At 51.8% G+C, this 57,671-nt stretch carries 54 protein-coding genes, 1 tRNA gene and 2 pseudogenes (1 of these 57 running past the window's edge); 39 read left to right on the top strand and 18 right to left on the bottom strand.

Annotated features, from left to right (window positions below; genetic code table 11):
* The 11 genes and pseudogenes from murD to lpxC all read left to right on the top strand — a co-directional run.
* On the top strand, window positions 1-169 hold the final stretch of the coding sequence (gene murD, locus BOW52_RS02315) for a UDP-N-acetylmuramoyl-L-alanine--D-glutamate ligase (RefSeq protein ID WP_236725612.1). Its footprint begins 1,202 nt before the window's first position; 169 of the gene's 1,371 nt are visible here — the last part of the coding sequence; its start codon lies off the left edge, out of view; the stop codon is at window positions 167-169.
* Window positions 166-1,351, top strand: a pseudogene (gene ftsW, locus BOW52_RS02310) (putative lipid II flippase FtsW); the annotation flags it as partial. The gene murD and the pseudogene ftsW, both read left to right, overlap by 4 nt.
* A 4-nt stretch (window positions 1,352-1,355) precedes the next feature.
* Window positions 1,356-2,453, top strand: a complete 1,098-nt coding sequence (gene murG / locus BOW52_RS02305; RefSeq protein ID WP_078482471.1) for an undecaprenyldiphospho-muramoylpentapeptide beta-N-acetylglucosaminyltransferase — start codon at window positions 1,356-1,358, stop codon at window positions 2,451-2,453.
* Window positions 2,450-3,910, top strand: a complete 1,461-nt coding sequence (gene murC, locus BOW52_RS02300; protein ID WP_172840075.1) for a UDP-N-acetylmuramate--L-alanine ligase — start codon at window positions 2,450-2,452, stop codon at window positions 3,908-3,910. Before murG ends, murC begins: the two co-directional genes overlap by 4 nt.
* The gene (locus BOW52_RS16910; protein WP_172840074.1) at window positions 3,907-4,071 is read left to right on the top strand and encodes a hypothetical protein; all 165 of its coding nucleotides are present in this window, start codon (window positions 3,907-3,909) and stop codon (window positions 4,069-4,071) included. Before murC ends, BOW52_RS16910 begins: the two co-directional genes overlap by 4 nt.
* Window positions 4,071-4,985, top strand: a complete 915-nt coding sequence (gene murB / locus BOW52_RS02295) for a UDP-N-acetylmuramate dehydrogenase (protein ID WP_078482470.1) — start codon at window positions 4,071-4,073, stop codon at window positions 4,983-4,985. The genes BOW52_RS16910 and murB overlap by 1 nt, the downstream gene beginning before the upstream one ends.
* Window positions 4,975-5,919, top strand: coding sequence for a D-alanine--D-alanine ligase (locus tag BOW52_RS02290; RefSeq protein ID WP_078482469.1), 945 nt, complete (start codon window positions 4,975-4,977; stop codon window positions 5,917-5,919). Before murB ends, BOW52_RS02290 begins: the two co-directional genes overlap by 11 nt.
* Window positions 5,916-6,704: a cell division protein FtsQ/DivIB gene (locus tag BOW52_RS02285; RefSeq protein ID WP_078482468.1), complete on the top strand. Its 789-nt coding sequence runs from the start codon at window positions 5,916-5,918 to the stop codon at window positions 6,702-6,704. Before BOW52_RS02290 ends, BOW52_RS02285 begins: the two co-directional genes overlap by 4 nt.
* Before the next feature lie 2 nt (window positions 6,705-6,706).
* Window positions 6,707-7,942: a cell division protein FtsA gene (gene ftsA, locus BOW52_RS02280; RefSeq protein WP_078482467.1), complete on the top strand. Its 1,236-nt coding sequence runs from the start codon at window positions 6,707-6,709 to the stop codon at window positions 7,940-7,942.
* A 60-nt stretch (window positions 7,943-8,002) separates the two neighbouring features.
* Complete coding sequence (gene ftsZ, locus BOW52_RS02275; protein WP_078482466.1) at window positions 8,003-9,160, top strand: cell division protein FtsZ; 1,158 nt, start codon at window positions 8,003-8,005, stop codon at window positions 9,158-9,160.
* A gap of 159 nt (window positions 9,161-9,319) precedes the next feature.
* Window positions 9,320-10,231, top strand: a complete 912-nt coding sequence (lpxC, locus tag BOW52_RS02270) for a UDP-3-O-acyl-N-acetylglucosamine deacetylase (RefSeq protein WP_078482465.1) — start codon at window positions 9,320-9,322, stop codon at window positions 10,229-10,231.
* 1 nt (window position 10,232) lies between these two features.
* On the opposite strand, the gene BOW52_RS02265 is transcribed toward lpxC, so the two are convergent.
* Window positions 10,233-10,673 (bottom strand): DUF721 domain-containing protein, encoded by a 441-nt coding sequence (locus BOW52_RS02265; protein ID WP_078482464.1) that lies wholly within the window; start codon window positions 10,671-10,673, stop codon window positions 10,233-10,235.
* 65 nt (window positions 10,674-10,738) lie between these two features.
* Between BOW52_RS02265 and BOW52_RS02260 the strand changes: the two genes are divergently transcribed.
* The 4 genes from BOW52_RS02260 (at window position 10,739) to BOW52_RS02245 (ending at window position 16,732) form a co-directional block, all read left to right on the top strand.
* The gene (locus BOW52_RS02260; protein ID WP_078482463.1) at window positions 10,739-11,671 is read left to right on the top strand and encodes a M23 family metallopeptidase; all 933 of its coding nucleotides are present in this window, start codon (window positions 10,739-10,741) and stop codon (window positions 11,669-11,671) included.
* 118 nt (window positions 11,672-11,789) lie between these two features.
* Window positions 11,790-14,510, top strand: a complete 2,721-nt coding sequence (gene secA / locus BOW52_RS02255) for a preprotein translocase subunit SecA (RefSeq protein WP_078482462.1) — start codon at window positions 11,790-11,792, stop codon at window positions 14,508-14,510.
* 14 nt (window positions 14,511-14,524) lie between these two features.
* On the top strand, window positions 14,525-15,745 hold the full coding sequence (gene argJ, locus BOW52_RS02250; RefSeq protein WP_078482461.1) for a bifunctional glutamate N-acetyltransferase/amino-acid acetyltransferase ArgJ: 1,221 nt from the start codon (window positions 14,525-14,527) through the stop codon (window positions 15,743-15,745).
* Window positions 15,746-15,769: 24 nt separating this feature from the next.
* Entirely contained in the window at window positions 15,770-16,732 is a 963-nt protein-coding gene (locus BOW52_RS02245; RefSeq protein WP_236725611.1) for a Nudix family hydrolase, read from the top strand.
* On the opposite strand, the gene yacG is transcribed toward BOW52_RS02245, so the two are convergent.
* From yacG to pilB, 6 genes are all read right to left on the bottom strand, one after another.
* Window positions 16,729-16,926: a DNA gyrase inhibitor YacG gene (yacG, locus tag BOW52_RS02240; RefSeq protein ID WP_078482460.1), complete on the bottom strand. Its 198-nt coding sequence runs from the start codon at window positions 16,924-16,926 to the stop codon at window positions 16,729-16,731. The genes BOW52_RS02245 and yacG overlap by 4 nt on opposite strands.
* Before the next feature lie 18 nt (window positions 16,927-16,944).
* Window positions 16,945-17,718, bottom strand: a complete 774-nt coding sequence (gene zapD, locus BOW52_RS02235; protein ID WP_078482459.1) for a cell division protein ZapD — start codon at window positions 17,716-17,718, stop codon at window positions 16,945-16,947.
* A gap of 86 nt (window positions 17,719-17,804) precedes the next feature.
* Window positions 17,805-18,407 (bottom strand): dephospho-CoA kinase, encoded by a 603-nt coding sequence (gene coaE, locus BOW52_RS02230; RefSeq protein WP_078482458.1) that lies wholly within the window; start codon window positions 18,405-18,407, stop codon window positions 17,805-17,807.
* Window positions 18,408-18,420: 13 nt separating this feature from the next.
* Window positions 18,421-19,284 (bottom strand): prepilin peptidase, encoded by an 864-nt coding sequence (locus BOW52_RS02225; RefSeq protein ID WP_078482457.1) that lies wholly within the window; start codon window positions 19,282-19,284, stop codon window positions 18,421-18,423.
* Window positions 19,285-19,351: 67 nt separating this feature from the next.
* Window positions 19,352-20,578, bottom strand: a complete 1,227-nt coding sequence (locus tag BOW52_RS02220; protein WP_078482456.1) for a type II secretion system F family protein — start codon at window positions 20,576-20,578, stop codon at window positions 19,352-19,354.
* A gap of 9 nt (window positions 20,579-20,587) precedes the next feature.
* Complete coding sequence (gene pilB, locus BOW52_RS02215) at window positions 20,588-22,303, bottom strand: type IV-A pilus assembly ATPase PilB (protein ID WP_172840073.1); 1,716 nt, start codon at window positions 22,301-22,303, stop codon at window positions 20,588-20,590.
* A gap of 343 nt (window positions 22,304-22,646) precedes the next feature.
* Between pilB and pseB the strand changes: the two genes are divergently transcribed.
* From pseB to BOW52_RS02140, 15 genes are read left to right on the top strand one after another with little or no spacing between them, the layout of a single operon-like run.
* A complete protein-coding gene (gene pseB, locus BOW52_RS02210; protein WP_078482455.1) occupies window positions 22,647-23,648 on the top strand; it encodes a UDP-N-acetylglucosamine 4,6-dehydratase (inverting) in 1,002 nt (333 codons plus the stop codon).
* Window positions 23,645-24,802, top strand: a complete 1,158-nt coding sequence (gene pseC, locus BOW52_RS02205) for a UDP-4-amino-4,6-dideoxy-N-acetyl-beta-L-altrosamine transaminase (protein ID WP_078482454.1) — start codon at window positions 23,645-23,647, stop codon at window positions 24,800-24,802. The genes pseB and pseC overlap by 4 nt, the downstream gene beginning before the upstream one ends.
* Before the next feature lie 2 nt (window positions 24,803-24,804).
* Window positions 24,805-25,518, top strand: a complete 714-nt coding sequence (locus tag BOW52_RS02200) for an acylneuraminate cytidylyltransferase family protein (RefSeq protein ID WP_172840072.1) — start codon at window positions 24,805-24,807, stop codon at window positions 25,516-25,518.
* Entirely contained in the window at window positions 25,499-26,539 is a 1,041-nt protein-coding gene (gene pseG, locus BOW52_RS02195) for a UDP-2,4-diacetamido-2,4,6-trideoxy-beta-L-altropyranose hydrolase (protein ID WP_172840071.1), read from the top strand. Before BOW52_RS02200 ends, pseG begins: the two co-directional genes overlap by 20 nt.
* A complete protein-coding gene (locus BOW52_RS02190) occupies window positions 26,532-27,590 on the top strand; it encodes an N-acetylneuraminate synthase family protein (protein ID WP_078482451.1) in 1,059 nt (352 codons plus the stop codon). The genes pseG and BOW52_RS02190 overlap by 8 nt, the downstream gene beginning before the upstream one ends.
* Window positions 27,580-28,275: a class I SAM-dependent methyltransferase gene (locus tag BOW52_RS02185; protein WP_172840070.1), complete on the top strand. Its 696-nt coding sequence runs from the start codon at window positions 27,580-27,582 to the stop codon at window positions 28,273-28,275. The genes BOW52_RS02190 and BOW52_RS02185 overlap by 11 nt, the downstream gene beginning before the upstream one ends.
* Complete coding sequence (locus tag BOW52_RS02180) at window positions 28,272-29,174, top strand: methionyl-tRNA formyltransferase (RefSeq protein ID WP_078482449.1); 903 nt, start codon at window positions 28,272-28,274, stop codon at window positions 29,172-29,174. The genes BOW52_RS02185 and BOW52_RS02180 overlap by 4 nt, the downstream gene beginning before the upstream one ends.
* On the top strand, window positions 29,168-29,791 hold the full coding sequence (locus tag BOW52_RS02175) for a class I SAM-dependent methyltransferase (RefSeq protein ID WP_078482448.1): 624 nt from the start codon (window positions 29,168-29,170) through the stop codon (window positions 29,789-29,791). The genes BOW52_RS02180 and BOW52_RS02175 overlap by 7 nt, the downstream gene beginning before the upstream one ends.
* Window positions 29,788-30,483, top strand: coding sequence for a WbqC family protein (locus BOW52_RS02170; RefSeq protein WP_078482496.1), 696 nt, complete (start codon window positions 29,788-29,790; stop codon window positions 30,481-30,483). The genes BOW52_RS02175 and BOW52_RS02170 overlap by 4 nt, the downstream gene beginning before the upstream one ends.
* Window positions 30,484-30,513: 30 nt before the next feature.
* The gene (locus BOW52_RS02165; RefSeq protein WP_135621941.1) at window positions 30,514-31,563 is read left to right on the top strand and encodes an N-acetylneuraminate synthase family protein; all 1,050 of its coding nucleotides are present in this window, start codon (window positions 30,514-30,516) and stop codon (window positions 31,561-31,563) included.
* Complete coding sequence (locus tag BOW52_RS02160; protein WP_078482446.1) at window positions 31,560-32,243, top strand: PIG-L deacetylase family protein; 684 nt, start codon at window positions 31,560-31,562, stop codon at window positions 32,241-32,243. Before BOW52_RS02165 ends, BOW52_RS02160 begins: the two co-directional genes overlap by 4 nt.
* Before the next feature lie 24 nt (window positions 32,244-32,267).
* Window positions 32,268-33,206, top strand: a complete 939-nt coding sequence (locus BOW52_RS02155; protein ID WP_078482445.1) for a UDP-glucuronic acid decarboxylase family protein — start codon at window positions 32,268-32,270, stop codon at window positions 33,204-33,206.
* Between the two features lie 43 nt (window positions 33,207-33,249).
* A complete protein-coding gene (locus tag BOW52_RS02150) occupies window positions 33,250-34,491 on the top strand; it encodes a lipopolysaccharide biosynthesis protein (protein ID WP_078482444.1) in 1,242 nt (413 codons plus the stop codon).
* Between the two features lie 5 nt (window positions 34,492-34,496).
* Window positions 34,497-35,927: a hypothetical protein gene (locus BOW52_RS02145; protein WP_078482443.1), complete on the top strand. Its 1,431-nt coding sequence runs from the start codon at window positions 34,497-34,499 to the stop codon at window positions 35,925-35,927.
* A gap of 29 nt (window positions 35,928-35,956) precedes the next feature.
* Window positions 35,957-37,057 carry a glycosyltransferase family 4 protein gene (locus tag BOW52_RS02140; RefSeq protein ID WP_078482442.1) on the top strand — a complete coding sequence of 367 codons (1,101 nt, stop codon included), beginning with the start codon at window positions 35,957-35,959 and terminating at the stop codon, window positions 37,055-37,057.
* A 31-nt stretch (window positions 37,058-37,088) separates the two neighbouring features.
* Here BOW52_RS02140 and BOW52_RS02135 read toward each other — a convergent pair whose 3' ends face one another.
* The 7 genes from BOW52_RS02135 to BOW52_RS02105 all read right to left on the bottom strand — a co-directional run bounded on the left by BOW52_RS02135 (window position 37,089) and on the right by BOW52_RS02105 (window position 43,432).
* Entirely contained in the window at window positions 37,089-38,126 is a 1,038-nt protein-coding gene (locus BOW52_RS02135; RefSeq protein WP_135621940.1) for a UDP-N-acetylglucosamine 2-epimerase, read from the bottom strand.
* A gap of 38 nt (window positions 38,127-38,164) precedes the next feature.
* On the bottom strand, window positions 38,165-39,037 hold the full coding sequence (locus tag BOW52_RS02130; RefSeq protein ID WP_078482440.1) for a glycosyltransferase family 2 protein: 873 nt from the start codon (window positions 39,035-39,037) through the stop codon (window positions 38,165-38,167).
* Window positions 39,034-40,896, bottom strand: coding sequence for a hypothetical protein (locus BOW52_RS02125; protein ID WP_078482439.1), 1,863 nt, complete (start codon window positions 40,894-40,896; stop codon window positions 39,034-39,036). The genes BOW52_RS02130 and BOW52_RS02125 overlap by 4 nt, the downstream gene beginning before the upstream one ends.
* Window positions 40,897-41,154: 258 nt before the next feature.
* Window positions 41,155-41,565 (bottom strand): pilin, encoded by a 411-nt coding sequence (locus tag BOW52_RS17275; protein WP_078482438.1) that lies wholly within the window; start codon window positions 41,563-41,565, stop codon window positions 41,155-41,157.
* Between the two features lie 125 nt (window positions 41,566-41,690).
* Window positions 41,691-42,116: a pilin gene (locus BOW52_RS02115; protein WP_078482437.1), complete on the bottom strand. Its 426-nt coding sequence runs from the start codon at window positions 42,114-42,116 to the stop codon at window positions 41,691-41,693.
* A 306-nt stretch (window positions 42,117-42,422) separates the two neighbouring features.
* A tRNA-Glu gene (locus tag BOW52_RS02110) sits at window positions 42,423-42,497 on the bottom strand.
* A 545-nt stretch (window positions 42,498-43,042) separates the two neighbouring features.
* The gene (locus tag BOW52_RS02105) at window positions 43,043-43,432 is read right to left on the bottom strand and encodes a pilin (protein WP_236725613.1); all 390 of its coding nucleotides are present in this window, start codon (window positions 43,430-43,432) and stop codon (window positions 43,043-43,045) included.
* 468 nt (window positions 43,433-43,900) lie between these two features.
* Here BOW52_RS02105 and pcnB point away from each other — a divergent pair, with 468 nt between their 5' ends.
* The 6 genes from pcnB to panD are packed head-to-tail and all read left to right on the top strand — an operon-like array spanning window position 43,901 to window position 48,549.
* Window positions 43,901-45,244 carry a polynucleotide adenylyltransferase PcnB gene (gene pcnB, locus BOW52_RS02100; protein WP_078482435.1) on the top strand — a complete coding sequence of 448 codons (1,344 nt, stop codon included), beginning with the start codon at window positions 43,901-43,903 and terminating at the stop codon, window positions 45,242-45,244.
* Window positions 45,241-45,744, top strand: a complete 504-nt coding sequence (gene folK / locus BOW52_RS02095) for a 2-amino-4-hydroxy-6-hydroxymethyldihydropteridine diphosphokinase (RefSeq protein WP_078482434.1) — start codon at window positions 45,241-45,243, stop codon at window positions 45,742-45,744. Before pcnB ends, folK begins: the two co-directional genes overlap by 4 nt.
* 5 nt (window positions 45,745-45,749) lie before the next feature.
* Complete coding sequence (locus BOW52_RS02090) at window positions 45,750-46,394, top strand: deoxynucleoside kinase (RefSeq protein ID WP_078482433.1); 645 nt, start codon at window positions 45,750-45,752, stop codon at window positions 46,392-46,394.
* A gap of 33 nt (window positions 46,395-46,427) precedes the next feature.
* On the top strand, window positions 46,428-47,231 hold the full coding sequence (gene panB / locus BOW52_RS02085) for a 3-methyl-2-oxobutanoate hydroxymethyltransferase (protein WP_078482432.1): 804 nt from the start codon (window positions 46,428-46,430) through the stop codon (window positions 47,229-47,231).
* 27 nt (window positions 47,232-47,258) lie between these two features.
* Window positions 47,259-48,119, top strand: coding sequence for a pantoate--beta-alanine ligase (gene panC, locus BOW52_RS02080; RefSeq protein WP_078482495.1), 861 nt, complete (start codon window positions 47,259-47,261; stop codon window positions 48,117-48,119).
* Window positions 48,120-48,168: 49 nt separating this feature from the next.
* Window positions 48,169-48,549 carry an aspartate 1-decarboxylase gene (panD, locus tag BOW52_RS02075; RefSeq protein ID WP_078482431.1) on the top strand — a complete coding sequence of 127 codons (381 nt, stop codon included), beginning with the start codon at window positions 48,169-48,171 and terminating at the stop codon, window positions 48,547-48,549.
* 111 nt (window positions 48,550-48,660) lie between these two features.
* On the opposite strand, the gene ppc is transcribed toward panD, so the two are convergent.
* Together ppc and glgA are read right to left on the bottom strand one after the other, a co-directional pair.
* Complete coding sequence (ppc, locus tag BOW52_RS02070; protein ID WP_078482430.1) at window positions 48,661-51,501, bottom strand: phosphoenolpyruvate carboxylase; 2,841 nt, start codon at window positions 51,499-51,501, stop codon at window positions 48,661-48,663.
* A 71-nt stretch (window positions 51,502-51,572) separates the two neighbouring features.
* Window positions 51,573-53,021: a glycogen synthase GlgA gene (gene glgA, locus BOW52_RS02065; RefSeq protein WP_078482429.1), complete on the bottom strand. Its 1,449-nt coding sequence runs from the start codon at window positions 53,019-53,021 to the stop codon at window positions 51,573-51,575.
* A gap of 119 nt (window positions 53,022-53,140) precedes the next feature.
* Between glgA and gnd the strand changes: the two genes are divergently transcribed.
* From gnd to pgi, 3 genes are read left to right on the top strand one after another with little or no spacing between them, the layout of a single operon-like run.
* Window positions 53,141-54,079, top strand: coding sequence for a phosphogluconate dehydrogenase (NAD(+)-dependent, decarboxylating) (gene gnd / locus BOW52_RS02060; protein ID WP_269087623.1), 939 nt, complete (start codon window positions 53,141-53,143; stop codon window positions 54,077-54,079).
* A gap of 2 nt (window positions 54,080-54,081) precedes the next feature.
* Window positions 54,082-55,560: a glucose-6-phosphate dehydrogenase gene (gene zwf, locus BOW52_RS02055; RefSeq protein WP_078482427.1), complete on the top strand. Its 1,479-nt coding sequence runs from the start codon at window positions 54,082-54,084 to the stop codon at window positions 55,558-55,560.
* Window positions 55,561-55,606: 46 nt separating this feature from the next.
* The gene (gene pgi, locus BOW52_RS02050) at window positions 55,607-57,256 is read left to right on the top strand and encodes a glucose-6-phosphate isomerase (protein WP_078482426.1); all 1,650 of its coding nucleotides are present in this window, start codon (window positions 55,607-55,609) and stop codon (window positions 57,254-57,256) included.
* Here pgi and BOW52_RS17975 read toward each other — a convergent pair.
* Both BOW52_RS17975 and BOW52_RS17970 read right to left on the bottom strand, forming a co-directional pair.
* Window positions 57,253-57,474, bottom strand: a complete 222-nt coding sequence (locus tag BOW52_RS17975) for a topoisomerase DNA-binding C4 zinc finger domain-containing protein (RefSeq protein ID WP_408021560.1) — start codon at window positions 57,472-57,474, stop codon at window positions 57,253-57,255. The two genes, pgi and BOW52_RS17975, sit on opposite strands and share 4 nt — an antisense overlap.
* Window positions 57,472-57,570, bottom strand: a pseudogene (locus tag BOW52_RS17970) (restriction endonuclease); the annotation flags it as partial. The pseudogene BOW52_RS17970 and the gene BOW52_RS17975, both read right to left, overlap by 3 nt.
* Window positions 57,571-57,671: the final 101 nt, after the last annotated feature.

Genomic DNA, 57,671 nt, shown 5'->3' with positions numbered 1-57,671 from the left:
CGTGGTCCATGCGGCTGATCTTGATGAGGCGGTGGCAAAAGCCGCCGCCCTGGCCAAGTCGGGCGATGCGGTACTCTTCTCGCCCGCCTGCGCCAGCTTCGATATGTTCCGAAATTATGAAGAGCGCGGTGAGCGTTTCGTTGAGGCGGTTGGGAGGTTGCTCGCATGAGTGCGGTTGCAGCTACAGCGGGTCAGGCCTCACGCGCGGCGGTTAAACGCAAGCCGGCCGAGTATGACTTCTGGCTGCTCGGTACCGTCTTCACACTGGCCGCGCTCGGTCTGGTGATGGTCGGTTCTGCCTCAATCGCCTATGCCGACCGATTCTACGATACGCCGTTCCATTTTCTCTTCCGTCAGAGTGTTTACATGATAGTTGCGCTGCTTAGCGGCTACCTGGTGGTGAAGACACCGATGGTGCAGTGGGAACGTGCCAGCATGGCGCTGCTGGTCGGTGCGCTGCTGTTGCTGATGGTGGTATTGATCCCCGGTGTTGGTCGCGAGGTCAATGGTGCGGTGCGTTGGCTACCACTCGGTGTGATCAATATGCAGGTCTCCGAACTGGCGAAGCTGTTTGTGATTATCTATCTGGCCGGTTATCTGGTGCGCCGTGGCCACGATGTACGTAACACCGCCAAGGGCTTCTTTGTGCCGATGGGTGTGTTGAGCTTTACGGCACTGTTGCTGCTGCTGGAGCCCGATTTTGGAACCACGGTGGTGTTGATGGCCGCAGCGCTCGGTATGCTCTTCATCGGTGGGGTACGCCTCTGGCTGTTTGGCATGTGGCTCGGAGTGGTGCTCGCGGCGATGGTCATTCTGGCAGTCTCATCCCCCTACCGTATGCAGCGTATTACCACCTTCCTCAACCCCTGGGCCGATCCCTTCAATAGCGGCTTCCAGCTCACCCAGGCGCTGATGGCGATTGGTCGCGGCGAGTGGTTTGGCGTCGGGCTTGGTGCCAGTGTGCAAAAACTCTCCTACCTGCCTGAGGCACATACCGATTTCCTCTTTGCCGTGATCGGTGAGGAGCTCGGCTTTGTCACCGTGACGCTGGTGGTGGTGCTGTTTGCATTCTTTGTCTGGCGCAGTTTTGCCATTGCAGCACGTGCCGAACAGCGCGGTCACCGCTTTCCCGCCTACCTCTGTTACGGCATTGCGCTGTGGATTGGGGTGCAGGCCTTTATCAACATGGGCGTGAACATGGGGCTGCTGCCGACCAAGGGGCTGACCCTGCCGCTGATGAGTTATGGCGGAAGTAGTCTGATTGTTACCGCACTTGCGATCGGGATGGTGGTACGTACCGATCATGAGCTGCGCACCACGCCCGATGAGGGGCAGATACCGTGGGGGCAGAAGTCATGAGCCGCAGGGGGACGGTACTGGTGATGGCTGGTGGCACTGGTGGACACGTCTTTCCGGCGCTGGCGGTGGCTGAGCGTCTGCGCGACGAGCAGGTTGAGGTGGTCTGGATGGGCACCCCACACGGTCTTGAGTCGCGTGTGGTGCCCGAGGCCGGTTTCCCACTCGAGGCAGTTGAGGTACAGGGGCTGCGTGGTACCGGTATCAGACGTCTTATTGCAGCACCGTTTGTCCTGCTCAAGGCGCTGCTGCGCTCTATCGCGATTCTGCGCAAGGTGCGTCCCGATGCGGTTCTGGGGTTGGGGGGCTTTGTTACCGGCCCCGGCGGTGTGGCGGCAAGGCTGATGGGTAAACCTCTGCTGGTACATGAACAGAACGCTATCGCTGGATTGACCAATCGTCTGCTCTCGCGCATCGCAACCAGATTGATGCAGGCCTTCCCTGGCAGCTTCCCCGTTTCACGCAAACCGATACATACCGGTAATCCGGTGCGTGCCGATATTGCAGCGCTCGAGGCACCAAATGTTCGTATGGCAGAGCATACAGGTCCGGTACGGCTACTGGTGCTGGGTGGCAGTCTCGGTGCACAGGCGCTCAATGAGCAACTGCCCGCCGCACTGGCGTTACTTAACGAATCGGAGCGTCCCGTGGTTCGCCATCAGGCGGGTGGCGGAAAACATGAAGAGGCTAAACAAGCGTACCAATCTGCCGGTGTTGATGCGGAAGTGCTTCCCTTCATCGCTGACATGGCAGGGGCATACGGTTGGGCCGATCTGGTGATCTGCCGCGCCGGTGCGCTGACCGTGGCCGAGCTGGCCGCAGCTGGTGTCGCTAGCATCCTGGTGCCGTTCCCCTATGCCGTTGATGATCACCAGAGCGCCAATGCCCGTTACCTCTCCGATGCAGGTGCCGCACTGCTGCTGCAGCAGCGCGACATCGAACCGGAGATGTTTGCTGAGATGGTGCGCGGACTGATCAGTGATCGTGCTCGTCTGGTGGAGATGGCAAATATGGCGCGTGCCAGGGCGATGCCGGATGCGACATCAGTGGTCGCAACTGAGTGTCTGCAGTTCTGTCGTACAGGAGATGCCGCATGAGTGGTCATATGCAGCAGGGTGAGATGCTCAATCCAATGGGCCGTATGCGTTCGATCCATCTGATTGGCATCGGTGGTGCGGGTATGGGGGGTATCGCCGAGGTGCTGCTCAATCTTGGCTACAAGGTGACCGGTTCCGATCTGCAACAGAATGCGATGACCGAACGACTCAGCTCGCTCGGTGCAGAGATCGTCTTTGGCCATCAGGCGGAGAATGTCGCCGATGCCGATGTGGTGGTGATCTCCAGTGCGGTGACCAGTGATAATCCTGAAGTGGTGGCTGCACAGGAGCGGCGTATCCCGGTGGTACCGCGTGCAGAGATGCTCGCTGAACTGATGCGTTTCCGTTACGGCATCGCCGTGGCCGGTACCCACGGCAAGACGACCACCACCAGCCTGATCGCCTCACTGCTCGGTGAGGGTGGCCTCGATCCGACCTTCGTCATCGGTGGCAAGCTCAACAGTGCTGGGACCAACGCGCGTCTCGGTGCTGGCCGTTACCTGGTGGCCGAAGCGGATGAGAGCGACGCCTCCTTCCTGTTCCTGCAGCCTATGTTGGCAGTGGTGACCAACGTCGATGCCGATCACCTCTCGACCTACGGCGGGGACTTCGATCGCTTGCGTGACAGTTTTATTGAGTTCCTTCATCACCTGCCGTTCTACGGTCTGGCAGTGGTCTGTATAGATGATGATGAGGTGCGCGAACTGCTGCCGCGTATTACCCGTCCACTGCTCACCTACGGTACTGCTGAAGATGCCGATGTGCGGGCGATGAATATCTCGCAGCAGGGGGTTAATACCCACTTTGAGGTGATGTTGCCGGGTCGCGAAGCGCCATTGGCGATCACCCTGAGTCTACCTGGGCGACACAACATGCTTAATGCGCTGGCCGCGATTGCCGTGGCGGTTGAGCTGGGTGTCGACGATGAGTCGATTCAGCAGGGTCTGGCACGCTTTGAGGGTATCGGACGGCGCTTCCAGGTGCGCGGTGAGCTGCCACTTGAGTCGGGCCGAGCGCTGCTGGTTGATGACTACGGCCACCACCCGCGTGAGCTGGCCGCTACGGTGCAGGCGATTCGAGATGGTTGGCCCGAGCGCCGTCTGGTGATGGCCTTCCAGCCGCATCGCTATAGCCGTACCCGCGACCTGCTCGATGATTTTGCCCAGGTGCTCTCCGAGTGTGACGCGGTGATTCTGACCGAGGTCTACTCGGCCGGAGAGACACCAATTGCCGGAGCCGATGGTCGTGCCCTGGCGCGTGCAATCCGTGCCCGCGGCAAGGTCGATCCGGTTTTTGTTGAGCGGCCGAGCGAGATCGCTGAGCTGGTCGCCAGTGTGGCCCGTGGTGGTGACATTCTGCTGGTGCAGGGAGCGGGCAATATCGGTGTGGTTGCGCAGCAGTTGGCAGCCGATGCGGAACCGGCCAGCGATGCGGCGGTACAGGGAGGTGCAGCATGAAGATGCGTTATCAACTCCATCTGGGTTGTGGCGAACCACTGGTCTGCCACCACAGTGCACTACAGCGTCTGCGCAAGGCGCAGCAGTGTGGTTCAGACAAACCACGCATGATGCGGGTTACTACGGTGATGAAGCGTCGCAGTGTCGGAGGCAAGCGATGATGGCGGCGGCACTCGATAATGGGCTGCGCGGCGAGCTGCTGCTCAACGAGTCGATGTCGCGCCACACCTCGTGGCGCGTCGGTGGTCCTGCCGAACGCCTCTATCGTCCTGCGGACATTGAAGATCTGTGTGCTTTCCTGCAGTCACTACCTGCTGGTGAGGCGCTTTACTGGATTGGTCTTGGTAGCAATCTGCTGGTGCGTGATGGTGGTCTCAGAGGCACAGCAATCATGACCAAGGGTGTTATTGATCACGCTGAGCAGTGCACGGCCGAGACCATTCGTGCAGAGGCGGGTATCTCCTGCGCCAAGCTCGCACGCTTCTGTTCTCGTGCGGGGTTGACCGGGGCAGAGTTTCTGGCAGGTATTCCCGGCACCTTCGGTGGTGCTCTGGCGATGAATGCCGGGGCCTTCGGAGGTGAGACATGGTCGCTGCTGATCGAGATCGAGACGGTTGATCGTCACGGAGAGTTGCATCGTCATAGCCCCGAAGAGTTCAAGGTGGCCTATCGCTCCGTTGAGGGGCCTGCCGACGAGTGGTTTGCGGCGGCGACACTGCGGCTTGAGGTGGGCGATGTTGAGGTCAACACGCAGCGTATTCGCGAGCTGCTTGAGCAGCGCAGCGGCGCGCAGCCGATCGGTCTGCCGAGCTGCGGTTCGGTGTTCCGTAATCCCGAGGGTGATCATGCGGCGCGTCTGATCGATAGCGCAGGGTTGAAAGGGTTGAGTATCGGGGCTGCCTCGGTCTCGGAGAAACACGCCAACTTCATTATCAACAATGGCGGTGCCACCGCAGCCGATATTGAGTCACTGATTGAGCTGGTTGCCAGGCGGGTTCACGCAATCCATGGCGTTGAGCTTGAGCAAGAGGTCCACATCATCGGTGAGCCGACAGGAGGGGGCGATGAGCAGTAGCACACAACATACCCCTGCTGACTACGGCAAGGTCGCGGTGCTGATGGGCGGTGACTCGGCTGAGCGCGAGGTGTCGCTGAATAGCGGTGGTGCGGTGTTGGCGGCACTGCAGTCACAGGGTGTCGATGCACAGGGTGTCGATTTTCGTGCCGGAATGTTGGCTGAGCTGGCTGAAGCAGGTTTTGATCGTGTCTTCATCGTGCTGCATGGGCGCATGGGAGAGGACGGTGTAGTGCAGGGAGCGCTGGAGCTGCTGGATCTTCCCTATACCGGTAGCGGTGTACTCGGTTCGGCATTGGGTATGGATAAGCTGCGTTGCAAAAAACTCTGGACAGGCAGTGATCTGCCAACACCAAAATTTTTGCAGCTGCGTAGCGGCTTTGATGCGGCAGCGGTGGTGGCGCAACTCGGTCTGCCGCTGATGGTTAAACCGGGGCGTGAGGGTTCAAGCATCGGTATGAGTCGGGTTGAACGCGTTGAGGATCTTGAGGCAGCGTTTAATGCGGCGGTTGTCTTTGATGAGATGGTTTTTGCTGAGCAATGGATCAGCGGCGGCGAGTATACGGTGGCGCTACTTGGCGGAGAGACGCTGCCGCCGATTCGGCTCGAGACACCGCACGCATTCTACGACTACAAAGCGAAGTATCAGGCCGATGATACGAGCTACCACTGTCCCTGTGGTCTGGATAGTGAGGATGAGCAGCAGCTACGCGCTCTGGCACTTGCGGCGTTCAATGCGGCCGGTGCAGAGGGTTGGGGTCGAGTCGATTTTATGCGTGATGAGCAGGGCGCATTCTGGCTGATTGAGGTCAACACGGTGCCGGGTATGACTGACCACAGTCTGGTACCGATGGCTGCGACCGAAGCGGGTATCAATTTTGAAAAACTGGTACTGCGAATCCTGGATACGAGCTTTGACGGAGTCGTGCAATGAGGGCGCTTCGTAAGAGCAAAAAGAAGAGCAATCGGCGTATTGAGCCAAAACAGAAGCGTCGCTGGATCAATCCGCGTTATCTGGGGCTGGCGGTGAGCGTGGCGATTCTGCTCGGGCCGATGGCCTGGGTCTACACCCTGCTACACGATGCGGAGCGTTTTCCGATTGAGCGGGTGGTGGTTGAGAAGGGGGCTTTTGTCTTTCTCAACCAGCAACAGATTGCGTTGGTGGCGCAGCCCTATGTGGGCGTTGGATTTTTTAATCTCGATGTGAGCGCGATCCAACGCGCGATTGGAGAGCTGGCGTGGGTTGATCGAGTTTCAGTACGCAGGGTCTGGCCCGACAAGCTCTGGGTGCAGGTGAGCGAACAGCAGCCACTTGCGCAGTGGGGTAAGGGTTCTCTGCTTAATCGACGTGGTGAGATCTTTACCCCGTCACGCAGTGAGATGCCGCAGGGGCTGGTACGACTTGAAGGGCCGCGCGGTCTGGAGAAGAAGTTGGCAGAGATGTACGCAGCAGTAGTGCCGCCTCTGACCACAGTGGGGTTGCCACTGAAGAGGCTGGAACTGGATCAGCGCCGTTCATGGCATCTGGAAGTAGAGAATGGAATCGAATTTGAATTGGGTCGTACCGACCCGGAAAGGAGATTGCAGCGCTTTCTCAGTGTCTACCCCAGCCTGATGGCAGGACAGGATGCAGGGGTAAAAAGTGTCGATCTTCGTTATAGCAACGGCTTTGCAGTGAGCTGGAAGTCACCAACCGGCGCACCAAAAAGCGAGGGATAAGAATGTCGAAGAAGAGTGAACAGAACCTGATTGTCGGACTGGATATCGGAACCTCTAAGGTGGTTGCGATCGTCGGTGAGGTTAGCGGAGAAGGGGAGATCGATATTATCGGTATCGGTTCACACCCCTCGCGCGGTCTGAAGAAGGGTGTGGTGATTAACATCGAATCGACGGTGCAGTCGATTCAGCGTGCCGTGGAGGAGGCGGAGCTGATGGCTGGTTGTCAGATTCATTCGGTCTATGCAGGTATCGCCGGTAGCCATGTTCGTAGCCTTAACTCTCACGGCATTGTCGCGATCAAGGATCGTGAGGTGGCCCATAGCGATGTGGATCGAGTGATCGATGCGGCGCGTGCGGTAGCTATCCCTGCCGATCAGAAGATCCTGCATGTACTGCCGCAGGAGTTCATCATCGATAACCAGGAAGGGATTAAAGAGCCGGTCGGCATGTCGGGTGTACGCCTGGAGGCGAAGGTACATCTTGTCACCGGTGCAGTGAGTGCAGCGCAGAACATTATCAAGTGCGTACGTCGCTGCGGCCTTGAGGTTGATGACATTATTCTTGAACAGCTCGCATCGAGTTACTCGGTGCTCAGTGATGATGAAAAAGAGCTGGGTGTCTGTCTGGTCGATATCGGTGGTGGTACCACCGATATCGCCATCTTTACCGAGGGGGCGATTCGCCACACTGCAGTGATTCCGATTGCCGGTGATCAGGTGACCAATGACATCGCAGTGGCGATGCGAACTCCCTATCAGTATGCCGAAGAGATAAAGATCAAATACGCCTGTGCACTGACTCAGCTGGCCAATGCCGATGAGACGATTGAGGTGCCGAGTGTCGGTGACCGTCCACCGCGTCGACTGGCTCGTCAGACTTTGGCCGAGGTGGTTGAGCCGCGTTACGAAGAGCTGCTTTCACTGGTGCATGCCGAGCTGCGACGTAGCGGATTTGAAGATCTGATTGCCGCCGGTGTAGTGCTGACGGGTGGTACTTCGAAGATGGAGGGGGTCGTCGATCTCGCTGAAGAGATTTTCCATATGCCGGTCAGACTCGGTCTGCCACAGCATGTGCGCGGCCTGGTTGATGTGGTGCGCAATCCTATTCATGCAACAGGCGTTGGCCTGCTGTTATTTGGTAAGAAAAATCGTGGATCGAAAGTAGCGGAAACGTCAGGTGGTGCCGGGCTCAAGGGAGTCTGGTCGCGGATGAGATCGTGGTTTCAAGGGAGCCTGTAGGGCTCAAATCGAATTAATGAACAGTGTAAGTAATCAAATTTCTGGAGAGGAGTGGAGCAAATGTTTGAATTAATGGATGCCTATTCGCAAAACGCGGTAATTAAGGTTGTTGGTGTTGGCGGTGGTGGTGGCAACGCGGTACAGCACATGCTTGAGGCTGATATCGAGGGCGTTGATTTCATTTGTGCAAATACCGATTCACAGGCGCTACGTAACGCCTCGGCACGCACGTTGTTGCAGCTGGGTAATGACATCACCAAGGGGCTGGGTGCCGGGGCAAACCCCAATATTGGTCGTCAGGCGGCGATGGATGATCGTGAAAGAATCCAGGAGGTAATTGAAGGTGCGGATATGCTCTTTATTACCGCCGGTATGGGTGGTGGTACCGGAACCGGTGGTGCGCCGGTTGTTGCAGAGATCGCTAAGGAGATGGGAATTCTGACCGTTGCGGTTGTCACCAAGCCGTTCCCGTTCGAGGGTGGTAAGCGCCTACAGATCGCAAATGACGGTATTGAGGAGTTGAGCCAGAATGTCGACTCATTGATTACCATTCCGAATGAGAAACTGTTGCAGGTACTCGGTAAGGGCGCCTCTCTTCTGGATGCATTTAAAGAGGCCAACAACGTGCTGCAGAATGCGGTGCAGGGTATTGCCGAACTGATTACTCGTCCGGGCCTGATCAACGTCGACTTTGCTGACGTTCGTACTGTGATGTCAGAGAAGGGTATGGCGATGATGGGCTCTGGCACCGGTTCTGGTGAGAATCGTGCGCGTGAAGCGGCAGAAGCGGCAATATCCAGTCCGCTGCTTGAGGATGTAAATCTCTCTGGTGCAAACGGAATCCTGGTAAATGTAACGGCGGGTCTCGATCTTTCAATCGGAGAGTTTGAGGATGTGGGTAGCACGATTCGTGAGCTTGCCTCAGACGATGCGACTGTTGTGGTGGGTACCGTAATCGATCCTGAGCTGACCGGTGAGCTGCGCGTCACCGTGGTTGCTACTGGTATCGGTCAGGAGAGGATGAAGGAAGAGGCGCTACCTGAGACTCCTGCTGTCAAGCTTGTTGAGAAACGTGCTGATGGTGAGATCGACTACCGTGAGCTTGAGCGTCCAACGGCGATCCGTCAAAAGGCGGTCGGTGATGGCCTCGAGTCTGCTGCTCTGGACGATCTTGATATCCTCGATATCCCCGCTTTCCTGAGAAAGCAGGCGGACTAATAATGCTGGTTCGCTGAGGTGTGGAAACCTTGGGAGATCAGTGACTTGAGTGTTTTTCTGTAAAGTGTCTGCACTTTGCAGAGGGATTTGCCTGTGTTAGCATGACGGCAAATTTGAGATCGTATGTGCACTCATACTGGATGGGGATGTAGCTCGATAATGATAAAACAACGGACTTTGAAGAACGTTATCCACGCCACAGGTGTGGGTCTTCACACCGGAGAGAAGGTTTATCTGACGCTGCGACCCGCTGCGCCAGATACCGGCATTATCTTCAGACGCGTCGATCTCGACGAGCCGATGGAGATCAAGGCGAGTCCAGAGAATGTTGGCGATACACAACTTTCGACTACCCTGATTAAGGATGGTGCAAGAATCTCAACCATCGAACATCTGCTCTCAGCGATGGCAGGTCTGGGTATCGATAATGCTTATGTCGATCTCAGTGCCCCTGAAGTACCGATTATGGACGGCAGTGCTGGACCATTTGTCTTCCTGATTCAGTCTGCTGGTATTGAAGAGCAGGCAGCCGCGAAACGTTTTATCCGTATCAAAAAACCAATCAAGGTCGAAGATAACGGAAAATGGGCGGCGTTCGAACCATTTGAAGGCTTTAAGGTCTCGTTTAGTATCGATTTTGATCATCCGCTCTTCCACGAAGAGAATCAGCAGGCGCTGATCGATTTCTCTACCACATCATTTGTGAAAGAGGTGAGTCGTGCGCGCACCTTTGGATTTATGCGTGACATCGAGCAGCTGCGTGAGCGCAAGCTGGCGCTCGGTGGTAGTCAGGACAATGCAATAGTCGTCGATGATTTCCGCGTGTTGAATGAAGATGGTCTTCGTTACGAAGATGAGTTCGTAAAACACAAAATTCTTGATGCGATCGGTGATCTCTATCTACTAGGTCGCAGTCTGATTGGTGCCTTCAGTGGACACAAATCGGGACACGAGTTGAATAACACGCTGTTAAAAGCGTTGATGGCAGACGAAAGCGCCTGGGAAGAGGTGACCTTCGAAGATGTCGAGTGCGCACCAATCTCCTTTATTAAGCCGGTTCAAGCGACCTGAGTTAATCCCTCTTAGGATGACGTGAGAGCCGTACGAGTGCGGCTTTTAGTGGTTCGTAGGGTGTTGCAGCGGCAGATTGGCGCAGATGTTCGGCGCTGGCTTGTGAGATTTTTGTCCGACCCTGGTGTGGGGCTTGCGCTTGTCGTGCAGGTTTGACCTCGATCGAAAGGTTCTTGAGCTCGGTTTTAAAGTGCGACTCAAATGCCTGTTTGATTGCTGGAAGCAAATAACGAAGCTTGGTCGACCAGGCGGGTGAATCGGTATAGAGGATCAGATTACCGTTTCGCAGGTTGGCGACACGACAGTGTGCATTGAGCGGTTCAGGAAGTTGCTCGACGATGAACTGCTCAAAATTGGCCAGTAGTGTGCCATGCGCAATGACCCGATCAGGCAGTACGCCTCGGAGTAGATGGTAGAGCGGTTTTGTCGATTTGCCCGGCATGATCTCTGCGAAGGCTCCATTGCGAATTTCAACTCATTGTAATCGATTCAGGTTTTGATGCCGAAATGAACGTTGTCATAAATTCAAACGCTTGTCGCAAGGCCTGCGTCATCACGCTTACCTCACCCTGGGTTCTGCTGGGGCTGTTCTCTCTGTTGCTGTTGTTTAGCTCCTCACTGCTCTACGTAGGCTACTGGGCGGGACAGCCGACGGATAGCAAGGTTGCTGTTTCAACCGTCTCAGAGGAGTGGCGCAGTGATGTGTCACGTCAGCAGCAGGAGCTCGAGGCGCTACGTACCTCCATGTCTGAGCATATGGATGCACTGGCGATCAAGCTCGGTGATGCTCAGGCTCAGGTGATTCGACTCAATGCACTGGGCAAACGTCTGACCAAAATTGCGAATCTCGATGAAGGGGAGTTCGACTTTGAGGCGCCACCTGCATTAGGCGGTCCATTTTCCCCCTCCGCGAAAGGGGAGTCACTCGCCTCTGCTGATTTCATTCAACTGCTGAGCGAACTTGAACAGCAGATCGATGATCGTGAACAGCAGCTCACCGTGATGGAGTCACTGTTGATGAGCCGCTCTCTACAAAAGGAGGTCTTCCCTGCGGGGCGGCCGATCGAGAAGGGTTGGCTCTCATCTCGCTTTGGTAAGCGCACCGACCCCTTCACGGGCAAGCAAGAGCGTCATAAAGGGCTCGATTTTGCGGGTAAGATGGGCTCCAACGTGGTTGCAGTTGCTTCCGGTGTTGTAACCTGGTCGGGCAAGCGGTCGGGTTATGGTCAGATGGTCGAAATTAATCACGGTGGGGGCTACGTGACCCGCTATGGTCACAGCAAGGAGAACCTGGTCGAAGCGGGTGATAGTGTCGATCAGGGTCAGGTCATCGCCTTAATGGGTTCAAGTGGCCGTTCCACCGGACCTCATGTCCATTTTGAAGTGCTGCGCAACGGTCGTGAAGTCGACCCATCTAAATACATCAAGGCTGCCCGTTAGGGCGGCTTCTTCTCATTCATCTCAATTGGATTACCGATGGGCAATCGCCGCTGCGATTTAGCGTCAAGTTACGCTATCATTCCGCTCTTAATAATCGGGTAATCGGGAATTATCTCTAATGGTCAGCAGTCTGTTCAGGAAGATTTTTGGTAGTCGCAATGAGCGCTTGGTTAAGCGCATGCGCAAGAGTGTTGCGCAAATCACGGCACTGGAGGAGGGGCTGCAAGGGCTCTCCGATGAGGAGTTACAGGCCAAGACCACAGATTTTAAGCGTCGCATCGAAGACGGAGAGACGCTGGATAACCTGTTGAATGAGGCCTTTGCGGTCGTTCGTGAGGCGAGTCGTCGTGTGATGGGTATGCGCCACTTCGATGTGCAGCTGATCGGTGGCATGGTGCTACATCAGGGCAAGATCTCTGAGATGCGCACCGGTGAGGGTAAGACCCTGATGGCGACCCTTCCCGCCTACCTCAATGCCCTCTCGGGCAAGGGTGTGCATATCGTCACGGTCAATGACTACTTGGCCAAGCGTGATGCGAACTGGATGCGTCTGCTCTATGAGTTCCTCGGACTGAGTGTTGGAATCGTAGTGCCGGGTCTGGAGCAGACGGAGAAACGCGACGCCTATGCGGCCGATATCAGTTACGGCACCAATAACGAGTTCGGTTTTGACTACCTGCGTGACAACATGGCTTTCAGTCTGGCTGAGAAGGTCCAGCGCGAGGTGAATTTCGCTGTGGTCGATGAAGTCGATTCGATCCTGATTGATGAGGCGCGTACTCCATTGATTATCTCCGGTCCCGCTGAGGATAGCTCTGAGCTCTACAAGCGGATCAACGAGCTGGTGCCAAAACTGGTGAAGCAGGAGGAAGAGGATGGCGAGGGTGACTTCAGCATCGATGAGAAAGGTCGTCAGATCCATCTCACCGAGGATGGTCACCAGCGTGTTGAGGAGCTGCTGAGCGAGTCTGGGCTGCTGGCCGAGGGGCAGAGCCTCTACGATGCCGCTAACCTGACATTGATGCATCATTTCACCGCCGGGCTGCGTGCGCATAATCTCTTCCAGCGTGATGTTGACTACATCGTTCAGGATAATCAGGTGGTGATTGTCGATGAATTTACCGGTCGTACCCTGGCGGGGCGTCGTTGGTCCGATGGTCTGCATCAGGCGGTTGAGGCGAAAGAGGGTGTAGCGATTCAGTACGAGAATCAGACCCTCGCTTCGATCACCTTTCAGAACTACTTCCGTCTCTACAACAAGCTGTCCGGTATGACCGGTACCGCCGATACCGAGGCGTTTGAGTTCCAGCAGATCTACGGCCTTGAGACGGTGGTTATTCCGACCAATCAGGCGATGGTTCGTGACGATATGGGCGACAAGATCTATATGACTGGCGATGAGAAGTATCAAGCCATTCTGGATGATATTCGTGACTGCCAGCAGCGTGGACAACCAGTGCTGGTTGGTACTGCCTCAATCGAGGTCTCGGAGCTGATCGCAAAGCTGCTGAGCGATAACAAGGTCAAACACGAGGTGCTAAACGCCAAGCAGCATGCGCGCGAGGCTGAGATTGTGGCGCAGGCGGGGCGTCCGGGTTCGGTGACTATTGCTACCAACATGGCGGGCCGTGGTACCGATATCGTGCTCGGCGGCAATCTTGATGTAGCCCTGGAGGGCCTCGGTGAAGATGCCTCTGAGAGCGACAGGGAGCAGATGCGCGAGGAGTGGAAGGCGACTCACCAGAAGGTGCTGGAGGCGGGTGGTCTGCATATAGTCGGTACTGAGCGTCATGAGTCACGTCGTATCGATAACCAGCTGCGTGGTCGTGCTGGTCGTCAGGGTGATCCGGGCTCGAGTCGTTTCTACCTCTCTCTCGAAGATAGCCTGCTGCGTATCTTTGCCTCTGGCAAGGTCGGCTCACTGATGGGCAAGCTCGGCATGGAGGATGGTGAGGCGATCGAACATCCGTGGGTAACCAAGGCAATCGAGAATGCACAGCGTAAAGTAGAGGCGCACAACTTCGATATTCGTAAGCAGCTGCTTGAGTATGATGATGTGGCCAACGATCAGCGCAAGGTGATCTATGAGCAGCGCAATGAGCTACTCGCCGATGAGGATATCAAGGAGACGATCACCGATATTCTGGATGATGTGACCGAGACGACGATTGATACCTACATTCCACCTCAGAGCCTCGAGGAGCAGTGGGATGTGTCGGGACTGGAAGAGGGACTCGATACGCAGTTCGGTCTCAAGCTCGAGGTTTCGAGTTGGCTTGAAGAGGATGAGACGCTTCACGCAGAGACACTGCGCAAGCGTATCCATGCGGAGATGGAGCGAATCTATGCCGAGAAGGAGGTCCTGGCGACCCCCAGTGTGATGCGAAATTTTGAGCGTGAGGTGATGCTTAAGGTGCTCGATTCGCACTGGAAGGAGCACCTCGCTGCGATGGACTACCTGCGTCAGGGCATTCACCTGCGTGGCTATGCGCAGAAGAATCCCAAGCAGGAGTACAAGCGCGAAGCATTCGAGATGTTTAGCGAGATGCTCGACCGCATCAAGATTGAGGTCGCGAGTGTTCTGGCGCGCGTTGTGGTTCGCACCGAGGAGGATGTCGAGGCGGTTGAGGAGCAGCGTCGTAGTACTGTGCCAATGACCTATCAGCACGCCGACGCTTCTGCGTTGGGTGGTGAGGAAGCGCCTGCAGAGCCTGAGGCAGAGCGCGATGGTTCTCCTGCGGCTCCCTTTACCCGTGAGGGGCGAAAGGTCGGACGTAATGAGCCGTGTCCCTGCGGTTCAGGCAAGAAGTATAAGCAGTGCCACGGTCAGCTTAGTTAAGTGGATCGTTGAGTATGGCAGTCGGTCTGAAACCTATCGCAGAGATGCACCCTGTTGCTGGGTTTAGGCTCGGTACCACCTCGGCCGGCATCAAGACGCCTGGGCGTCGAGACGTGGTGCTGATGGAGCTCCCAGAGAGTGCCAGTTGTGCTGCCGTTTTCACTCGTAACGCTTTCTGTGCAGCCCCCGTTACCATCGCCAAACAACATCTGGCCCACGTTACTCCACGTTACCTATTGATCAATACCGGCAATGCCAATGCGGGCACCGGCGCACAGGGAATTGCAGATGCGCAACGTTGCTGTAGGGCCGTTGCTGAGCAGATGGGGGTGGCTGCGGAGACAGTGCTCCCTTTTTCAACCGGCGTAATTGGCGAGCCACTCCCAGCTGAAAAGATCATTGCAGCAATTCCAGTCGCCGCCGCTGCACTTGAGCTTACCGCCTGGGGTGACGCTGCGCACGGGATCTTGACCACCGATACCATGGCCAAGGGGAGTAGTCGCCGTGTATCAATTGATGGTGGTGAGATTACCGTAACCGGTATCTCTAAGGGATCCGGCATGATTCGACCCGATATGGCCACCATGCTCGCCTACGTGGCGACCGATGCAGCCGTTGAAAGTGAGTTGCTACAACAGTTGCTCGAAGAGGCCGTTGCAAACTCATTTAACGCAATCACGGTCGATGGTGATACTTCGACCAATGATGCCTGCGTACTGGTTGCGACGGCTGCCAGCCGTATTGCCAAGATTGAGAGTGAGATGAGTGTTGGCTACGCTGAATTGCGAGAGGCGCTGATAGAGGTCTGTCAGGAGCTGGCCCAGGCGATTATTCGTGATGGTGAGGGCGCAACAAAATTTATTACCGTTGAGGTGACGGCTGGGGAGAGCGTAGAAGAGTGTCGTCAGGTTGCCTATACGATCGCCCACTCACCACTGGTTAAAACAGCCTTTTTTGCTTCCGATCCAAACTGGGGGCGTATTCTGGCCGCCGTTGGTCGTGCCGGCGTCGATTCTCTGGATCTTGAGGCGGTAACGATCCATCTTGATGAGGTCTGCATCGTGCGGGCTGGATGTCGTGTCGAAGAGTATCAGGAGTCAGCCGGTCAGGTTGTAATGGATCGTGAAGAGATCACCATTAACGTTGCACTTGCGCGTGGCCATGCAGCAGCGACTGTCTGGACCAGCGATCTCTCGCACGAGTATGTCAAAATCAACGCCGAGTACCGGACCTGAGGCGATACTCCTCTGGCGTCACGGGTGACTGTCATCTCCTCCACTGCCCCAATTAATATTGTTGTCGCTGCGATTATCGATCGTGAAGAGCGGGTGTTGCTTGCGTTGCGTCACAAACACCTGCACCAAGGTGGGCTGTGGGAGTTTCCTGGTGGAAAGATCGAGGCGGGAGAGAGTGAGCAGGCCGCGCTGGTTCGCGAACTTGATGAAGAGCTCGGTATCATCCCATGCCGCTACAGACGGCTGATTTCGGTTCCTTTCGATTATGCCGATCGCACAGTTGTGCTGCATGTCTGGCGGGTGGATGAGTATCAGGGCGAGGCTTCTGGTCGTGAAGAACAGCCCATCGAATGGCAACCGATTGCAAAGCTCCGTGAAATCGAGTTTCCTGCGGCTAATCGCCCGATAGTGAGTGCGCTTGAGCTGCCTCCACACTATCTGATTACCGGTGAGCCTGCAGACAACTCAGAGCGATTTCTCCTCTACCTTCAGGGGGCACTCGATCAAGGTATCCGTTTGGTGCAGCTGCGTGCTAAACGGCTTGACCAGAAGGCCTATCTGGAGCTGGCTAACGCCGCCTTAGAGAAAACACGCTCGATTGGTGCGAAGTTGTTACTGAATGCGACGCCGGAGATGGTTGAGGCGGTGGGTGCCGATGGGGTTCACCTCGATAGCCAACGCCTGCTGTCGCTGCAGAGTCGGCCACTCGATAACGATTATTACGTCGCTGCATCGTGTCACTCGGCCGAGCAGCTTGCGCACGCGGCAGCAATCGATGTTGATTTTGCCGTGCTCTCTCCGGTCCAAAAGACGGTTTCACACCCGGACGTAAAGCCAATTGGTTGGCAGCGTTTTGCGGCAATGGTCAACGATCAGCCTATGCCAGTTTACGCACTGGGTGGAATGAGTGGTGAGATGGTATCAGAGGCGTATCGGTGCGGTGCGCAGGGTGTAGCGGCCATCAGCGCCTTCTGGGCTGCTAATTAGTACCCAGATGGCTCGTCGTCATCAGGGTGTCGAGGAGGCAGTTCATCGCCGGGTATGTTGTGCTCCTCAGCGAACCACTCACCCAGATCTATAAGTCGACAGCGCTCACTACAGAAGGGGCGCCAGGTGGATTTTGGTGTGAAGTCGACGGCCTTTCCGCAAGTTGGGCAGGAGACGGTCAAGGGTTTACTCATTTTGCGAGACTCCAGCGGTTAAATCGCACAGCATGTCAGCTCAAAGGCGACGCTCTGTTTGCTCTGTACCGGACGCCCTTCCATCTCGGGCTGTTCCATAAAGCGGATGGTGATGCGATGCTTGCCGCCACTGATCTCTGGGAAGAGGGTCGAGCTACGTGGCAGGGCGACGCGGACCAACTGGCAAGGATTGTTTGAGTCGAGTGTTGCCTGAAAAAAGCCGCTCTCCGCCTCAAGTTTCTTGGGCAGTGTGCTATGACGGATGAGATGCATAATCAGGTCGAGTGACTGCTCCACGATAACCAGCTCGTCGAGCCATGATTTCAGGTCGCTCATGCGACGCTTGGCGGGCTGTTCCAGCCAGTAGTGGTAAGCGGGAATGTCAAAATCGCAGCTGCCGCCAGGTATCGTACTGCGTTGACGAATGTTACTCAGGAACTCATGACCCTTTAGTGACTGGCCAATCTGGCCGCTTACATCGTGGAGTTTGTCGATCAGATTGTCGAGATCATCAAGAATATCCTCAAGTCGCTCGCGATCTACATCTGGATTCTCTTCGAGATCGGCAAGGTAGCTGGTATGACGCTCCAGCTCCTTAAGGATCTCGGTTTTAAGGTCGGTTTTTCCGCTGATGATGTTGAGGATGTCGAGCAGGGTAGTTAGTGCGGCACGACTGTTCCAAACCGAGTCACCACGCAGGTAGTGGCGGCACTGCCTGAAGAGAAACTCCAGCCGCATAAAGGTGCGCACTCTTTCATTGAGTGGCTGCTCGTAGATTACCCTGTCTTGCATGCGCTTAATCTAGGTAGATTTCCAGATTCTGTTTGGAGCTATATTCTCCTCCAGTGTCGCGAGTGTGGCAAATTGAATCTGTGAATCTATGTGGTGTCTGCTGCGGTTTCGAGTAGTTGTTGGTGGAGCGTGTCCACCTGCTCCCACAGTGAATTTATGTCGTCGTTATTGTGGATGATGTGGTCAGCCGCTTCTAGACGATCTTGGCGCGACCACTGACTCGCCATGATTTTTCGAGCATCGGACTCTGAGACCTTATCGCGTTCTGTGGTGCGTTGTAGCTGTAACTGTTCGGGACAGTCAACGACAATGGTGGCATCTACGAAGGTGTAACCACCCGATTCGAACAGCAGTGGGATAACCAGCAGGGTGTAAGGTGACTGGCTGGCTGCGATCGAAGTCATGATCTCACCACGGATGAGTGGGTGGAGAATGGCCTCCAGACGCAGTCGTTGTTTGTCGTTGGAAAAAGCTGTTTGTCGCAGTGCGGCTCGATCAAGTGAGCCATCGGCTTGCAGTAGATCGTGACCGAATGTATGTGTGATTTGCTCCAGAGCTGGCATGCCTGGTTCAACCACATGGCGTGCAATTACATCGGCATCAATGACTGTGATGCCATGGGCTGCAATCAGCTCCGCTACAGTAGATTTGCCGCTGCCAATGCCTCCTGTTAACGCAACTACATACATCGGGTATTGATGGCTAGGTGGCCCATGCCAGGTAGGCCTGCGTTAGATCTTGACCCCAGAGCATGGCAATCCAGCCAGCAGCGGCTAGATAGGGGCCAAAAGGTATCGGGATATTTCGGTCGTGGCCTCGCAGCACGATGAGTGAAATACCAACCACAGCGCCTACCAGAGATGAGAGCAGGATGACGACTGGCAGCAGTTGCCAACCTAACCAGGCTCCAAAGAGAGCGAGTAGTTTGAAATCGCCGTAGCCCATACCCTCCTTGCCGGTAAGTAGTCTGAACAGGTGAAAAATAGCCCAGAGTGATAGGTATCCAGCAAGCGCGCCAATGATGCTGGTGTGACTATCTACGAATACACCGAAAAGACTTAGGATCAGGCCCAACCAGAGAAAGGGGAGGGTGATGGAGTCGGGAAGAAGCTGCTGGTCGAAATCGATCATTGAAAGGGTGATCAATGCCCAGGTAAGTGCGAGTGCAGCGGCTGCCTGGATGGTGAATCCAAAATGCCAGACAACCGTGACTGATAGTATGGCGGTGACAAGTTCGATAATCGGATAACGGGGAGAGATAGGGGTGCCACATTCTGAGCATCTTCCCTTCAACCAGAGGTAACTGGCGAGCGGGATGTTCTCAAGTGCAGTGATTGAGTGCTCGCATTTTGGACAACGAGAGCCGGGTGCTAAAAGGTTGAAGGCTGTGTTCTCAGTCGTCTCATTGTCGTTTAGAAATTCTTCACACTGAGCACGCCAATCGCGTTCCATCATAATTGGTAGTCGATGGATTACCACATTGAGGAAGCTGCCGATGATTAGACCAAAGAGTGCAGTGCAGGAGAGAAGTAACGCTAGGTTGGTTTGTAGTAGATCAACAATCATGTGGGCTAAAAATTAGCCAGCCTCAGAGGGCTGGCTAATGGTTCTCCTTCGGTCTAAGGACGAGTTCTTATACGACAGAACCCAGCTTGAAGATGGGGAGGTACATGGCGATAATCAAACCACCGATCAGGACACCCAGTACAGCCATAATTAACGGCTCCATGAGGCTGCTCATGGCGTCGACAGCATTGTCGACCTCCTCTTCATAGAAGTCGGCAACCTTGCTGAGCATGCTATCGAGTGAACCAGACTCCTCACCAATGGCGACCATCTGAATGACCATGCTGGGGAAGATATTGGTCTGCTTCATAGCAAGTTGAAGCTGCTGACCAGTTGCGACATTTTCACGCATCTGCATAACAGCTTCTGAATAGACGATGTTGCCGGTAGCGCCTGCCACTGACTCAAGGGCCTCAACTAGTGGAACACCGGCGGCGAACATTGTAGATAGAGTTCGTGCGTAGCGAGCTACAGCTGATTTATGCAGAATCACGCCGAAAATTGGCATCTTTAGCGCCATTCTGTCGAGTGCATGTGCAAATTTTCTAGATTTCTTCTTGGCATCCATAAATGCCGTCACAGCAAGTCCGATCACGCCGAAAATAGCCCACCACCACTCCTGGAAGAAGATTGATAAACCGATGACCCAAAGGGTGAAGGCAGGAAGTTCAGCACCAAAATTGGCGAATAGGTCCTGAAATTGCGGAATAACAAAGATCATGAGAATGGTCGTAACGATGAAGGCAACAACAATTACCGCGACAGGATAGAAGAGAGCTTTTTTGATCTTTTTCTTGATCGCCTCAGTCTTCTCAAGGTAGGTAGCGATCTTGTGCAGGAGTTCTTCAAGAACACCGGCCTGCTCACCTGCTTTGACGAGGTTACAAAAGAGATCGTCAAAATATATGCGATGTTTTCCTAAAGCCTCGGCAAGCGTTGTTCCGCCCTCAATATCAGCCTTAATACCTAGCAGTAGGTTAGCCATACTGGGATTGTCATGCCCTCTGCCTACAATCTCAAAAGACTGTACCAGTGGTACACCCGCAGACATCATGGTTGCCAGCTGACGTGCAAAAACAGCGATGTCACCTGTCGTGATTTTCTGTTTTCGTTGGCCGCCAAAGAGGGGCGAGGCTTTTTTGTTGACCTTGATAGGGGCGATGCCCTGGCGCCGCAGATCAGCCTTAACTGCCACAGCATTCGTGGCATTGGTTTCACCTTTGACCTTTCTGCCCTTTTTATCAGTCCCGATCCATGCAAAGGTCAGCTGTTTCTGCGATGCTTGTTCCGCCATGGGCATTCCTTATTCCTTTGTTACGCGGTTGACTTCTTCTAAACTGGTTACGCCCTGCCTGACCTTCTCCAAGCCGGACTCTCTCAGGTCAGGGATGTCCTCTTTTCGGGCTTGATCAGCGATCTGAAGAGCATTCCCACCTTCCATGATGATTCTTTCTATAGCTTCAGAGATCGGCATTACCTGATAGATGCCGACGCGTCCTTTGTAACCGTCAGTACACTGGTCGCATCCGTTCGCGCCATAGATAGTGAGCTTTGGAAGCTCCTCTTCAGTAAAACCTTCCTGAATAAGGGTGTCATGAGGTATTTCTTCTACTGTCTTACATTTTTCACACAATCTACGCCCAAGACGCTGGGCGATGATAAGGTTAACAGCAGATGCAATATTGAACGGTGCAACACCCATGTTTAGAAGTCGACTTAAAGTCTGTGGGGCATCATTGGTGTGTAGCGTCGATAGAACCATGTGACCTGTTTGTGCAGCTTTTATGGCAATCTCTGCAGTCTCGAGATCTCGGACCTCACCCACCATGATCACATCGGGGTCTTGACGAAGGAATGATCGTAACGCAGAGGCGAAGTCGAGTCCCGCTTTAGGGTTCACGTTCACCTGATTTACGCCCGGGAGATTGATTTCAGCGGGATCCTCAGCGGTTGATATATTACGGTCTGGTGTATTGAGTATGTTGAGGCCGGTATACAGAGATACAGTCTTACCACTACCAGTTGGTCCTGTTACAAGGATCATTCCGTGTGGTTTGGAAAGTGCGTCAAGATAGAGCTGTTTCTGTTCAGCTTCATAACCAAGAGCATCAATGCCTAGCTTTGCGCTACTTGGGTCAAGAATACGCATTACGATCTTTTCACCAAATAGAGTTGGGCAGCTGCTGACACGGAAATCGATAGCTCTGTTCTTCGAGAGCTTCATCTTCATTCGACCATCTTGCGGTACACGGCGCTCAGCGATGTCTAGTTGCGACATTACCTTGATTCGAGCGGCAATTCTTGTTGATAGATTAACTGGAGGAGTAGCAACCTCATGAAGAATGCCATCTTGGCGATAACGAACACGGTAGAATTTTTCAAAGGGTTCGCAATGGATGTCTGATGCCCCCCTGTTGATTGCGTCAACAAGGATCTTGTTAACGAAACGGACAACTGGCGCATCATCTACGTCCAGATCACCGGCATCACCTTGATCTTCTTCGCCCGAAGTGATATCGAGATTTTCAAGGTCGGCATCAAGAAGAAGATCGGACATGCTACTGCTGTCTTGTTCTTCAAGAACCTTCTCGATCATCTTGTTGAGCGACTCTTCCTCGACGAGAATGGCATCAGTATTGACGCCAGTGTGAAATTTAATCTCATCTAGCGCCTGAAGATTGGTAGGATCGGAGAGGGCGACGTAGAGTCTGTTGCCCCGCTTGAACAGCGGGAGTGCTCTGTGCTGTTGAATCAGCTTTTCACTGACCAGGGTTGCTGGTATCGATTCGCGGTCAATAACCTCGATATCAAAGACAGGTACACCAAACTCTTGGGCGGCAGCCCACGCTATCTCCTTTCCAATAACAATATTGTTTTCAACGAGATAGCTTACAAAAGGGGTTTTCTTCTTGCTTGCCTGCTCTGTTGCAGCATTTGCGTCTTGTTCTGACAGGAGCCCATCATTGACAAGGCGTCTTGCGAGTCCGCTGATGTGTGTACTTGTGTTCGACGTTGCCATATTCCATCACGTTATTATGTTAGCAGCATGACGCTGATAGGCTGATGTTAGTGGAAGTTCAAGTATTATCCAAGTGAATGTGCGAAGCTGCTTGTATTATTGGGTGAGCTTGGCCGGCTGTTCTCCTATCTGTATGATTGTAAATAAGAATCCTCGATTGTGTTCGTGCGTGCCAGATTGAGTGGAAGTTGTGCTTGAGATCACAGTTTTTAAGGTCTTGGGGTGTGACTGAAGTGGCTAACGAGATATTCTCTCAGTTGCTGGTGTATCAAGGTCGAGGCACCGACTCTCGTGCGGTAATGCTCCGAGCACATTGAATTCTAACTCTACTGTGGATAACTAAATGTTCGATGGAAAATCAATCCTGATTACTGGGGGAACTGGCTCGTTTGGCAAGAAATATACTGAGACCATACTTTCGAATTACCGCCCCAAAAGATTGGTGATATTTTCGCGTGATGAGCTAAAGCAGTTTGAGATGCAGCAGACTTATGACGATTCTTGCATGCGTTATTTTATCGGTGATGTGCGTGATGGTGAGAGACTTAAGCAGGCAATGCGCGGTATCGACTACGTGATTCATGCGGCAGCGTTGAAGCAGGTGCCCGCTGCGGAATATAACCCCTTCGAGTGCATAAAGACGAACATTATAGGCGCTGAAAATGTGATAAGCGCAGCGATAGCCACTGGTGTTTCAAAGGTTATCGCGTTATCTACGGATAAGGCTGCAAATCCGATTAACCTCTATGGTGCGACTAAGCTGGCATCAGACAAGCTATTTGTGGCTGCGAATAACATTGCCGGTGAGGAGGGCCCTGAGTTTAGCGTCGTAAGATATGGCAATGTGGTGGGATCACGTGGATCGGTCGTTCCCTTTTTTAGCAAGCTCATTTCTGAGGGTGTCACCGAGCTTCCAGTCACCGATTCTGAAATGACCCGATTCTGGATCACCCTTCAGCAAGGCGTGGATTTTGTTGTTAATAATTTTGATCGCATGTTTGGGGGTGAAATCTTTGTGCCTAAGATACCCTCTGTTCGGATTGTCGATCTGGCCACGGCGATGGCCCCCAGTCTGGAGCAGTGTGTAATTGGTATAAGACCTGGTGAAAAGCTCCATGAAATTATGTGTCCAGCGGATGATTCGCACTTAACGCTAGAATTCGACGATCATTTTGTGTTGCGTCCTGCGATCAAGTTCCACCAGTTGGAAATTGATTATAAGACCAATGCCATGGGCGAGCAGGGTAAGGCGGTGCAACGTGGGTTTGAATATAGTTCAGGATCAAATCCACGTTTTCTCAACGTGGATGAGATTAAACAGTTCAACACCATGGCTGAAGAATGATCCCCTATGCACGACAGGAGATAGGTCAGGATGATATTGATGCGGTCGATCGTGTGTTGCGCTCGGATTGGATTACACAAGGTCCGCTGATCCCTAAGTTTGAAAAGGCCGTAGCAGCGCGCTGTGGTGCAGAGCATGGTGTGGCTGTGAGCAGCGCCACGGCAGCACTCCACCTTGTGTTTAGCGCGCTCAACTTGGGTAAGGGAGACCGGCTCTGGACGTCGCCGAATACGTTTGTTGCGACTGCCAATAGTGCGCTCTACTGCGGTGCAGAGGTCGATTTTGTTGATATCGACCCAGCTACATTAAATATGAGTGTCGAAGCGCTTGCGTTCAAGCTGATTCGAGCTGAGCGCGAAGGGAGGCTACCGAAGGTTGTTGTACCGGTACATTTTGGTGGTTGCTCATGCGATATGAAGGCTATTCATAGTCTGTCGAAACAGTATGATTTTCGTGTGGTTGAAGACGCAGCGCATGCAATTGGTGGGCGCTATTGCGGTGGTGAAATAGGTAGCTGTAGTTACTCCGATGCAACGGTTTTTAGCTTTCATCCTGTCAAGATGATTACGACAGGTGAGGGCGGTATGGTAGTGACCAACAATAGTGACTTAGCTGAGCGCATTAATTTGCATCGTTCGCACGGTATTACGCGGGATGAATCCAAGATGCATGGAGATTCTGATGGCGCATGGTACTACGAACAACTTGAGCTTGGTTTCAATTATCGTCTTACCGATTTTCAAGCTGCTCTGGGTCTGTCTCAACTCAGTCGGCTTGATCAGTTTCTGGCGAAGCGTCTTGCACTAGCGAATCGATATCAATCGCTACTGAAAGATTTGCCATTAACGTCTCAGAGTATCCCGTCGTGCAACAGTTCGGCGTGGCATCTCTTTGTCATTAAACTTAGCAATACAGCAAGTCGCAGAGAGGTGTTCGATCGGCTCAGGGATGCAGGGATCGGTGTGAATGTTCACTATATTCCGGTGCATCTGCAGCCATTTTATCGTGCGCAGGGATTTAAACCCGGCGACTATCCCGAAGCTGAGCGCTATTACAGCGCAGCTATAACCTTGCCACTCTATCCGGCGTTGAAAGAGAGTGAGCAAGATTATGTGGTTAGGCAGCTGGTGTCGATTTTGGGGGAGGAGAAATGAGAGTGTTAGCTCTTATTCCTGCCAAGGCAGGATCGACCCGATTACCTAGGAAAAACATCATGCCGCTGCTGGGCCGATCACTGCTGGAGTGGACCGTAATCGCTGCGCGAGATTCGGGGATTTGTGATCGCTTAATTGTTAGTACTGAAGACGAGGCGGTTGTTGCAGAGGCGAAGCGGCTACATGTTGACGTTCCCTTTATGCGGCCAGCAGAACTTGCCCGTGATCCTGCCGGTGTCGTTGAGGTTGCGTTACATGCACTCGAGGAGCTCGAGCTTCAAGGCGAACAATTCGACACGCTGGTTATTCTATTACCTACCTCACCCTTTCGCACTGGCGAAGATATCAGGGCGGCGATGGCGATGTTCAGCGAGAAAGGTACCGCTTCATTGATGAGTGTGACAAAGCCCTCTGAGTCACCATTAACAGCGCAAATCATGGAGGATGGATTGCTTACGCCTCTTCTACCTGAGTGGTTGTTCCGTAGCGGGGCTAAGAGTGGTGCTGAACCGCCTAACGTTGTTAATGCGAATGGTGCTGTGACCATATTGGATGTAGAGCAATTCAAGACGGCCAAAGAGTACTATATCTACCCCCTGGCAGCGTATGAAATGCCATGGGACCGTGGTGTTGATATTGACACTGAATCCGATTTTCATTATGCAGAGTTCCTGGCTCGCACCCGGTTTGGCTTGGATGAGAAGGCTGATAGTTAGAACGGATGCCACCGATGCGGTTGGCCTGGGACACCTAACCCGAAGCTTGGCACTTGCAGGTGAGGCGCGTTCCATAGGGTGCGAGGTGCTGGGCGTTGGTTGTCTCGAGTCGGATGCCTCTCGACGTGCGGTTGACAATGTCGTAGATGAATGGATTGATCTTCCGGATCGGGAAGCGAGCCATGACAGTCTTACCATGCTTAAGCTGCTAATTGCAGAACGTAATCCCTCCTGGGTGGTGGTTGATGGATATGATTTTGGTTACGACTACCTCTGTTCCGTGCAGAGTGAGAGCAAACTGCTTGTGATTGATGATGGTGCACGTTTAGAGAATTACTGTGCTGATCTGCTCCTTGATCAAAACGTCGGTGCAGAACGACGTAACTATCGATTACAGGGTGGTGGTCGTGTATTACTAGGGGCAAAGTATGCTCTGCTGAGAGCCCAGTTCAAGGGTGGTGCAAAAGTTCGAACTGCTTCCCTGAAGGCACGTTCCCAACGCGTGCTCGTCTCTCTTGGTGGGCTCTCAGAAACGGGTGAGTTGTTGTTGGTGCTTCAGGGGCTAGCACAGATGAGCACTCCACTCGATATTACCTGTCTGACTGGGGCAAGCAGTGAAACGCAAGCCACTATTGAGAAGGGCGTTGTATCCATTTTCTCCGGCCGACCACATAATCTTAAGCTCGTACCTTATCGTGACGAAATGGCATCACTAATGGTTTGGGCAGATGTGGCAGTGTCGGCAGCCGGCAGTATCTGCCTGGAGATGGCTTGCAAGGGACTTCCAATGTTGTTGATGGTGTTGGCAGATAATCAGGCACCCATCGCGGCCGAATTTGATCGACTCGGGGCAGGTATTAGCTTGGGCTGGTTAGATAACGATACGCCCGACAGAGTTACACGAGTATTGACTGAGTTATTGATGGATCAACAGCGATTGTCATTAATGGGGGGGGGCGGCTTGAATTATGTCGATGGGGCGGGAGCGTCGCGAGTGGTCAAGGAGATGATGGGTGAGTAGCTATGTCCAGATGGGGGGGCGCCGTCTAGGTGACGACACTCCCTGTTTTATTGCCGCTGAGATTGGGATCAATCACAACGGTGATATGAAAATTGCGCATCAGGCTATCGACGCAGCGGTGGATGCTGGTGCTGATGGGGTAAAATTTCAGAACTATGTTACTGAGGATTTTCTCTCTGATAAAAGTCTTACATATCGTTATATATCTCAAGGGCGGGAGATTGTTGAGTCGCAATATGAGATGTTTAAACGTTGTGAGTTGAGTTCGATGCAATTGGCTGAACTCAAGGCGCACTGTGACGAGCGGGGTGTGACTTTCTTTAGTACGCCAACGGGTATTAGCAGTCTGAGGGATTTGTTGGAGCTCGGCGTCTCATTGATTAAAAATGGCTCAGATTTTTTGACCCACCTCGATCTAATTCGAGAGATGGCTAGATCAGAAGTGCCAACAGTGCTTTCGACAGGCATGGCAACCGTGGCTGAAATAGATGATGCGGTTGGTGCATACCGATCTGCAGGTGGAGATGCGCTGCTACTGCTTCACTGTACATCCAGTTACCCGACACCACCTGAGGATATAAATTTACGTCGAGTGCCTACGCTCTCGCAGCTGTTTGGGTTACCCGTTGGCTTTAGTGATCACACCGAGGGAACGGTTGCTGCAGCTGGAGCAGTTGCGTTGGGAGCGTGCTTTGTGGAGAAACACTTCACGCTTAACAAACACATGCCGGGGCCTGATCATCGTTTCTCTACAGATCCTGAGGAGTTTGGATTTTTGGTGCGGGATATCAGGAATATTGAATCGGCGCTTGGTAGTTCAATTGTTGCACCCACAAAGGCTGAGATGATGAGTCGGCACGATTTCAGGCTCTCGTGTACGGCTAGTCGAGCGATGCGATTAGGTGAAATTGTCGAGCGCAACTCCATGGTTTTTCACCGCCCAGGCTCGGGTATTCCACCCAAACTGAGTGAGGCGTTGGTGGGATTAACTGTAAAACGTGATGTTCCAGCAGGGCATCGATTTAGCTGGGAGGACTTTCATGAGCGTTGAAACAGTACCAACCTTTGATCAGGTCTGGGAGGAGAAATACAGTGATGGTCATCAGCAGCGCTACCCGTGGGATGTGATTGTCTCTTTTGTCCTGAGAAATGCACCCAAGGGTGTTGAGCGTTCTCAGATCAGAATATTGGAAGTTGGATGTGGTACGGCTAGTAATCTGTGGTTCGCCTCACGTGAAGGTTTTACAGTTGCAGGGGTTGATGCCTCTGAGAGTGCGATTGCAACCGCTAGAAAACGGTTTGCCGAAGATGGGCTGAGAGGCGATCTAAGAGTGGCAGACTTCACGGACCTGCCTTTTGAAGAGTCGAGTTTCGATATGGTGATAGACCGTGGAGCGCTGACATGTGCACCGTTTAGCGGCATTCAGCTAGCGCTAGAAGAGGTGCGCCGGGTATTGAAGGTTGGTGGACTTTTCTTTTTCAACCCCTATAGCGACCTACACAGCAGCCGAGCTGCTGGTAGTAGTGATGCTGATGGCCTAACGAGGGAGATTGATGGTGGAACTTTGGTCGGTGTTGGTCAAATCAGCTTTTTAGGTCGCAATCAGGTGGAACATGCGCTGTCGAAAGGTTGGAGTGTTAGGTCACTTCAGCACATGGAGTATAGAGAGATGTTGAGTCCAGACTATCTCGTACATGCTGAGTGGAGAGTGGTTGCTGAAAAGTTTGCAAAATGAGGATTCTTTTTCTGGGTAATCACACGGTTGGTACGACCGTTCTAAGAGAGTTGTGTGGTATTGCCGGTGTTGTCGTTGTGGGTGTGGTTGCACACCCTGATGACCCAGAGGATGGAGTGCGCTATGAGTCAGTCAATAGTTTGGCGCACGAGTTAGGATTGCCTGTCATCAGATCAAGCGGGCGCACAACAGCGCTGGTAGATTTTACCGAATTAACGAACCCCGATCTTATCTGGATTACAGATTATCGTTATCTTCTCCCACTTGAATTGCTGCAGAGAGCAAGGATAGGGGCGGTTAATTTGCACCCGAGCCTATTGCCCAGATATCGCGGGAGGGCGCCGATCAATTGGGCCATAATCCACGGAGAGTCACAATTAGGTCTAACGGCACATTTTGTTGATGAGGGTGTCGATTGTGGCGATGTCATTGTTCAACGAGAGTACAGTCTTTCTCAGGACGAGGATGTCGGTGACGCACTCAACAGGCTCTACCCACTCTATGCTGAAATTACAAGAGAAGTGGTAGGTCAAATGCTAACAGGGCGGGTGCATGCAGATCCTCAAGATGAACGGCTGGCAACAACGTTCCCTGCGCGTCGACCTGAGGATGGTGTGATTGAATGGCAGCAGTCGGTAGAAACAGTAATGAACCTGATTCGGGCAGTGGCCAAACCATATCCGGGAGCATTTACTATGCGAGATGGAGAGAGAATAACTGTGTGGAGAGCTGAGGTATACAGGGGGGCTGGTAAGTTGGCGTGTAGTGCGGGTGAGGTGGTGGAGATCCTGGAATCTGGTCCGGTAGTCTGTTGTGGTAAAGGTGCCCTGATTCTGACGGATATTGAGTACCTGTCTGATAATGGTTTGCTCGCTAAAGGGGATGTGTTGGGATGGTGATTAGCAATGATGAGCGACATACAGCGTCTCTCTATAGCGAACTTTTAAAGGCTCATGGTAGTTCATTTAGATCACTTAACTGGGGTAGTGAGGAGGGACAGCGACTTCGCTTCGAGGTGCTTTCCGGTGTTGGAAAGTTGCAAGGTGCGCGGGTGTTGGATGTTGGGTGCGGTCTCGGACATTTTGCATGTTGGATGGAAGCGTGTGGCATTGAAGTTGAATACACCGGTGTCGATCTGAGTGCTAAGCTGCTTGAGCAGGCAGCAAGAGATAACCCCGGTCTTCGCTTTATTGAAGGGAGCATTCTCGACAGTCAGACAGTGCTGGATGAAGAATTCGATTACGTATTTGCTAGCGGTCTATTTTATAGCTATCGAGAAAGTGGTGAAGAAGCTATTAAAAGAACCGTGACCCGGATGTGGGAATTGGCTAGGGTTGGTGTGGCATTTAATACATTAAGTGGCTGGACAGAAGATAAGAGCGAAAATGAGTTTTATGCAGATCCACTCAAGACAGTGGCTTTCTGTCAATCGCTAAGCCCATGGCTTGTGTTTCGGCACGACTACCATCCAAGAGATTTTACGGTCTACCTTACTCGAGAGGCGAGATGTGCATGATTGTTTCTATTATGCAACCGGCCTACCTTCCATGGCTGGGATATTTCGACAGGATTGCTCAAAGTGATGTACATATTGTGTTGGATGATGTCGCGCTAGAAAGAAGTTCCAAAACAAGGTTTACAAACCGAAACAAGGTTCGCACAAAAGAAGGCATTAAATGGCTGACGGTGCCGGTTAAGACAGCTGGCCTAGGACAACCGCTAATCAGTCAAATTGAGATTGATAATGGCCAGCCGTGGAGGAAAAAACATTGGCAGACACTGCTACATAGCTACTCCCAAGCGCCATGTTTTCATGAACATAAAACATTCTTTGAGAATTATTATGCCAGGGAGTGGCCTAAGCTTGGTGAGTGCCTAAAAGAGAGTACTCAATACCTTCTTGATGTTCTCGGAATCAATGTGAACCTACTCTACAGTTCTGAAATGATAGTTGAGGGCGTAAAGAGTGAGTTGATTCTGAATCTCTGTCAGTCTGTTGGTGCAACAAAATATATATCAGGGCCTTTTGGGCGTGATTATCTGAATGGTAATGCATTTGAGAGCGCAGGCATTGAGTTAAGTTTTCATGACTATCATCATCCTGTCTATAAGCAATACCATGGTGGATTTGAACCCTATGTCAGTATTGTTGATTTGCTCTTTAATCATGGTTCAAAGAGTCTTGAAATACTGACGTCATATGAGTGATGAAGAAGTTGGTGGGTATGGGGAGTGGAAGTGAATAGTGAAAATTTATTCGAGATCAATGGTCGAGCTATAGCAAGTGGACAGCCTTGTTATTTGGTGGCCGAGGTTGGAACGACATGTTTAGGTGAGCTAAGCAAAGCACTTGATTTGATTGCTGCAGCTGCCGATGCAGGAATGGATGCAGTGAAATTTCAAATGATCGATCCAGACCAGTTATCTGATGATGAGGTTGAGTATCGATTCTCTGCAGGTGGTGTTGAGCATGTTTTGAACATGAAAGAGATGTTTGAGCGACTAAGCTTTTCTGATGATGAGTGGTCAGAGGTTCAGAAGGCATGTTTGGCCCATGGTGTCGATTTCTTTGCTACCGTTGACTATGTCGGCGGCGTCGATAGGCTGGAGAAACTGAATGTTGCTGTGCATAAAATTGGTGCTTGGGATATTACCTATAGGCAGCTGGTCGAAAAGATAGCAGCCACGGGTAAATCATTGATTGTGGATCTTGGGCCGGCTGCAGAGAAGAATTTGGATGATCTTGTAGAGTGGACTCGGACGTGTGGTGGCGGAAACCTGTTGCTGCTCCACGATTTTCATACAAGTATTCCAGAGCAGATGAATATGCAGGCTATCTCATACTTGAATCATAGCTATAAAATTCCATGCGGGTTCTCTTCGCCCGCAAGGGATGATGACCTGGATGTGCTTGCGATAGGGTTAGGGGCGGTAATGCTTGAGAAGCGTTTGATTATGTCGCGCGAGGAGATTGCTTTTCATGCAGATGAGTCACTTGAACCTGATGAGTTGAAAGTGTGGGTGTCGAGAATCCGGCATGTTGAGAGTGCGCTGGGCAAGCAACAGGTTATTCCATCCGATGCGGATATTGAACTCTCTAAGGAGTATTTTCGGAGTGTCTGTACGCTTGCTCCAATCGCGAAAGGTGAGCAACTAAGCGAGGATAATGTCGGGGCTAAGCGTCCAGGGATAGGGATCCCAACCACTAGAATGAGGGAGTTTATAGGAAAAGAGTGTGCCTCTTCGTTAGAGGAAAATCACCTCATAAGAGAGGAGGATGTGCTTTGACGGTATTGGTTGTAGCTGCGCACCCAGATGATGAGGTGCTAGGGTGTGGAGGCACAATTGCTCGTCATACAGCAAATGGCGAACATGTGGTGCTTCTGCTTCTCGGTAATGGTCTGGCTTCGAGAGATGATGGCAACAATAAGATAAATGAATGCGAGTTGTCAGCTCTTCGTAGTGCGACTGATGCTGCGGCGGATGTTCTTGGCATATCAAAGATCTTTCGAATTCCGTTCCCCGATAATCGAATGGATGAGATTGCTCGTCTAGACGTTGTTAAAGCTGTTGAGTCAATCGTACAAACAGTCCTTCCATCGACGGTTTATACCCACTTTGAACATGATGTGAATGTTGATCATAGCGTCACATACAATGCAGTACTAACGGCATGCAGGCCTCAGCCAGAACATTCGGTTGATTTGCTGCTTAGTTTCGAAGTGCCCTCGTCAACTGAATGGCGTTTCGGTTTGCCTTCGGAAAAGTTTTCCCCAAATTGGTTTGTTGATATCAGCGATACAATAGATGCGAAGATGCGGGCCTTGCATTGCTATAAAGAAGAGATGCGCGCCTATCCTCACCCGAGGTCAGTAAAAGCTGTTGAGAGTTTGGCTTCTTGGAGAGGTGCTACAGTTGGAGTTAATGCTGCCGAAGCGTTTCAGCTGAGGCGAATGATCATTAAGTAATTTAAAATATAAAAGTGAATATATATGATTAGAACATTGGTGACAGGTGGCGTAGGGTTTCTAGGATCACACCTATGTGAGCGTTTGATTGATGAAGGTCATGATGTGCTGTGCGTAGATAATTATTTTACGGGTAGCAAAAAAAATGTTACTCATCTTATGAGGCATCCACATTTTGAACTGATGCGTCATGACGTTACATTCCCCCTCTACGTAGAAGTTGATGAGATATATAATCTAGCTTGTCCAGCATCACCTGTTCACTACCAGCATGATCCTGTGCAGACGACAAAAACCAGTGTGCACGGTGCAATCAATATGTTGGGTTTGGCAAAGCGCGTGAAGGCACGTGTCTTTCAGGCGTCTACTTCAGAAGTTTATGGTGACCCCGAGGTTCATCCGCAACCTGAGTCCTACTGGGGAAGAGTTAATCCAATCGGTCCGCGTGCCTGTTACGACGAAGGGAAGCGGTGTGCGGAAACGTTGTTTTTTGATTACTTTCACCAACATGAGCTTGAGATAAAGGTCGCGCGTATATTCAATACATACGGCCCGAGAATGCATCCCAACGATGGGCGAGTGGTTAGTAACTTTATTGTTCAGGCGCTACGAGGTGATGACCTAACTATCTATGGTGATGGACAACAGACTCGAAGTTTCTGTTATGTCGATGACATGGTCGAGGGGTTTGTCAGACTCATGTCGACAGCTAAGGACATTACTGGCCCTGTGAATCTAGGTAATCCTGGTGAATACAGTATGCTGGAATTGGCCGAGCAGGTTATTGGGCTGGTTAAGGGGCCGTCAAAAATAATTCATAAGCCATTGCCAGTAGATGATCCTCGTCAAAGAAAACCCGATATTTCTCTTGCTAAGGATGCGATAGGCTGGGAGCCTTCGGTTTCACTCGAAGACGGGTTGAAGGAGACGGTTGCTTATTTCGAGAAGTTGTTCGCAGAGTAATATTTGTTGGTGTGGTGGATAATATCCCGTTTCTAAAATTGTAATGACCGGATATTCGGCAAGAGCAGTCAACCTGTCGCTTAGAGTTTTTGCCATGGGTAGTCGCTTTGTCCTGGTGTTTGCTCTGGCGCGTTTTTTGACGCCAGGCGATGTAGGGCAGTACGGGCTATTTATGGCGTCGCTCTCTTTTGTGGTCTTGATCGTTGGTGCTGATTTCTATAGCTATAGCAATCGAGAGATATTGGCGCGCCCTCGAAAGGAGTGGTCGTTTGTTATCCAGCACTTTTTCCTGGCTATTCTTGCGGTCTATATTGTTACGTTTCCAGTGATAGCGCTGTTCGTTTCGCTCAGTGATGACGTTCTGAATAATGTGGCATGGTTCTTTGCTCTTCTTGTGGTCGAACATCTCGCGCAGGAAGTTAACCGACTATTGAATACCATTGGAAGGCCGTTGGCAGCAGGGACTGTGTTAATGGTTCGGATGGGGTTGTGGGTGTGGTTTGTATTGCCTCTTTTGTGGATGGAGCCAGGTTTTCGTGGGCTCGATTTAATATTTTTGGCCTGGTTTCTTGGTGCCGCAACCGCGCTGTTGATCGGCGTGATTATTATTGGTTATGAGGTAAAACTCTGGAAGTTGTGGCCGTTAGATATCCAATGGATGAAGAAGGGTTTTTTTATTGGAGGCTTATTTCTTCTTTCTTCTCTATCTATGAGGGGATTGTTCACCATGGATAGATACATTGTTGATTTCATTCTCGACTCAGAGATGTTAGGTATCTATGTGCTGTATATCTCCCTGTCCATGTCAATTATTTCAATCGTTAAACCTGCAATCGTGGATTTTTTGAATCCACGATTGGTAAAGGCACACTTTTCCAGTTCAGAAGATGAATATAAACGCATCCTGGCAGAGTATCGTTGGTCGACATTGCTGTTATCAACAAGCTTGGCAATAATTATTGCATTATCTGCTCCCTATATATTTGAATGGACAGGAAAGGAGATTTATGGAAGAAATCTTGATGTTCTGTGGCTGCTATTGGCTGTAGCGGTTCTCTACGCTGTTAATCTTCCAATGAATGGAGCTCTCTATGCAAGAGGGCGAAATAGGCACATTCTAATATCAAATGTAATGATGCCAGTGGTATTCATAGTGTCACTCTATCTGATGAGCAGTACGCCGTCTCTAGGTATGGTGGCTACATCATTGTTGTGCGCGATGGTCTGGGATATTTTGTACAAGCACGTGTCTTATTATCTTACTGAAAGAGATGTGAGGGGTTAGGCTAAATGATGTTGATAATAGAAACCATCACATGGAAGCCTCATATAGAAACTGCTATAGAGATTGCTTTTGATCGAGTAGAGAGTGGCGAGGATGTTTTTTATGTGAATCTCAGAGAAGGTCTGCCGGTTTGTGAGGACAGATCATTTATGCATTTTTTAGTTGATCTTCCTCGCATACGTATGAAGAGTGCGAGTCGACTATTGTCTAATACAAATATTGAGGTTGTGGATTCAGAGTATGGTGATGATGTGATTATCAAAGCCGAGGCAGCGGCAAAAAAGATAATGGGAGATTGTCACTCGATAGATGATGTCAAGAAAATTAAGTACGAGGAATTCGATGATATTGGCTGGGGCGTATTGAGTTCACTAATTTCGATTACGCGAAATTCGCGAATTGATTTTAATAAAAATAAGAGAGCTATATTTAACTACTTCAAATCATCGCTGATGGTCTATCTTCAGGTGCAGAAATTGATTGAGCAATACGACCCTGATGAGGTTCTACTGTTTAATGGGCGTTTTGCCACGACCAGAGCTGTATTGCGTGCAGCAGATAGTATGGGGAGAAGGTCTTGGATGATCCATGAGCGTGGGTGTGATAAGGATCATTACTGGATTGGTGATGTCATGCCTCACGACAATGTTGCATTACAGAAAAGAATTAATGATGCTTGGCGTCCTGAATTGATTGAGGATGGCAGACGATTCTTTCAGGCAAGAAGAGATAGAGTTGAAAGGCACTGGCATGTGCATACACTGAAACAGGAGAAGGGTAAGCTTCCACGAGAATTTAATAAAAAATCAAAATGGGTTATCTTTTTTACGTCCTCAGAAGATGAAATGGTCGCGATTGGTGATAAATATATAAATCACCATTTTCCAGATCAAATTCTGGCAATTCAGTGGTTGAGCTCAATAGTTCAAGGAATAGATGGATTAAAGATGTGTGTTCGTGTTCATCCAAATATTGCTTCTAAGGGGGCGTCTGATAGAAGTCGATGGGACGAGATGGAAGTCCCTGACTCTGTTTTGATTCGCTCGGATGATGATATTGATACCTATGCGTTAATTGATAATTCTCATGTTGTTTGTACTTATGGATCAACTGTCGGAGTTGAAGCGACATATTGGGGTAAGCCTTCGCTATTATTAGCAAACGCAGCATATGATTGCTTGGATGTGGCCATGATGGCAGAGAGTGAATCTCAAGTAGAGGCGTACCTAAGGGCCCCATTCAATTACCCTCAGAAAAACGCAATTAAATATGGTGCCTATTATGAAGCGTTTGGTACTAAATACCGCTTCTACAAGGCGGATACATTACATCGAGGTTCTCTTAAGGGTGTGTATCTAGACGATAATATTGCTATAAAATCGTATCGGTTTATGCTCAACATTTTGAATAAATGTGCTTCTATATTCCGCGCTTAGTTTAGGCTGTATATATCTGGAAAAATACAATGCGGATTTTAGTGTTATCTAAACGACAGTATTTGGGTAAAGATCTATTAGACGATCAATTCTTCAGAAATTATGAAGTACCTGAGGAGTTAAACAAACTTGATCATCAGGTTAGAGGTGTTACGCTGAGTTACCGAAGAATGACTGAAGGTCTCTTTAAACCCGGTACAGTTTCGTGGAGCTCATTCAATGTCTACCCGTGGCCGCATCGCTATTTCGTAGGTATCAAAACTATAATTGAGGAATTCAATCCAGATATTATATGGGCGAGTTCTGATGTGTATCATTCGATCTTTGGTTACTATCTTGCTTCTAAATACCGTATACCGATAGTTATTGATCTTTATGATAATTATGAGAGTTTTGGGCTGAGCAAAATACCAGGTGTTCGTACGCTATTTCGCTATGTATGTCGTAGAGCGAATGGTTTAACGGTTGTCAGTCGAATGCTCCGTGATTACATTTTGAGTGAATCTACTATAGAAGATTCACATGTTCGAGTGATGGGTAATGCTGTAAGAAAGGATCTGTTCAAACAAATGCCAAAAGCTGATGCTCGCCACTACTTGGGCTTGCCTTCGAATGTGCGATTGATTGGAACCGCTGGTGCCCTCTCGGCAGGGCGGGGTATTGAGGTGCTATTTAAGGCCTTTATGCTTCTTGTTGAACAGTTCCCAGAGCTCCATCTTGTAGTCGCTGGGCCAAGAGATAAGACGTTGCAGCAGTACTCTCATCCTCAAATCATTGACTTGGGAGTGCTCGATTTCGAAAAAGTCCCATATGTTTTTAATTCGCTTGATGTTGCTGTGATCTGCAACGTTGATAGTCTGTTTGGTCGATACTGCTTTCCACAAAAATATTACGAGATTGCTGCTTGTGAAACAAATGTAGTGGCATCGGATGTCGGTGAAATGCGTTATTTGCTTCGTCACAACAGGGATGCGTTATTTGTGCATGACTCTGCTAAATCATTGTCATCTGCGATCAAAAAACAACTATTTGGTGAGACAAATAATACCGATATTGATATCCCTTCCTGGTCTGATAGGGCGGAGGAGTTGTCTGGTTTTCTTGAATCAGTGAAAAGAGGTTGTTTGTAAGGGAAGCATTCGATGGGTGCTGAAAAATTGGCTATACAAACTCTTTGCATGCCTCTGCAATTATCGATGATGGAGATTTTGGTGGGATGTCAGCTTTTATCCTGTAACTCTCGTAGTTCTTAGTAAATGACTGAATAGCATTATCATCAAATTTGCTTAAGAGACAGTTCTTACCTAAGCCCTCCTGCCGCTCAGTGGCCATTCTTAATAGAAGTACTGGGATGCCAAGATATGAACACTCTTCCTGGTTGCTTCCTCCATCACTAATGACAAAATCGGCTGACGATATAAGTTTTATAAAGCGGAAGTAGTCGTATCTGCCTCTGAATTCAATGTTTGGATTCTTATTCAAGGAGTTATATAGCCCGAATCTTTTAAGTTTATTCTCAGTGGTTTTGTGGAGTATGAAGATTATATGGATGTGTTGTGCGATTGTTTCTATTGTTGAAACGATCCGTGTGATAGCGCTGAGGCTATATATATTCTCAACACGGTGAATTGTTGCGACTGCATATTGGCTGTTGGGAACTTTTATATCGATGTTCTTATCAAAACCGTGAGAATAAGAAAGACTGTCAGACAGCGTATTGTAAAATGTGTTGATCTTCTCGGCTTTATACTGAGACACGTTGTTAACAGCCCACTCGCCAGGGCAGAAAAGGTGCGTGGATAGTCTAAACGTTATGAGGCGAGTGATCTCTTCTGGAAATGGATGAAGTAGGTGATAAGAGCGAAGTCCAGATTCAATGTGACCTACCTTGAGCCCTGCAACTCGCCCCATCAAGGCGCCCAGCAGTGTAGAGAAAGTGTCGCCATGGACTAAAACAATCCCCGATTTGTCACCTCCAAATATTTCCCTCCTGTTGAAGATGGTTTTTATAATGATCTTGACTATCCAAAGCAGCATAGAGGGTATTGATGTGATGTCTTTACCGTCATGGAGCGAGTAGTCGGGGCCCCTCAGTTCAAAATTACTAAGGATGTCGGTCATCGTCTCCTGGTGTTGGCCAGTTGTAATGAAGCGATACTTGAGATTGTTGTCTATGAGTGCCCTCATTACCGGTGCCATTTTTATTAATTGCGCCTTCGTGCCAAGAACAATGTGGATCACTTGTTTGAGTCTCGAAATAACAGTCCGGTGATCTGTTCTGATACTAGACCGATAAGGAAGATAATAATTGATGTGGAGAACAGGAGGGCGCTCATGTTGGTAAAACGGCCTGCAGTTATAAATGTATACAGGTAGTAGCCTGTGCCTAAAAAGAAATGAAATAGGCTAATGGGTAGGAAAAGCTTGAGGGGAGAGTATAGAGTTCCGATTCTGAATATTATTAACAAAAATCTGACGCCGTCTCTAAACGGTTTGATATGACTTTTCCCTGTTCGCTGAGCGGCATGAATTGGTACATATGCAACGGCATAGCCTGCTCGGAAAAAAGCCATCGTGCTCGTTGTTGGATATGAAAAACCGTTTGGCAGTAGGTGTAAAAACTCTCTGAATTTCTTTGCACGTACAATCCGAAACCCTGATGTCAAATCATCGATCTTGTGGTTTGTCATCCAGCTTGATAGATGGTTATAGAGCCAGTTGGCAAACCCCCTGCCACGGCTTGCCTGCGAGCCTTTCTGTCTCGCACCGACAGTCATGTCGTAGCCTTCGTCGAGCTTTCTTATTAGTCTGGGTATGTCATCTGGATTGTGCTGACCATCAGCATCCATAAAAAGAAGTAGCTCTCCCTGTGCAGACCTGGTGCCGGTCTTGATAGCTGCTCCATTGCCCATACTGTATGGATGGGATATGACGTTTGCGCCAGCTGCTAAACCTATTTCTCGGGTGTCGTCGGATGAACCATCATCGACAACTATTATTTCAGTAATCTCGTCGAGCTGCTTTATTCTGGGTAGCAGCTTCTTGAGTGGGATTCCTTCATTTTTAGCAGGAATGATGACACTGATAGTTTTTTTGTTGGTAGTGTTCATTGTAGGATTTTGTTGTGTTTTTGTTGTGCTTTGATGATTAATTGCTCGAGATTGTCGATGTCTCTGCGCTTTGAGTGTTTCAATAGGGGATTCTTTGCCCTGTTATCCATTTTGCGTGCCACGCTTATATATTGTAGTGAATCATCATATAGACCTGCAGAAGAAAGCCAGATTGCTTGCAGTAGCGGTATGTCTATCACAGGTTGGAAGGCGTGTGCCTTGTCAAGCGCTTCCATTGCCGATGATAGATTTCTCTGGTCTGCAAATGTCTGTCCCAGCCAATAGTAGAGCATATGTTGTGTCTTGTGTGATTGAAATCCTGGATTTTCAATGGCTCGTAGGTAGATCATAACCATGTCATTAGTGTTTAGCGGTTTGCAGCGGCCTTTTGATACCAGTTGAGAGAGTTGTATAAGGCTGGATGTGGATGCATGGCTATATTTCGCGAACTTGATCGTATTCTTAAATGATTCGATCTCATCTGATGTTAGGGTTTTTGTAGCGCACTGTACGAGGAGCATCTGTAGCTTAAGAGAGACATCATCAGGATTGTATGAGATTCCAAGTCTTAGCTGTCTTTCTGCCTCTGCATAGTCATTGTTGAGTACTGCGAATGATGCAGCTGCCTGTCTTGAGCGTATTGAGCTAGGGTGTTCGCTTGCCCAAATCTGAGAGGCTAAAAGAGGATCCCCCCATATTTTGCTATTTTGATATGTAGAAAATATGGAAGTCAGTAATAATCCAACTATCAGAATTGAGGTCGTGTATTTGTGACTTTTAGAGAAGTTTGTTGCGTAGTATGAGATTGCGATTAAGGGGCCTACCATTGGCAAATAGTTTCGGTGTTCGAAATATAGCTCTAGTGGTATAACGGTTGATTCGATCAAATGGCCACTGAAAAACCAGGCTACTGCAAAACTATATAGTGGTGCTTTTCTCCTAAAAACGAAAATTGAGAAGAGAAGGCACACTATTGCCAGCAGAGAAAAGAGCGTTGATAGCGGATTTGTCAGGCTGGTTGAAATTGTATAGTCATCATGGAATAAGCCACCATCTCCCAGTCGTGGAACAATGATTCTGCCTAGGTAATCAAACATTATTCTCGATTCGGTCAAGAGGCGCTGCTGAAAGCTAAAGTCCCTATTGAAGGAGGTTGCTGGTGTTTTGATTCCGTAGTAGATGAGATAAGCGATGATCAACAATGCGGGAATGACTATGAATGCTAATTTCCAGGTTTTGAATTTAATCAGCGAATTATATTTATGCTGTGATAAGACCGCTTGTTCTGTTGCTAATAGATAGAAGAAGATGAGGGCGCCATTTTCCTTGCTAAATATTGATAGGGGCACGAGGAGCATCATCGAAACTGTGAGTAGTATTAAGCCCCTGTTTTCGCTTCTGGCTAGATACTCCCTAGCGTATAGGTAGCTTATCAGTAGGATGAGGTTAAATAACGCGCTTAGCTCGGTCATTCTTTGAATGACATAGAGTACAGTTGAAATGTTTAACGGTTGAAGCAACCAAAATGCTGTGGCGATCATCGCGACTAATTCAGCTCTAACGATGTTTTGATTCAGTGTGATGAGTAGCTTGCGTACAAAGGTAAATATCAACACACCATTGAGTAAGTGAATCATGAGGTTGGTGTATTTAAACGCCCAAGGGTCTGAGGGCCAGGCGTTATCGTTGAGCATGAAACTAAAAAGACTGATTGGTCTACCAGTGGGGCCCGATGAGCCGCTGAGAGTGAACTGCACTACCCTGTTGTATGTGTCGTGCTGATCGAGATGCGAGAGTATGCTGAGGTTGGGGAAGTCATCAAAAAGAAATGTACCACTGAGTCCAGGCCAGTAGATCAACAACGTTACTGTGAGAACGGCTATAAATAATAGCGCTAGTAGGCTAGATGATGTGGTTATCTGTAGATGGTTGTCGGGTTTGTTATGGTTAGAATCACTCACAATTATCAGTGTCCATCTAGGCTCAGGTACGTTTGATCTGTGATGATACCACCATGGTGCCGGAGATAGGCTTGCTTAAATCGCTGGTGTGAGAACTTGTAGGTGATACTGATACTTAATCGTGGGAGGGACTAGCTAACGAATGGGCTAGTAAAATTATTTACAGCTAGTCGGCCTGAATTTATTTGGCATTGTACCCAGATCACAGGTCCATTGTATTACGCTGCCACCATCAACGGCTTTTAGAACAATGGTTTCCCCGCTAACCGCCTGGGTGTTATAGGTGATGGTAATTAGGCTGCCACCGATCGATATTGAGTTCACAGATGTTCCCGTAATGCTGCTAGCTAATGGAAGTCCTGCGCTACGGTTATTGGATGGCCAGGTGTTGCTGCTTAGATAAAATTCCCCAAGACCAATCTTTGCTGAGCCTGCAAGTGCCAGCCCTTCAGCAACATGTGCACGCTTTGTATAGACTTCATATGCAGGAACTGCGATAGCTGCAAGAATGCCAATGATTGCAACTACAATCATTAACTCAATTAGTGTAAAGCCAGTTTTTTTCATGTCGTTTCTTACTTTATTTAAATCATCACTAGCTGAGAATACAGCTGCTTGATTGTGTAATGATTAGCTGTGAGAAGCGTTCAAGCACTGGGCAACCGAGATAGTTGCCCAGTGTTGAATTACGCTTAGCGGCAGTTAGCTGGTAGCCACTTGCTCTTCATGGTTGTGTTACCTGCTGCACAGGTCCACACAATTGAGCCGCCTGAATCGGCTGATGCGCTCAGTGTAACTGTGGCGCCAGACTCAACTTCGGTCTTGTAGGTGATGGTAATAACGCTGGTATCTACGCTTACGCTGCTTACGGCGTTACCAGTAATGCTTGTTGATCCAGGTAAGCCAACTGATTCGTTGCCCGTACCCCAGGCACCCTTGCTTGAGTAGTACTCAGCAACGCCAGCCTTGGCGCCAGCAGCGAGGTTCAGACCCTCAGTAACGTGAGAGCGTTTGGTGTAGTCCTGATAAGCAGGCAGTGCGATGGCAGCCAGAATACCGATGATCGCGACAACGATCATAAGTTCGATCAGTGTAAAACCCTGTTGCGTTTTCTTCATAGTCATTCTCCTAAAGCGTGAAATCTATATTGTGTACTTGATTGGGTAATAAATGAGCTCATTTGTCTGAACTTGACTCTGGCTCAAGTTAACCAAAAGCAAGATACAGGCGTATCAGTAGAAGCAAAGAGGATGCCAGTCCGGGTTTTCTTTATGGTATAGCCTAAAAATAGCCAATAAAACAACAGGCTAGCGATAATCTTATTGTGTAACATGGTGCTGGAATGGTGCTAACCGAGTTCTTTAAAATGGTCTGAATGTAATAATGTGACAAAATTGTCACATATGGGCGTTGGGAGGGGAATGTGGTACTCCGTAGGGGAATCGAACCCCTGTTACCGGCGTGAGAGGCCAGTGTCCTTACCGCTAGACGAACGGAGCATCTATTTAGTCTGACCAGGCTGGTCCTACCGAACAGGCGTGTCATTATACCTGCGCTTGCCATTTCTACAACAAAAATAATTACCTATAACTAACAGTGGGTTATGGGTATTAGTGTCGTTCAAAATCCTCGTTCCGATCATTGGCTCTCTTGCATATTATTGACTAGGTGTGGCCTGAAGGTCCTCTGTCGCTTCAAGGATTCCGGCTACCGAATCTACTTGTGATAGTTGGAGAGTAATTGGCTGCTCGGTCTGTGGCTGAAGAATTGCGATGAGGATACGGGCGTACCTTTTTAGGAAATGCGGCGTGCGTTCCGCATGTGTTGGCTCGTCGGTCAGGTCTTTCTGGCATGCCAGTGTCGACTGTGGGGGGCAGTGCTCTGCAAGGCAGGGTCTTCGGTACATATTATCAGGTGATGTGGCCCCGACTAAATGGTCAATGCACTCTGCTGCAATTTCGACTACTAAACTGACCACCAATCAGGCGCAACGTTATGTAGCGCCTGATTGGTGGTGCTAAGAGCTGCTACGATGATGATCCGATTAACGGCAGTTGGCCGGCAACCACTTGCTCTTCATTTTTCCAAGGGGGTTATAACCACAGCCCCATGTAATTGAGCCACCTTCTTCAGCGCTAGCGCGCAGCACGAGTTGTGCTCCCGACTCTACTTCGGTCTTGTAGGTAATAGTAATGAGGCTTCCGCTTACTGATACGCTGCTGACAGCGTTACCACTGATGCTGGCTGCGCCAGGGAGACCAACAGACTCATTGCCAGTGCCCCATGAACCCTTACTTGAGAAGTACTCAGCAACACCAGCCTTGGCACCGGCAGCGAGGTTCAGGCCCTCGGTGACGTGTGAGCGTTTGGTGTAGTCCTGGTAAGCGGGTAGTGCGATGGCTGCCAGAATACCGATGATCGCGACTACGATCATAAGTTCGATCAGTGTGAAACCCTGTTGCGTGTTTTTCAAGGTAGTTCTCCTAACTTTATTTGTAATTTATATGTCTGCATCCCACGGCCTATTATTAGTCTTAGAATCAATCAATGCGGGCCGCGGGATTCTGGCATGAATTATGCCTGGTGACAATGTTACGCTGTCGCGTCAGAACTAATAAAAACAGGGTGATCGTGCTTCTTTTTGTCTTAGGGACTGCCCGACTGTAGCGGGTCTCTTAATATAAACTGCGACACAATTATCACTTTTTATCCGGGCGAAATAGATTTGGTTCTCTGCGGGAGGGGTGAAACAATCTTTCGACATATTGGCCGGTATCCTTACCGCTAGACGAACGGAGCACCTATTTATATAGAGCCAGAGTGGTCCTGCTGAGCAGGCGTGCTAATATACCTGCATTCTCTATTTCTAAAATAAAAAAACAACCTTAATTAACAGTTAGTTATGAGCATAATCATCGGTATTGTTAACGTAATTCCTCGTTCTGAGCATAATCTCTCCCGGCGCGACATCAGTGATAACGCCCTGAAGGTGCTCTACCGCCTCAAAGATGCTGGCTATCACGCCTGTCTGGTGGGTGGTGGTGTGCGTGATCTGCTGCTCGGTCTTGAGCCAAAAGATTTCGATGTGGCTACTGATGCAACTCCGGAGGAGGTGCGTCGCGTATTCCGCAACTGCCGTCTCATTGGCCGACGTTTTCGTCTCGCACACGTTCACTTTGGGCACGATATCATCGAGGTGGCGACCTTCCGTGGCTCGCATCAAGGCACTGAGGGCGATGACAAGGTTGCCAGTGTTGACGATGAGAATGGCAGAATCCTGCGTGATAACGTTTTCGGTACCATTGAAGAGGATGCGATACGCCGCGACTTCACTGTCAACGCGCTCTACTACGATATTGATGATTATGCGTTGCTCGACTACGCAACGGGGCTTGATGATCTGCGCAATGGTGTTCTACGTCTGATTGGTGATGCAGAGACGCGATATCGTGAAGATCCTGTGCGGATGCTGCGTGCAGCTCGTTTCGCGGTCAAACTTGGCTTCACTATTCACGACGATTGTGCTGAGCCGATTCATCGCCTTGCCAATCTGCTTGAAGACATCTCTCCAGCACGCCTGTTCGAAGAGGTGTTGAAGCTGTTTCAGGGCGGCAAAGCCCTACAGAGCTTCGAAATGCTGCGCCACTATGGCCTGTTCAACTATCTCTTCCCGCTGACTGAGGCCGTTCTGGCCCACGAAGAGGAGCACTTTCCGATCACGCTGGTTGCGAGTGCGCTAGAAAATACCGACAAACGTATCAGTATCGGTAAGCCCGTTAGCCCTGCCTTTCTGTTTGCAGCGCTCCTTTGGGAGTCGGTTCGTCACCGAGCCGATGCACTACTCAAGTCAGAAGAGGCGACGAGTGAGATTCAGGCGATGCAGCGTGCCGGTGGTGAGGTGGCGAGCCTGCAGGCGCAACACACATCGATTCCAAAACGCTACAGTATGCCGATGCGCGAGATATGGAGTCTGCAACCACGCTTCTCCCAGCGCAGCGGACGACGCGCTGCGCGTCTGCATGAGCATCCACGCTTCCGAGCAGCTTACGATCTGCTACTGCTACGCGCCAAAAGCGGTGAGGTAGAGGCGTCGCTCGCTGACTGGTGGACTCGCTATCAGGAGGTGGGTGAGAAGGAGCGCCAGGAGATGGTTCAGAAGGTCGGTGGCGAAGGCGGCAAGAAAAAACGTCGCCGTCGTCGTAAGCGCCCTGCAGCCAAAAAAAGCAATACCGAGGTGGATGGTTGAGCGCATCGGTTCGCGCCTATATCGGTCTGGGCAGTAATCTTGAAAATCCGATTCAGCAGGTAAAAACGGCGTTAACAAACCTTGAGAATTTAGCTGAGACTCAGCTGATCGCACAATCTCGCCTCTACGCTAGTCCACCGATGGGGCCGCCAGATCAACCCGACTACATCAATGCAGTGGCCGCAATTGATACCTCACTCTCCCCAGAACTATTGCTCGATGAGCTACAGCGTATTGAGCGGCGTCAGGGTAGGGTGCGCAAGGGTGAGCGCTGGGGGCCGAGAACGGTCGATCTCGATCTGCTGCTCTATGGTTGTGAGCTGATTGAGAGCAAACGTCTCACTGTCCCTCACGCAGGTATCCACGAACGTGCCTTTGTTCTGTATCCTTTGCGTGAAATTGCAGCAGATGATCTTGTTATCCCAGGGCGGGGTAGCTTGGGCGAGTTAATATCAGCCTGCCCGCGCGATGGTCTGCAACGCCTGGATGAGGTGCTTTAAATAGCATGGAAAACCCAAGATTTATCGTTGTTGAAGGGCCGATCGGAGTAGGCAAAAGTACGCTTGCCAGACGGTTGGCTGAGACCTTTGACTCTGAGCTACTGCTAGAGGGTGCGGATGAGAATCCCTTCCTCGAGCGTTTCTATCAGAACCCAAAGCAGGCGGCGCTGCCCACCCAGCTATTCTTTCTAATGCAGCGCGTGCGCCAGATGAATGAGCTGCGTCAGGGTGACATGTTTAGCCCGGTACGGGTCTCAGATTTTTTGATGGATAAGGATCGCCTCTTTGCACAGCTAACTCTCGATGATGATGAGTTGCAGCTCTACGATCAGGTCTATCAAAGTACAACGGTCGACACGCTAGTCCCCGATCTGGTGATCTATCTTCAGGCACCTATCGATGTATTGCTGACGAGGATCGCCAAGCGCGGAATTGGTTACGAGCGTCAGATCGATTCGAGTTATCTGCAAAGATTATCTGACGCCTATACTGGCTTCTTCTACCATTACAGTGATGCGCCGCTACTGATTGTGAACGCTTCGGAGATCGATTTGGTCAACAACCAGAGTGACTACCAGATGTTGCTCGAGCACATCGCCTTGGTTCGCAGTGGACGACACTATCTCAATCCGATGCCCGTCGCGCTTTAATCGGAGAAGTTGAAATGTATTGGAGAAGGTTGCATGAGTGATTTGAAGCAGGTGACAACAACTACCCTTGCCGAGATGAAGCGGGCAGGGGAGAAGATCGTCTCGCTGACCGCCTATGATGCCTCTTTCGCTTCTCTGATAGATGCGGCAGGTGTTGAGGTGATCCTGGTCGGGGATTCACTCGGCATGGTGGTGCAGGGGCGGGAGACCACCATCCCGGTTACCCTTGATGAGATGATCTACCATAGCCGCTGTGCCGCGCGTGGCGTACAGCGTGGGCTGTTAATGGTTGATCTCCCCTTCATGAGTTATGCCACCCTTGAGCAGGCACTTGAGAGTGCGGCTCGTCTGATGAAAGAGGGCGGTGCGCAGATGGTCAAGCTCGAAGGAGGGCGTGATCAGGTTGAGGTTGTTCGTCGCCTGAGTGGTTGTGGTATTCCGGTCTGTGGGCATATTGGTCTGCAGCCCCAATCGGTGCATAAGCTAGGTGGGTATCGCGTTCAGGGTCGAGAGAGTGAGCGTGCCGAGGAGATGAAACGCGATGCGCTGGCGCTCCAGGAAGCGGGGGCCGATGCCCTGGTGATGGAGTGTGTGCCAGCCTCATTGGCGGCAGCGATCAGCAAAGAGTTGGAGATACCTGTGATCGGTATAGGGGCTGGCGTCGATTGCGATGGTCAGGTGCTGGTGCTGCACGATCTGCTTGGTATCACTCCGGGTCGTATTCCAAAATTTGCCCACAACTTCATGGCGGATGCTGATGATATCCAGGATGCCGTTGCTGCCTATGTTGCAGCCGTTAAGGTGGGTGAGTTTCCGGCGGAAGGGCACAGTTTTTAGGGCGTTAGAGATAGTTGGTTTGTAATGGTGCAGATAGTCGATAGTGTTAGTGCCCTCAGAGAACAGGTGTCTGAGTGGCGACGCGCCGGTGAGCGCATCGCATTTGTGCCCACCATGGGTAATCTCCACCGTGGACATCTTCAGCTAGCCGAACGAGCGGCCGAGCATGCCGAACGGGTGGTGGTCAGCATCTATGTCAATCCGATCCAGTTCAACGATACAGGTGATTTCAGTCGCTATCCGCGTACCCTGCAGCAAGATAGCGAAAAATTGGCAGAAACGCCGACGGCACTGATCTTTGCCCCGACCGATAACGAAATGTATCCCCACGGTCGAGAGAACCTCTCCCTGGTTGAGGTGCCTCACTTCTCAGATATCCTTTGTGGAGCCTCGCGTGCTGGACACTTTGTTGGTGTCGCCACCGTAGTCAGCAAGCTATTTAACATGGTGCAGCCCGATGTGGCGCTGTTTGGTGAGAAGGATTTTCAGCAGCTCTTGGTAATTCGTCGCATGGTGCGTGATCTCGACTTCCGGGTCGAGATTGTTGGTGAGCCGACGGTGCGTGAGCCGGATGGATTGGCGATGAGTTCACGCAATGGCTACCTTACTGAAGAGGAACGAAAAGCCGCGCCAGGACTCTATAAAGTACTCAATATTGCCGCTGATAGACTTCAACGCGGTGAGCGTGAGTTTGTGGCGATTGAACGCGAATGTGCAGATAAACTGGATGCAATGGGTTTTAAGTCGGACTATTTCGCCATACGCGATGCCGATGAGCTGGCTCCTCCTAAACCTGATGCCCAGCGACTGGTGATTCTAGCTGCTGCCTACCTCGGAAAGGCACGTTTGATCGATAATCTGCCGGTAACGTTGATGGATGGGTCGTGATCAGGGATAATCGCCGGCCCTGTTGTGTTTTTTCGGAGAGATCTCCTCCATGCAGTTAACCATGCTCAAATCGAAGTTACACCAAGCCCGCGTTACCCACGCCGAGCTTGAGTATGAGGGTTCCTGTGCCATCGATGGCGCCCTGCTCGAGGCCGCTGAGATCCATGAGTACGAGCAGATCGAGATCTACAACATCACCAACGGCGAGCGTTTTACTACCTATGCTATTCGTGCCGAGGCGGGGTCTGGCGTAATCTCTGTCAACGGTGCCGCCGCGCACAAGGCGCAGCCAGGTGATCGAGTGATTATCTGCACCTATGCTAGATTGGCGCAGCACGAAGTGGCCAACTTCAAACCGACTCTGATCTATCTCAATGAGAGCAACGATATCAAGGGTCGTAGCAACAGCGTTCCTGTCCAGGTCGCCTAGGTGATAGTCAACTAGCCTCTTCGGCTACTCCCCAGTTTCTGAGCGTTACAAACAACAAAGCCGCCCCATATGGGCGGCTTTGTTGTTTCTGCAGGCTGCAGATTAGAGCGATTAACCCGTATTGCGCATACCACCCGAAATTGCATTGATGCTGCGCAGTAGCGGATCGAGCCAGCGGTTACGCTCATCCTCGCTCAGGCTCTCATCACGGTAGCGCTTCAGTAGCGTAATCTGGATGTGATTGAGCGGGTCGAGATAGGGATTACGGCGCGCCAATGAGAGGGCCAGTGGCATATTCTCTTCATAGAGACCCTGTTTCTCCGAGATCTCCAATACTTCGCTCAAGGTCCGTTTGTGCTCATCACTGATGCGCTGGTAGATCTGCTGGGCAACCTCCTGGTCGGTACTCAGGCTGGCGTACTCGGCGGCCAGTTCGGTATCGGCCTTGGAGAGGGCCATCTTGGTGTTGCTCAGCAAGGCGCGGAAGAAGGGGCACTCCTGATACATCGTCTTGAGAGTAGCAAGACGTTCAGGGTTGTCACCGCGCCAGGTGGAGATCGCCTCGCCGATGCCGTACCAGGCGGGCAGGGTGTGGCGTGACTGAGCCCAGCCGAAGACCCACGGAATGGCTCGGATCGATCCCTTGGAGCGGTCGCCCTTGGCGCGATGGCTGGGGCGTGAGCCGATGTTGAGCAGACCGATCTCACTCACCGGTGTCGATTCGTAGAAATAGTCGAGTGCACCGGGGGTCTCATCGATCAGGCCGCGATAGGACTTCTCGCCCAGGCCCGCCAGTTTCTCCATGATCTCGAGATAGTGGCTCATGTCGGGTTGTTCGATCGGTTTGACCGTGGCGCGGCTCGCCTTGAGCAGGCCGGTGATGCCCATCGCCAGCTCATAGGTGGCGGTCTCGGTGTTGCTGTACTTGGTCGAGAGCACCTCACCCTGTTCGGTGAATTTGATCTGACCGTGTACGGTGCCCGGAGGCTGCGAGAGGATTGCGTGGTGGGTTGGGCCACCGCCTCGACCGATGGTGCCACCACGACCGTGGAACAGGCGACACTCGATCTTATGGCTATCGCTGATGTCGATGATCTTCTTCTGCGCCTGGTAGAGGTTCCAGTTGGAGGCGAGAATACCGCCATCCTTACAGGAGTCGGAGTAGCCGAGCATTACCTCCTGCAGATTTCCCGACGCCTTAAGAAGGGCGGCGTATGTGGGATTGTCGAGCAGTTTCAACATCACAGTATCGATATGGGCGAGGTCGTCGATGGTCTCAAACAGTGGCGAGATGCGAATTTCACTGTGCCACTCGCCATCACGTTTGCCAGCAAGACCGGCCAGATGGGCAAGGAACATGACCTCCATCACGTGGCTGGCGGCGTGAGTCATCGAGATAACGTAGGTACCGAAGGCGTCGGGGCTGATCTCCTCACGCATCTTCACCATTACCTCGAAGACTTCGAGGGTTTGACGGGTGTCGTCACTCAGGGCGCTACGATCGAACGCCTTCTCAGCTGGGTCATCAAGCAGCGCGCTGAGTCTCTGTAGGCGCTCGCTCTCATCCATGCTGGCATAGTCGCTGCCCATGTTATTGAGGATGTCGGTAACCGCATCGCTGTGGCGGGTCGACTCCTGGCGCAAATCTAGATGAACCAGATAGAAGCCGAAACTCTCTACCAGGCGGATCAGATCCTTTAGCTTGCCGTCGGCAATTGCACCATCGCCATGTGAGCAGAGTGAGTCGCGAATCAGGTAGAGATCCTGCAGGAACTCATGTTCATCGTTATAAGCGAAGCAGGGCCCTTCAACGATACTGTCGCTATCAAGCTCGTTGTCGTCGATCTTCTGTCGCACACCATTTAGACCACACTCAATGCGGTGGCGCATGAAGTAGAGCTTGCGACGGTAGGGCTCATGGCTGAACTGGTTGGGAGAGTCGGCAAAGACGTGCGGCAGCTGCTCTTCGTCGCTCGCCAGGCTATTGCTAAAGGCGCTGGTCGGCTTGCAGAGTGAGCTCGACTGAGTCAAAAGACGGCTGATGTTATTGATCTGGCGTAGGTACTCGCGCAGCACCTCGCGCGCCTGGAGTCGTAGTGCTGTCTTGGTTACCTCGGGGGTAACGTTGGGATTGCCATCACGGTCACCACCAATCCATGAACCGAACTGGATCATGGAGGGGACCTTGATGGCGGAATCATCGCCGTAGACCTTGGTGACCGCCTTCTCCAGATAACGATAGGTCTGCGGTACAGCTTTAAATAGCGACTCACGGAAGTAGAAGAGGCCGTTACGCACCTCGTCGGTCACCTGTGGACGGTGTACGCGCACTTCATCGGTCTTCCACAGGGTCTGGATCTCGTTCTGCACCGCCTGGGTGATCTCAGCGCGCTCCTCCTTGCCGATGCGAGTGTCGTTGAGCTGCTCGGCGGTGACGAATATGCGACGTAGTGCCTCAAGCACAGTACGACGTTTCGACTGGGTGGGATGGGCGGTGAAAACCGGGATGTAGGCGGTACGGTTGAACAGCGCCTGCAGCTCCTCGGCGCTGTAGTCGAGCTCTGTGAACTCTTCGAGGGTGCGCTTGAATGAGCCGGTCCAGAGCGTTCCGCCACTGCGGACCTGCTGGCGGCGACGCTTGTGCTGGTAAGCCTCCTCAGCAATGTTGACCAGGCTGAAGTAGGTGTTGAAGGCGCGTACCACGTGGGTCAGGGTCTCCGGATCGAGGTCCTTGATCAGGTGGTTGAGGCGTGAGCGGAGCTGAGGATTCTCCTCTTTGTGCAGCTTCAGGTAGCCCTTGCGCAGTGTCTCAACAGCGGCGAGTACGTTGCCCCCGGTCTGGCTGCTAAGCACGTTACCGAGCAGGTTACCAAAGAGTTTAACCCGACTACGCAGTGGTTTGTCATAGTAGGTTTTGGCGGCTTGTTGTAGCCCCGTGTCTGCTTTACTCAAACCGGAAAATCCTCGTTACTAAAATTGGCAGCGGGCGATTATACCCTACGATCTGTTACAGATGCCCACTCTCAGGAGAGGGCTTTGTGATAGAGCTCTATGTAGTGGTGGGCACTCGACTTCCAGCTGAAATCCTGGCGCATGCCATTACGAACCAGCTGTTGCCACCCCTTGGGGTCACTATTGAAGAGATTCAGTGCCTCACCTAACGCCCATCGCAGGCCGCCGATGTCGGCGTGCTCAAAGCGGAAACCGGTTGCACTGCCGTCAGCCATGCTCTCGGCATCGGCGTGTATCACGCTATCGGCCAGTCCACCGGTGCTACGCACTACCGGTACGGTGCCGTAGCGCAGGCTATAGAGCTGATTGAGACCGCAGGGTTCAAAACGGGAGGGCATCAGGAAGAGGTCAGCGCTCGCCTCAATACGGTGCGCCAGCTGTTCGTTGTAGCCGATCTCGAGTCCGATCTGGTCGGGGTAGTCCTTGGCGAAATCGAGTAGTACCGACTCAAAGCGCGACTCGCCACTGCCGAGCAGTGCTAGCTGCGCCCCTCGGGCGAGTAGCCAGGGGAGGTTTTCGATCACTAAGTCGATCCCCTTCTGCTCCACCAGACGCCCGACCAGCCCAAAAAGTGGGCGATCAGCATCGACTGTCAGTCCGAACTGCTGCTGCAGCGCCGCCTTGTTGGCCGCCTTGCCCTTTAGCTTGTGGGCGTTGAAGGGGTGCTCGATCAGCGCATCGCGGTTGGGATTCCAGATCTCATCATCAATCCCGTTGAGGATGCCGATGAGTCGATCAGCGCGATGACTCAGCAGCCCCTCCAGCCCATAGCCATATTCGCCGGTCTGGATCTCGCGTGCGTAGGTGGGGCTGACGGTAGTGAGCCAGTCGGCGTAGATCAGCCCCCCCTTGATCATCGAGAGCATGCCGTGGAACTCAAGTCCATGCATGTGCCAGAGCGAATCGGCGAGGCCAAGGCGGGCAAAGGTGAGGTGGTCGAAGAGGCCCTGATAGGAGAGGTTGTGGATGGTGAAAAGGGTTTTGGGGCGATTCTCTTCGAGGCTGAGCAGCGCCGGTACCAGACCACTTTGCCAGTCGTGGCAGTGGACCAGCTCCGGCTGCCAGTTGAGTCCGGCACGGTCCATCGCGATCTCGACTGCCACCTGAGAGAAGTGTGCGAAGCGTTCGGCGTTATCGTGCCAATCCTCACCGTGCTGGTCACCGTAAGGGCCGCCGTCACGATCGAACAGCTCGGGTGTGTCGACCAGATAGAGCGGTACCTTGCTCTCGGGTAGCTGTCCCGCAAGGATGCGCACCGGTTGACTGCTATCGGGTAGCGTAACTTCGGCGAGCAGTTTCAATGCACCGGCCTTTGCCACCACCTGTGGATAGGCAGGCAGTACCACACGTACATCCTGGCGCTGGCGCTTGAGGGCAATCGGCAGGCTGCCACAGACATCGGCGAGACCGCCGGTCTTGATCAGTGGGTGTGCCTCGCTGGTGACGAAGAGTACTTTCATGATGCGTCTATTTCAGTTTCAACTTCATTACGGAACGATCAGGTGTTATATCGCCCCACCTTGTGCTAGAGATAAGCATCAGACGGGACGCCAAGTGCGGTAGTTTACCCGATAGTGCCATTTCAGCGTCAGGGGAGATAAAAAGAATGAAGATCGGATTGGTTGGGCTCGGCAAGATGGGCGGTAACATGGCACGGCGTCTGCGTCGTGGTGGCATTGAGGTGGTGGGTTACAACCGCAGTTCGGCAATCGTTGAACAGCTGGCCGATGAGGAGGGGATGATCGGCGCCGATTCGCTTGCTGACGTGGTTGCAAAACTCGATGCACCACGTGCCGTCTGGTTGATGCTCCCCTGTGGCGAGCCGACCGAGCAGGCGATCGAGGCACTGATCCCACTGCTTGACGAGGGCGATACCATCATCGATGGTGGCAACGCTAACTACCAGGACAGCCAGCTGCGCGGCGTGATGCTGGCCGACCATAAGATCAACTTCATCGACAGCGGCACCTCGGGCGGCATCTGGGGACTGGCCAATGGCTACTGTCTGATGGTCGGCGGTGAGGAGGAGGCGGTTGCCGCTATCGAGCCGGTACTAAAGGTATTGGCGCCTGCCGATGATCGTGGTTGGGCCCATGTCGGTCCGATCGGATCCGGCCACTTTACCAAGATGATCCACAACGGCATTGAGTACGGCATGATGCAGGCCTTCGCTGAGGGGCTCGATCTGCTGCATGGCAAGGAGGAGTTTAATCTCGATCTGGCGCAGATCACTGAACTGTGGCGACATAGTTCAGTGGTGCGTAGCTGGCTGCTCGATCTCACTGCCGAGGCACTCTCATCCGATACCAAGCTAGAACAGATCGCACCTTACGTGGCCGACTCCGGCGAAGGACGCTGGACCGCAATCGAGGCGATAGAGCAGGGTGTGCCGGCACCGGTGATGACCCTGGCGCTACAGATGCGCTTCGCCAGTCAGGATGAGACCGGCTACGGCAATCGCCTGCTCTCGGTGATGCGCAACGCCTTCGGCGGTCACAATATCAAGGATGCGAATTAGCGATGCTCGATCCCTGCACATTTGTCATTTTCGGTGCCACCGGCAATCTGGCGCAGATCAAATTACTGCCCGCGCTCTACCATCTCGAGGAGGCGGGACGACTTCCCGAGGGTCTCTCAATCGTTGGTTTTGGTCGACGTGAGTGGAGCTCCGAACAGTGGCAGGCAGAAGTGGAGAAGATCCTCGAGCCGAAACTGCGCCAGGGGCCCAATCCTGAGCTTATGGCGCGCTTTCTCAAGCGGCTGCACTTCTTCCAGGGCGACATGTCCGACATCCACGCCTATGAGCGACTCAAGCAGTTGTTGGCGGAAAATCCAGCGCTGCCACCCAATCTGGTCTTCTACATGGCGATCCGTCCAGCCGAGTTTGGGGTGGTCAGTGAACTGCTCGCTGAGGTGGGGCTTAACCAGGAGGTGGGTGGCTGGCGTCGATTGGTGATCGAGAAGCCGTTTGGTTACGACCTGGAGAGTGCGCAGATGCTGGATCGGCGTCTGCAGCGCCACTACTCCGAAAAGCAGCTCTACCGTATCGATCACTATCTCGGTAAGGGAACGGTGCAGAACGTACTGGTATTCCGCTTTGCCAACCTGATGCTCGAGCCGCTCTGGAATCGTAACTACATCGATCATGTGCAGATCACCCACTCCGAGGATCTCGGTATCGGCAGTCGCGGCTCCTACTACGATGGTGCCGGCGCGCTGCGCGATATGATCCAGAGTCACCTGCTGCAGTTGCTCACGCTGGTGGCGATGGAACCCCCCGCCTGTATGGATGCCGAGGCGCTACGCGATGAGAAGGTGAAGGTGCTGCGCTCGATTCGTGCCATTCCCAAGAATGCTGTGCACGCACACGCCTACCGCGCCCAGTACACCGCTGGCAACATTAAAGGCGAGTCGGTACCGGGTTATCTTGATGAGGAGGGGATCTCTTCAGATAGCACCACCGAGACCTACGCGGCGCTGAAGCTTTATATTGATAACTGGCGCTGGCGTAATGTGCCCTTCTATCTGCGCACTGGAAAGCGCATGGAGCGGGGCGCATCCCAAATCAGTATTCGCTTCAAGCACCCACCACAGCAGCTGTTTCGTGAGACGCCGATTGAGCAGCTCAAACCCAATTGGGTATTGATGAGCATCCAGCCGAGTGAGTGTCTACGTATGCAGCTACAGGTGAAGGAGCCGGGGCTGGAGCTGCGCTCACATACCACTACCCTCGATGCGAGTAGTTGTAGCATTGCCAGCAGTCAGCTCGATGCCTACGAGGCGTTACTGCTCGATGTGATCGAGGGAGATCGTTCGCTCTTCCTGCGTGCCGATGAGGTCAACTGGGCGTGGCAGGTGGTCGACCCAGTGCTCAAGGTGTGGGCGACCGAGCGCGACTACATCAACACCTACCCCGCTGGTAGCTGGGGGCCGCCCGAAGCGAGTAGCCTTTTTGAGCACGACCAGCACTGGCGCAACTCGATGGATGATGAGTCCTGAGTTCGTTTAACATCCGTTAACAAAATTTTTACTACGAGGAAGAATCATGTCGACACTTGTCGAGTCGAGCGCGTGGCAGGCGCTTAAGAGTCACCACCAGCAGATCGAGCCGCTACAGATGCGCGAGCTCTTTGCAGAGGATGCGGAGCGCTTTAGTCGCTTCTCGCTTAATTTTAACGATCTGCTGCTCGACTACTCCAAGAACCGTATTACTGCAGAGACGATGCCGCTGCTGTTTGCGCTTGCCCGACAGCAGCAGGTGGAACAGTGGCGCGATCGAATGTTTAGTGGTGAGAAGATCAACCTCACTGAGGGCCGTGCCGTACTGCACACCGCTCTGCGTAACCGCTCAAATCGCCCCGTGATGGTGGATGGTGAAGATGTGATGCCGCAGGTGAATGCGGTGCTCGAGCATATGCGCCGCTTTAGTGACTCGGTACGTAGTGGTGAGTGGCGTGGATTCAGCGGTGAGCGTATTACCGATATCGTCAATATAGGCATCGGTGGTTCCGACCTCGGACCGGTGATGGTTTGCGAGGCGCTCAAGCCCTACCACCATCCTGAACTCAATATGCACTTCGTCTCTAACGTCGATGCCACCCATGTCGCCGAGGTGCTGAAAAAGGTGAAGCCGGAGTCGACGCTCTTTATCATCGCCTCCAAGACCTTTACTACCCAGGAGACACTGACCAACTCCCACACCGCACGTAGCTGGTTCCTTGAGAGTGGAGCGAGTGAGGCCGATATCGCCAAACACTTTGTGGCCCTCTCCACGAATGGCGAAGGGGTCTCCGCCTTCGGTATCAATACCGATAACATGTTTGAGTTCTGGGACTGGGTCGGTGGGCGCTATTCGCTCTGGTCGGCGATCGGTCTGCCGATAGTGCTCGCTATCGGTATGGAAAATTACGAGGCACTTCTGAGCGGTGCCCACGAGATGGATGAGCATTTCCGCAGTGCACCGCTGGAGCAGAACCTGCCGGTGGTAATGGCACTGCTCGGTGTCTGGTACAGCAACTTCTACGGCGCCTGCTCACATGCAATCCTCCCCTACGACCAGTATATGCACCGCTTCCCCGCCTATTTCCAGCAGGGCGATATGGAGAGCAACGGTAAGTGGGTCGACCGTAACGGCAATCCGGTCGACTATACGACAGGTCCCGTGATCTGGGGTGAGCCTGGTACCAATGGTCAGCACGCCTTCTACCAGTTGATCCATCAAGGTACGCGTCTGATCCCGGCTGACTTTATCGCTCCGGCTGAGAGTCAGAATCCACTCGGTGACCATCATCCCAAGCTGCTCTCCAACTTCTTTGCGCAGACCGAGGCGCTGATGCGCGGTAAAAACGAGGCAGAGGTGCGCGCTGAGCTGGAGGGGCAGGGGCTGACGGGAGAGGCGTTGGAGGCACTGCTGCCGCACAAGATCTTTGAGGGTAACCGTCCCACCAACTCGATCATGTTCCGACGACTCGATCCAAAGACGCTCGGCTCGCTGATCGCCCTCTATGAGCAGAAGATCTTTGTCCAGGGTGTGATCTGGGAGATCAACTCGTTCGACCAGTGGGGCGTGGAGCTAGGTAAGCAGTTGGCCAGCGCGATCCTGCCTAAGCTGAGCGCCGAAGAGGCCGCGACGGGACACGATAGCTCGACCCTGGGGCTGATCAACTACTGGCGGGATATGACTGGAAAGGGTTAGCGGGATACCTGTTGAGCAATTTTCATCGTCTGCCTGCACCTTGGGTAGTGCGAGCAACCCCAGAACTGTTTTCCAGTTTGCGTGCCTTTTTTTGTGGTGCGGACAACCATCTTCTCACCGCATGATGGGCAAGAGGGAGTCTTATAGTCACCACTTGTGGCCATGGAGAGGAGCCGTTGTTGAGCGTCGGTTGGGAGTTCAAGAATCATCGATAGCAACTGTGTTCCGTTAATCAATTTGATCTTCTTACCGTTTGCAAAGTTGGTTGCATCCGATGTGAACTGGCTATAGGTGGCGTAGACACCGAATTCGACTCCCTCCGCTGACCGCCATGGATAGCGAAGCGAAGGCGGTTAGTCCGCGATAGTCGACGCCGTCTGCCTATTCGTAGTTGAGAGCGCGAGCGAACGACGAA

Source organism: Solemya pervernicosa gill symbiont (assembly GCF_002020875.1).
GTDB lineage: Bacteria > Pseudomonadota > Gammaproteobacteria.
Note: the sequence above shows the minus strand (reverse complement) of the source record. Positions and strands in the feature narration are given on the sequence as shown.

What these genes read in the sequence shown, in the direction of transcription:
- murG (WP_078482471.1), top strand. Translation starts at nt 1,356, where the DNA reads ATGAGCCGCAGGGGGACGGTACTGGTGATGGCTGGTGGCACTGGTGGA.
- murC (WP_172840075.1), top strand. Translation starts at nt 2,450, where the DNA reads ATGAGTGGTCATATGCAGCAGGGTGAGATGCTCAATCCAATGGGCCGT.
- BOW52_RS16910 (WP_172840074.1), top strand. Translation starts at nt 3,907, where the DNA reads ATGAAGATGCGTTATCAACTCCATCTGGGTTGTGGCGAACCACTGGTC.
- murB (WP_078482470.1), top strand. Translation starts at nt 4,071, where the DNA reads ATGGCGGCGGCACTCGATAATGGGCTGCGCGGCGAGCTGCTGCTCAAC.
- BOW52_RS02290 (WP_078482469.1), top strand. Translation starts at nt 4,975, where the DNA reads ATGAGCAGTAGCACACAACATACCCCTGCTGACTACGGCAAGGTCGCG.
- BOW52_RS02285 (WP_078482468.1), top strand. Translation starts at nt 5,916, where the DNA reads ATGAGGGCGCTTCGTAAGAGCAAAAAGAAGAGCAATCGGCGTATTGAG.
- ftsA (WP_078482467.1), top strand. Translation starts at nt 6,707, where the DNA reads ATGTCGAAGAAGAGTGAACAGAACCTGATTGTCGGACTGGATATCGGA.
- ftsZ (WP_078482466.1), top strand. Translation starts at nt 8,003, where the DNA reads ATGTTTGAATTAATGGATGCCTATTCGCAAAACGCGGTAATTAAGGTT.
- lpxC (WP_078482465.1), top strand. Translation starts at nt 9,320, where the DNA reads ATGATAAAACAACGGACTTTGAAGAACGTTATCCACGCCACAGGTGTG.
- BOW52_RS02265 (WP_078482464.1), bottom strand. Translation starts at nt 10,673, where the DNA reads ATGCCGGGCAAATCGACAAAACCGCTCTACCATCTACTCCGAGGCGTA.
- BOW52_RS02260 (WP_078482463.1), top strand. Translation starts at nt 10,739, where the DNA reads ATGAACGTTGTCATAAATTCAAACGCTTGTCGCAAGGCCTGCGTCATC.
- secA (WP_078482462.1), top strand. Translation starts at nt 11,790, where the DNA reads ATGGTCAGCAGTCTGTTCAGGAAGATTTTTGGTAGTCGCAATGAGCGC.
- argJ (WP_078482461.1), top strand. Translation starts at nt 14,525, where the DNA reads ATGGCAGTCGGTCTGAAACCTATCGCAGAGATGCACCCTGTTGCTGGG.
- yacG (WP_078482460.1), bottom strand. Translation starts at nt 16,926, where the DNA reads ATGAGTAAACCCTTGACCGTCTCCTGCCCAACTTGCGGAAAGGCCGTC.
- zapD (WP_078482459.1), bottom strand. Translation starts at nt 17,718, where the DNA reads ATGCAAGACAGGGTAATCTACGAGCAGCCACTCAATGAAAGAGTGCGC.
- coaE (WP_078482458.1), bottom strand. Translation starts at nt 18,407, where the DNA reads ATGTATGTAGTTGCGTTAACAGGAGGCATTGGCAGCGGCAAATCTACT.
- BOW52_RS02225 (WP_078482457.1), bottom strand. Translation starts at nt 19,284, where the DNA reads ATGATTGTTGATCTACTACAAACCAACCTAGCGTTACTTCTCTCCTGC.
- BOW52_RS02220 (WP_078482456.1), bottom strand. Translation starts at nt 20,578, where the DNA reads ATGGCGGAACAAGCATCGCAGAAACAGCTGACCTTTGCATGGATCGGG.
- pilB (WP_172840073.1), bottom strand. Translation starts at nt 22,303, where the DNA reads ATGGCAACGTCGAACACAAGTACACACATCAGCGGACTCGCAAGACGC.
- pseB (WP_078482455.1), top strand. Translation starts at nt 22,647, where the DNA reads ATGTTCGATGGAAAATCAATCCTGATTACTGGGGGAACTGGCTCGTTT.
- pseC (WP_078482454.1), top strand. Translation starts at nt 23,645, where the DNA reads ATGATCCCCTATGCACGACAGGAGATAGGTCAGGATGATATTGATGCG.
- pseG (WP_172840071.1), top strand. Translation starts at nt 25,499, where the DNA reads ATGAGAAGGCTGATAGTTAGAACGGATGCCACCGATGCGGTTGGCCTG.
- BOW52_RS02185 (WP_172840070.1), top strand. Translation starts at nt 27,580, where the DNA reads ATGAGCGTTGAAACAGTACCAACCTTTGATCAGGTCTGGGAGGAGAAA.
- BOW52_RS02180 (WP_078482449.1), top strand. Translation starts at nt 28,272, where the DNA reads ATGAGGATTCTTTTTCTGGGTAATCACACGGTTGGTACGACCGTTCTA.
- BOW52_RS02175 (WP_078482448.1), top strand. Translation starts at nt 29,168, where the DNA reads ATGGTGATTAGCAATGATGAGCGACATACAGCGTCTCTCTATAGCGAA.
- BOW52_RS02170 (WP_078482496.1), top strand. Translation starts at nt 29,788, where the DNA reads ATGATTGTTTCTATTATGCAACCGGCCTACCTTCCATGGCTGGGATAT.
- BOW52_RS02155 (WP_078482445.1), top strand. Translation starts at nt 32,268, where the DNA reads ATGATTAGAACATTGGTGACAGGTGGCGTAGGGTTTCTAGGATCACAC.
- BOW52_RS02150 (WP_078482444.1), top strand. Translation starts at nt 33,250, where the DNA reads ATGACCGGATATTCGGCAAGAGCAGTCAACCTGTCGCTTAGAGTTTTT.
- BOW52_RS02145 (WP_078482443.1), top strand. Translation starts at nt 34,497, where the DNA reads ATGATGTTGATAATAGAAACCATCACATGGAAGCCTCATATAGAAACT.
- BOW52_RS02140 (WP_078482442.1), top strand. Translation starts at nt 35,957, where the DNA reads ATGCGGATTTTAGTGTTATCTAAACGACAGTATTTGGGTAAAGATCTA.
- BOW52_RS02135 (WP_135621940.1), bottom strand. Translation starts at nt 38,126, where the DNA reads ATGGCACCGGTAATGAGGGCACTCATAGACAACAATCTCAAGTATCGC.
- BOW52_RS02130 (WP_078482440.1), bottom strand. Translation starts at nt 39,037, where the DNA reads ATGAACACTACCAACAAAAAAACTATCAGTGTCATCATTCCTGCTAAA.
- BOW52_RS17275 (WP_078482438.1), bottom strand. Translation starts at nt 41,565, where the DNA reads ATGAAAAAAACTGGCTTTACACTAATTGAGTTAATGATTGTAGTTGCA.
- BOW52_RS02115 (WP_078482437.1), bottom strand. Translation starts at nt 42,116, where the DNA reads ATGAAGAAAACGCAACAGGGTTTTACACTGATCGAACTTATGATCGTT.
- BOW52_RS02105 (WP_236725613.1), bottom strand. Translation starts at nt 43,432, where the DNA reads ATGATCGTAGTCGCGATCATCGGTATTCTGGCAGCCATCGCACTACCC.
- pcnB (WP_078482435.1), top strand. Translation starts at nt 43,901, where the DNA reads ATGAGCATAATCATCGGTATTGTTAACGTAATTCCTCGTTCTGAGCAT.
- BOW52_RS02090 (WP_078482433.1), top strand. Translation starts at nt 45,750, where the DNA reads ATGGAAAACCCAAGATTTATCGTTGTTGAAGGGCCGATCGGAGTAGGC.
- panB (WP_078482432.1), top strand. Translation starts at nt 46,428, where the DNA reads ATGAGTGATTTGAAGCAGGTGACAACAACTACCCTTGCCGAGATGAAG.
- panD (WP_078482431.1), top strand. Translation starts at nt 48,169, where the DNA reads ATGCAGTTAACCATGCTCAAATCGAAGTTACACCAAGCCCGCGTTACC.
- glgA (WP_078482429.1), bottom strand. Translation starts at nt 53,021, where the DNA reads ATGAAAGTACTCTTCGTCACCAGCGAGGCACACCCACTGATCAAGACC.
- zwf (WP_078482427.1), top strand. Translation starts at nt 54,082, where the DNA reads ATGCTCGATCCCTGCACATTTGTCATTTTCGGTGCCACCGGCAATCTG.
- pgi (WP_078482426.1), top strand. Translation starts at nt 55,607, where the DNA reads ATGTCGACACTTGTCGAGTCGAGCGCGTGGCAGGCGCTTAAGAGTCAC.